The 55418-nt window shown below is 63.7% G+C and carries 59 protein-coding genes and 1 riboswitch (2 of these 60 running past the window's edge); of the genes, 37 read left to right on the top strand and 22 right to left on the bottom strand.

Annotated elements, in window-relative coordinates; genetic code table 11:
• From JQ567_RS14360 to JQ567_RS14350, 3 genes are all read right to left on the bottom strand, one after another.
• Positions 1-1274: the 5' portion of an ABC transporter ATP-binding protein gene (locus JQ567_RS14360; protein ID WP_212439416.1), read on the bottom strand. The gene continues 529 nt to the left of window position 1, outside the view; only the first 1274 of its 1803 coding nucleotides appear in the window; its start codon is at positions 1272-1274; its stop codon lies off the left edge, out of view.
• A 349-nt stretch (positions 1275-1623) separates the two neighbouring features.
• Positions 1624-3216 (bottom strand): DHA2 family efflux MFS transporter permease subunit, encoded by a 1593-nt coding sequence (locus tag JQ567_RS14355; protein WP_212439415.1) that lies wholly within the window; start codon positions 3214-3216, stop codon positions 1624-1626.
• 44 nt (positions 3217-3260) lie between these two features.
• On the bottom strand, positions 3261-4595 hold the full coding sequence (locus JQ567_RS14350; protein ID WP_212439414.1) for an HlyD family secretion protein: 1335 nt from the start codon (positions 4593-4595) through the stop codon (positions 3261-3263).
• 189 nt (positions 4596-4784) lie between these two features.
• Between JQ567_RS14350 and JQ567_RS14345 the strand changes: the two genes are divergently transcribed.
• The 6 genes from JQ567_RS14345 (at position 4785) to JQ567_RS14320 (ending at position 11168) form a co-directional block, all read left to right on the top strand.
• On the top strand, positions 4785-5426 hold the full coding sequence (locus JQ567_RS14345; protein ID WP_212439413.1) for a TetR/AcrR family transcriptional regulator: 642 nt from the start codon (positions 4785-4787) through the stop codon (positions 5424-5426).
• Between the two features lie 260 nt (positions 5427-5686).
• Complete coding sequence (locus JQ567_RS14340) at positions 5687-5935, top strand: PilZ domain-containing protein (protein WP_212439412.1); 249 nt, start codon at positions 5687-5689, stop codon at positions 5933-5935.
• Between the two features lie 323 nt (positions 5936-6258).
• Positions 6259-6747 (top strand): peptidoglycan-binding domain-containing protein, encoded by a 489-nt coding sequence (locus tag JQ567_RS14335; RefSeq protein WP_212439411.1) that lies wholly within the window; start codon positions 6259-6261, stop codon positions 6745-6747.
• Positions 6748-6871: 124 nt separating this feature from the next.
• Complete coding sequence (locus tag JQ567_RS14330) at positions 6872-7573, top strand: TetR/AcrR family transcriptional regulator (RefSeq protein WP_212439410.1); 702 nt, start codon at positions 6872-6874, stop codon at positions 7571-7573.
• Positions 7570-10260: a molybdopterin-dependent oxidoreductase gene (locus tag JQ567_RS14325; RefSeq protein ID WP_212439409.1), complete on the top strand. Its 2691-nt coding sequence runs from the start codon at positions 7570-7572 to the stop codon at positions 10258-10260. Before JQ567_RS14330 ends, JQ567_RS14325 begins: the two co-directional genes overlap by 4 nt.
• Positions 10257-11168: a xanthine dehydrogenase family protein subunit M gene (locus JQ567_RS14320; protein ID WP_212439408.1), complete on the top strand. Its 912-nt coding sequence runs from the start codon at positions 10257-10259 to the stop codon at positions 11166-11168. Before JQ567_RS14325 ends, JQ567_RS14320 begins: the two co-directional genes overlap by 4 nt.
• Positions 11169-11262: 94 nt before the next feature.
• Here the strand turns inward: JQ567_RS14320 and JQ567_RS14315 are convergent, their stop codons facing one another.
• Positions 11263-12480, bottom strand: a complete 1218-nt coding sequence (locus tag JQ567_RS14315; protein WP_212439407.1) for an extensin family protein — start codon at positions 12478-12480, stop codon at positions 11263-11265.
• Between the two features lie 356 nt (positions 12481-12836).
• Positions 12837-13703 carry a DUF2147 domain-containing protein gene (locus JQ567_RS14310; RefSeq protein WP_212439406.1) on the bottom strand — a complete coding sequence of 289 codons (867 nt, stop codon included), beginning with the start codon at positions 13701-13703 and terminating at the stop codon, positions 12837-12839.
• A 168-nt stretch (positions 13704-13871) separates the two neighbouring features.
• On the opposite strand from JQ567_RS14310, the gene JQ567_RS14305 reads away from it, so the two are divergent.
• The 3 genes from JQ567_RS14305 (at position 13872) to JQ567_RS14295 (ending at position 16867) form a co-directional block, all read left to right on the top strand.
• Positions 13872-14720, top strand: a complete 849-nt coding sequence (locus JQ567_RS14305; RefSeq protein ID WP_212439405.1) for a DUF2147 domain-containing protein — start codon at positions 13872-13874, stop codon at positions 14718-14720.
• Positions 14721-14964: 244 nt separating this feature from the next.
• A complete protein-coding gene (locus JQ567_RS14300; protein ID WP_249165461.1) occupies positions 14965-15285 on the top strand; it encodes a hypothetical protein in 321 nt (106 codons plus the stop codon).
• A gap of 181 nt (positions 15286-15466) precedes the next feature.
• Positions 15467-16867: a FecR domain-containing protein gene (locus JQ567_RS14295; protein WP_212439404.1), complete on the top strand. Its 1401-nt coding sequence runs from the start codon at positions 15467-15469 to the stop codon at positions 16865-16867.
• A 120-nt stretch (positions 16868-16987) separates the two neighbouring features.
• Here the strand turns inward: JQ567_RS14295 and JQ567_RS14290 are convergent, their stop codons facing one another.
• The 3 genes from JQ567_RS14290 to asd form a co-directional block, all read right to left on the bottom strand.
• Positions 16988-17515: an NUDIX hydrolase gene (locus tag JQ567_RS14290; RefSeq protein ID WP_212439457.1), complete on the bottom strand. Its 528-nt coding sequence runs from the start codon at positions 17513-17515 to the stop codon at positions 16988-16990.
• Between the two features lie 248 nt (positions 17516-17763).
• Entirely contained in the window at positions 17764-17934 is a 171-nt protein-coding gene (locus JQ567_RS14285; RefSeq protein WP_212439403.1) for a hypothetical protein, read from the bottom strand.
• 116 nt (positions 17935-18050) lie between these two features.
• Entirely contained in the window at positions 18051-18920 is an 870-nt protein-coding gene (gene asd, locus JQ567_RS14280; protein ID WP_212439402.1) for an archaetidylserine decarboxylase, read from the bottom strand.
• Between the two features lie 34 nt (positions 18921-18954).
• On the opposite strand from asd, the gene JQ567_RS14275 reads away from it, so the two are divergent.
• Positions 18955-20619, top strand: coding sequence for an aminotransferase class III-fold pyridoxal phosphate-dependent enzyme (locus JQ567_RS14275; protein WP_212439401.1), 1665 nt, complete (start codon positions 18955-18957; stop codon positions 20617-20619).
• A 223-nt stretch (positions 20620-20842) separates the two neighbouring features.
• Here the strand turns inward: JQ567_RS14275 and JQ567_RS14270 are convergent, their stop codons facing one another.
• From JQ567_RS14270 to JQ567_RS14260, 3 genes are all read right to left on the bottom strand, one after another.
• Complete coding sequence (locus JQ567_RS14270; protein WP_212439400.1) at positions 20843-21460, bottom strand: hypothetical protein; 618 nt, start codon at positions 21458-21460, stop codon at positions 20843-20845.
• A 179-nt stretch (positions 21461-21639) separates the two neighbouring features.
• Positions 21640-22329 carry a class I SAM-dependent methyltransferase gene (locus JQ567_RS14265; protein ID WP_212439399.1) on the bottom strand — a complete coding sequence of 230 codons (690 nt, stop codon included), beginning with the start codon at positions 22327-22329 and terminating at the stop codon, positions 21640-21642.
• A gap of 38 nt (positions 22330-22367) precedes the next feature.
• A complete protein-coding gene (locus JQ567_RS14260) occupies positions 22368-23423 on the bottom strand; it encodes a glycosyltransferase family 1 protein (protein WP_212439398.1) in 1056 nt (351 codons plus the stop codon).
• Positions 23424-23558: 135 nt separating this feature from the next.
• Here JQ567_RS14260 and JQ567_RS14255 point away from each other — a divergent pair, with 135 nt between their 5' ends.
• The 4 genes from JQ567_RS14255 (at position 23559) to JQ567_RS14240 (ending at position 27854) form a co-directional block, all read left to right on the top strand.
• The gene (locus JQ567_RS14255; RefSeq protein WP_212439397.1) at positions 23559-24959 is read left to right on the top strand and encodes a TAXI family TRAP transporter solute-binding subunit; all 1401 of its coding nucleotides are present in this window, start codon (positions 23559-23561) and stop codon (positions 24957-24959) included.
• A gap of 253 nt (positions 24960-25212) precedes the next feature.
• A complete protein-coding gene (locus JQ567_RS14250; protein ID WP_212439396.1) occupies positions 25213-25896 on the top strand; it encodes a L,D-transpeptidase in 684 nt (227 codons plus the stop codon).
• Positions 25897-26117: 221 nt separating this feature from the next.
• Complete coding sequence (locus tag JQ567_RS14245; RefSeq protein WP_212439395.1) at positions 26118-27095, top strand: tripartite tricarboxylate transporter substrate binding protein; 978 nt, start codon at positions 26118-26120, stop codon at positions 27093-27095.
• 393 nt (positions 27096-27488) lie between these two features.
• Positions 27489-27854 carry a GYD domain-containing protein gene (locus JQ567_RS14240; RefSeq protein ID WP_249165460.1) on the top strand — a complete coding sequence of 122 codons (366 nt, stop codon included), beginning with the start codon at positions 27489-27491 and terminating at the stop codon, positions 27852-27854.
• Between the two features lie 234 nt (positions 27855-28088).
• Here JQ567_RS14240 and JQ567_RS38860 read toward each other — a convergent pair whose 3' ends face one another.
• A complete protein-coding gene (locus JQ567_RS38860) occupies positions 28089-29183 on the bottom strand; it encodes a helix-turn-helix transcriptional regulator (RefSeq protein WP_212439394.1) in 1095 nt (364 codons plus the stop codon).
• A gap of 317 nt (positions 29184-29500) precedes the next feature.
• On the opposite strand from JQ567_RS38860, the gene JQ567_RS14230 reads away from it, so the two are divergent.
• Complete coding sequence (locus JQ567_RS14230) at positions 29501-31138, top strand: amidohydrolase family protein (RefSeq protein WP_212439393.1); 1638 nt, start codon at positions 29501-29503, stop codon at positions 31136-31138.
• Positions 31139-31353: 215 nt separating this feature from the next.
• Positions 31354-32922 carry a DUF4403 family protein gene (locus JQ567_RS14225; RefSeq protein WP_212439392.1) on the top strand — a complete coding sequence of 523 codons (1569 nt, stop codon included), beginning with the start codon at positions 31354-31356 and terminating at the stop codon, positions 32920-32922.
• Positions 32923-33044: 122 nt separating this feature from the next.
• Here the strand turns inward: JQ567_RS14225 and JQ567_RS14220 are convergent, their stop codons facing one another.
• The 4 genes from JQ567_RS14220 to JQ567_RS14205 form a co-directional block, all read right to left on the bottom strand.
• Entirely contained in the window at positions 33045-33257 is a 213-nt protein-coding gene (locus JQ567_RS14220; protein ID WP_212439391.1) for a dodecin family protein, read from the bottom strand.
• 191 nt (positions 33258-33448) lie between these two features.
• Entirely contained in the window at positions 33449-34006 is a 558-nt protein-coding gene (locus JQ567_RS14215) for a PRC-barrel domain-containing protein (RefSeq protein WP_212439390.1), read from the bottom strand.
• Between the two features lie 74 nt (positions 34007-34080).
• A complete protein-coding gene (locus tag JQ567_RS14210) occupies positions 34081-34458 on the bottom strand; it encodes a PRC-barrel domain-containing protein (RefSeq protein ID WP_212033827.1) in 378 nt (125 codons plus the stop codon).
• Positions 34459-34586: 128 nt separating this feature from the next.
• Positions 34587-35171, bottom strand: a complete 585-nt coding sequence (locus JQ567_RS14205) for a hypothetical protein (protein WP_212439389.1) — start codon at positions 35169-35171, stop codon at positions 34587-34589.
• Positions 35172-35354: 183 nt separating this feature from the next.
• Between JQ567_RS14205 and JQ567_RS14200 the strand changes: the two genes are divergently transcribed.
• Positions 35355-36107, top strand: a complete 753-nt coding sequence (locus tag JQ567_RS14200) for a response regulator (RefSeq protein ID WP_212439388.1) — start codon at positions 35355-35357, stop codon at positions 36105-36107.
• A 2-nt stretch (positions 36108-36109) separates the two neighbouring features.
• Complete coding sequence (locus JQ567_RS14195; protein ID WP_212439387.1) at positions 36110-37435, top strand: ATP-binding protein; 1326 nt, start codon at positions 36110-36112, stop codon at positions 37433-37435.
• Between the two features lie 107 nt (positions 37436-37542).
• Here the strand turns inward: JQ567_RS14195 and JQ567_RS14190 are convergent, their stop codons facing one another.
• Positions 37543-37737: a hypothetical protein gene (locus JQ567_RS14190; protein ID WP_192738155.1), complete on the bottom strand. Its 195-nt coding sequence runs from the start codon at positions 37735-37737 to the stop codon at positions 37543-37545.
• A gap of 263 nt (positions 37738-38000) precedes the next feature.
• Here JQ567_RS14190 and JQ567_RS39050 point away from each other — a divergent pair, with 263 nt between their 5' ends.
• The 7 genes from JQ567_RS39050 (at position 38001) to JQ567_RS14155 (ending at position 44114) form a co-directional block, all read left to right on the top strand.
• On the top strand, positions 38001-38672 hold the full coding sequence (locus tag JQ567_RS39050) for a transglycosylase SLT domain-containing protein (protein ID WP_409363599.1): 672 nt from the start codon (positions 38001-38003) through the stop codon (positions 38670-38672).
• 26 nt (positions 38673-38698) lie between these two features.
• Positions 38699-38837: riboswitch (TPP riboswitch) on the top strand.
• Positions 38825-39838 (top strand): FAD-dependent oxidoreductase, encoded by a 1014-nt coding sequence (locus JQ567_RS14180; RefSeq protein WP_212439386.1) that lies wholly within the window; start codon positions 38825-38827, stop codon positions 39836-39838. It overlaps the preceding riboswitch by 13 nt.
• Entirely contained in the window at positions 39829-40026 is a 198-nt protein-coding gene (gene thiS, locus JQ567_RS14175) for a sulfur carrier protein ThiS (RefSeq protein ID WP_192738128.1), read from the top strand. The genes JQ567_RS14180 and thiS overlap by 10 nt, the downstream gene beginning before the upstream one ends.
• A 160-nt stretch (positions 40027-40186) precedes the next feature.
• Complete coding sequence (locus JQ567_RS14170; protein ID WP_212439385.1) at positions 40187-40969, top strand: thiazole synthase; 783 nt, start codon at positions 40187-40189, stop codon at positions 40967-40969.
• Positions 40956-41564, top strand: coding sequence for a thiamine phosphate synthase (locus JQ567_RS14165; RefSeq protein ID WP_212439384.1), 609 nt, complete (start codon positions 40956-40958; stop codon positions 41562-41564). The genes JQ567_RS14170 and JQ567_RS14165 overlap by 14 nt, the downstream gene beginning before the upstream one ends.
• 209 nt (positions 41565-41773) lie before the next feature.
• On the top strand, positions 41774-43690 hold the full coding sequence (thiC, locus tag JQ567_RS14160) for a phosphomethylpyrimidine synthase ThiC (protein WP_212439383.1): 1917 nt from the start codon (positions 41774-41776) through the stop codon (positions 43688-43690).
• Positions 43691-43715: 25 nt separating this feature from the next.
• Positions 43716-44114, top strand: coding sequence for a hypothetical protein (locus JQ567_RS14155; protein ID WP_212439382.1), 399 nt, complete (start codon positions 43716-43718; stop codon positions 44112-44114).
• Between the two features lie 93 nt (positions 44115-44207).
• Here the strand turns inward: JQ567_RS14155 and JQ567_RS14150 are convergent, their stop codons facing one another.
• On the bottom strand, positions 44208-44432 hold the full coding sequence (locus JQ567_RS14150) for a DUF6429 family protein (protein ID WP_212439381.1): 225 nt from the start codon (positions 44430-44432) through the stop codon (positions 44208-44210).
• Positions 44433-44734: 302 nt separating this feature from the next.
• Here JQ567_RS14150 and JQ567_RS14145 point away from each other — a divergent pair, with 302 nt between their 5' ends.
• The 3 genes from JQ567_RS14145 to JQ567_RS14135 all read left to right on the top strand — a co-directional run bounded on the left by JQ567_RS14145 (position 44735) and on the right by JQ567_RS14135 (position 47046).
• Positions 44735-45016: a helix-turn-helix domain-containing protein gene (locus tag JQ567_RS14145; protein WP_212439380.1), complete on the top strand. Its 282-nt coding sequence runs from the start codon at positions 44735-44737 to the stop codon at positions 45014-45016.
• Between the two features lie 940 nt (positions 45017-45956).
• Positions 45957-46343 (top strand): RidA family protein, encoded by a 387-nt coding sequence (locus JQ567_RS14140; protein WP_212439379.1) that lies wholly within the window; start codon positions 45957-45959, stop codon positions 46341-46343.
• 4 nt (positions 46344-46347) lie between these two features.
• Positions 46348-47046, top strand: a complete 699-nt coding sequence (locus tag JQ567_RS14135; protein WP_212439378.1) for a glutathione S-transferase family protein — start codon at positions 46348-46350, stop codon at positions 47044-47046.
• Positions 47047-47136: 90 nt separating this feature from the next.
• Here JQ567_RS14135 and JQ567_RS14130 read toward each other — a convergent pair whose 3' ends face one another.
• Positions 47137-47577, bottom strand: coding sequence for a hypothetical protein (locus JQ567_RS14130; RefSeq protein WP_212439377.1), 441 nt, complete (start codon positions 47575-47577; stop codon positions 47137-47139).
• 275 nt (positions 47578-47852) lie between these two features.
• On the opposite strand from JQ567_RS14130, the gene JQ567_RS14125 reads away from it, so the two are divergent.
• From JQ567_RS14125 to JQ567_RS14105, 5 genes are all read left to right on the top strand, one after another.
• Positions 47853-48107, top strand: a complete 255-nt coding sequence (locus JQ567_RS14125) for a hypothetical protein (RefSeq protein WP_212439376.1) — start codon at positions 47853-47855, stop codon at positions 48105-48107.
• Between the two features lie 176 nt (positions 48108-48283).
• Positions 48284-48535, top strand: a complete 252-nt coding sequence (locus JQ567_RS14120) for a hypothetical protein (RefSeq protein ID WP_212439375.1) — start codon at positions 48284-48286, stop codon at positions 48533-48535.
• A gap of 196 nt (positions 48536-48731) precedes the next feature.
• On the top strand, positions 48732-49499 hold the full coding sequence (locus JQ567_RS14115; RefSeq protein WP_212439374.1) for an SDR family NAD(P)-dependent oxidoreductase: 768 nt from the start codon (positions 48732-48734) through the stop codon (positions 49497-49499).
• Between the two features lie 119 nt (positions 49500-49618).
• A complete protein-coding gene (locus tag JQ567_RS14110) occupies positions 49619-50788 on the top strand; it encodes a cytochrome P450 (RefSeq protein ID WP_212439373.1) in 1170 nt (389 codons plus the stop codon).
• 341 nt (positions 50789-51129) lie between these two features.
• Entirely contained in the window at positions 51130-51636 is a 507-nt protein-coding gene (locus JQ567_RS14105) for a collagen-like protein (RefSeq protein ID WP_212439372.1), read from the top strand.
• A 187-nt stretch (positions 51637-51823) separates the two neighbouring features.
• Here JQ567_RS14105 and JQ567_RS14100 read toward each other — a convergent pair whose 3' ends face one another.
• Positions 51824-52045: a hypothetical protein gene (locus JQ567_RS14100; RefSeq protein WP_212277134.1), complete on the bottom strand. Its 222-nt coding sequence runs from the start codon at positions 52043-52045 to the stop codon at positions 51824-51826.
• A 146-nt stretch (positions 52046-52191) separates the two neighbouring features.
• On the bottom strand, positions 52192-52458 hold the full coding sequence (locus JQ567_RS14095) for a DUF2277 domain-containing protein (RefSeq protein ID WP_212439371.1): 267 nt from the start codon (positions 52456-52458) through the stop codon (positions 52192-52194).
• Between the two features lie 132 nt (positions 52459-52590).
• Here JQ567_RS14095 and JQ567_RS14090 point away from each other — a divergent pair, with 132 nt between their 5' ends.
• The 4 genes from JQ567_RS14090 (at position 52591) to JQ567_RS14075 (ending at position 55010) form a co-directional block, all read left to right on the top strand.
• Entirely contained in the window at positions 52591-52836 is a 246-nt protein-coding gene (locus JQ567_RS14090; RefSeq protein WP_212439370.1) for a DUF2188 domain-containing protein, read from the top strand.
• Between the two features lie 84 nt (positions 52837-52920).
• Positions 52921-53520, top strand: coding sequence for a hypothetical protein (locus JQ567_RS14085; protein ID WP_212439369.1), 600 nt, complete (start codon positions 52921-52923; stop codon positions 53518-53520).
• Between the two features lie 68 nt (positions 53521-53588).
• A complete protein-coding gene (locus JQ567_RS14080; RefSeq protein WP_212439368.1) occupies positions 53589-54647 on the top strand; it encodes an alpha/beta fold hydrolase in 1059 nt (352 codons plus the stop codon).
• Positions 54648-54665: 18 nt separating this feature from the next.
• Positions 54666-55010, top strand: coding sequence for an MmcQ/YjbR family DNA-binding protein (locus tag JQ567_RS14075; RefSeq protein WP_212439367.1), 345 nt, complete (start codon positions 54666-54668; stop codon positions 55008-55010).
• A 78-nt stretch (positions 55011-55088) separates the two neighbouring features.
• On the opposite strand, the gene JQ567_RS14070 is transcribed toward JQ567_RS14075, so the two are convergent.
• Positions 55089-55418 carry the 3' portion of a hypothetical protein gene (locus JQ567_RS14070; RefSeq protein ID WP_212439366.1) on the bottom strand. The gene runs 321 nt beyond the window's last position, so the window shows 330 of its 651 coding nt (coding positions 322-651); its start codon lies off the right edge, out of view — the gene reads right to left on this strand; its stop codon occupies positions 55089-55091.

Here is a 55418-nt window from a genome sequence, read left to right as displayed (position 1 = left end):
AGCGAATGCTGCGTCGCCTTGGCGATATCCTGACCGTCGATCAGGATCTTGCCGCCGCCGATGTCGTGGAGCCGCTGGACCAGTTTGACGAACGTCGTCTTGCCCGAGCCGGAACGGCCGACCAGGCCGACGCGCTCGCCGGCGCGGATGTCCACCGACAGGCCGTCATACAAGGGATCGCGATGTCCGCCGTAATGGAACGTCACAGCGTCGAACACGATGCGGCCGCCCTGGATGTCGATCGGCCTGGCATCGGTCGCGTCCGCTATGCCGATCGGCTCGGCATGGATCGCGACCAGCTCCTCCATATCGTTCACCGAACGCTGCAGATTGTTGATGTGCATGCCGACGTCGCGCAGGTACGCATGGATGATGTAGTAGCTGGTCAAGACATAGGTGACGTCGCCCGGCGTGGCGCGGCCCGCGATCCACAGCAGGATCGCGCCGCCGATCACGGACGTGCGAAAGCACAGCAGCACCGCGAGCTGCGCCGTCGAGGTGTAGTTGTAGCGTATCCAGGTCCGCCGCACGCGCGTGCGCCAGCGCCCGATGACGCCGGCCAGCCGCTCGTCCTCACGCGCTTCCGCGCCAAAGGATTTCACCACCGCGTTGCAGGTCAGGGCATCCGCCAGCGTGCCGCCGACCTTGGTGTCCCAGGCGTTGGAGACGCGCGCGGCCGGGGCGATGTAATTCATCGAGAACGCGATCGTCATCGCGACATAGATCACCGTGCCGACCGCAATGACCGCCCCGAGCGAGGGCCAGTGCAACCCGAGCAGGATCATCGAGCCCAACAGCACCGTCAGCGACGGCGCCAGCGCCATCAGGATGGTGTCGTTGAGCAGATCGAGCGCCCACATGCCGCGGGTGATCTTGCGCACGGTCGAGCCGGCAAATGAGTTGGCGTGCCAGTCGGTCGAGAAGCGCTGCACCCGCATGAAGGCGTCGCGCGACACGTCGGACATGATCTTCAGCGTGAACGGCACGATCGCCTGCAGCCCGATCAGCCGCAGCACCATCGACAGCGCGCCCAGCGCCACGATACCGCCAAAGGCGATCATCGCCGCGCGGCGCGCAGCGGGATCAGACGCGCCTTGCGTCAGCGCATCGACCAGATGGCCGGAGAACAGCGGCATGAACAGGTCGGCGGCAGTCGCGCCCAGCAAACCGCCGGCAACAACGCTGGCGCGGGCGGGCTGTTCGAGCCAGTGCCGGAACACGAACGGGATCACCACGCGTATCGCCGCGGGACGCTTGCTGGTTTGAACGGTCATGGCCTGATCCGGCACCGCTTGCGCGCACCCCGGCTCCATCTGAAAGGACGCGCGGACGGCACAGGGCCGAACGCAAGCGTCGTTGAAATAATCAGTAACTCGTTGGGAAGCTTGGGATGATCGGGACGTCAGGCCCGATCAGAGCTGGCGAAAAATGGCCTCAAAGGCCCGATACGGCGTCCAGCATAGGCATCGAACGCGAGCGGGCGGTCTGCGAATAAGACGAAATCATGCAAATCCTCCCCGGTTCGAGCGACAACGCGCACGCTTATAAATGCATCACGGGTGATTTGCAATATGACAACCGCGTGAGCGCGCGAAATCAATCATGCGCAACTCAGTGCCTTCTTCAGTGCCCTGAGCCACCACCCGCCGCCAGCGCCGGCGGCTTGTTCAGCAGCACAACCAGAAGGCTGAGGCCGACATAGAAAACGGCCAGCATGAAGAAGGCGTCGCCGAACCCCATCACCACCGCCTGGCGGTGGACGATCTGCGACAATTGCTTCATCGCCATCCGCGCGGCGTCGCCCATGCCCTGCATGCGCTGGGTGAACATGTTGAGTGTCTCCACCGCGGTGGCGTTGCCCCAGTTCACGCGTTCGTGCAGCCGCGAGATGTGCAGATCGGTGCGCTCGTTCAGCACCTGGTTGATCAGCGCGAGCCCCACCGCGCCGCCGAGATTGCGCGTCAGGTTGAACAGGCCGGAGGCGTTCTTGACCCGCTCCGGCGCCAGCGTGCCGAGCGCGATGGTGTTGGTCGGCACCATCGCGAACATCATGCCGACGCCGCGCAGGATTTGCGGGACCAGCAGTTCATAGAAATCATATTCGCGGGTGATCCAGGTCATCAAATAGGAGCCGAGCGCGAAGCTGCAAAGCCCGAAGGCGATGAGGTAGCGCATGTCGACCTTGGTCATCAGCCGTCCGACGATCGGCGCGGTGAGGAACATGGCGATCCCGGAGACGAACATGGTCTCGCCGATCATCAGCGCGCTGTAGCCGCGCACTTCGGCGAGATAACGCGGATAAACGTAGGTCAGGCCGTACAGCCCGATGCCGACGCAGAACGAGATCAGGCAGCCGATGGCGAAATTGCGGTCGCCGAACGTCCTGATGTCGACGATCGGCTCATGCGCTGTCAGCACACGCCAGAAAAACGCGATCGCGGACACCAGACAGACGGCGGCGCAGGTCGCGACCGACGTATCCTGCAGCCACTGATATTGCGGGCCTTCCTCGAGCACATATTCGAGCGAGCCGAGGAAGCCCGCCATGAACAGCAGGCCCCACCAGTCGAAATGTTCGAGCAGCTTGAAGTTCGGCTCGTCGAAATCGACCAGGATCAGCACGCCGATGGTGATGCCGATGCCCGGAATGATGTTGATGAAGAACAGCCAGTGCCACGACATCAGGTCGGTGATGTAGCCGCCGACAGTGGGACCAATCGTCGGCGCCAGCGTCGCGACCAGGCCAATGATCGGACCGACGATGTAGAATTTCGAGCGCGGAAACACCGTATAGGCGGAGGCGAACACGGTGGGGATCATGCCGGCGCCGAGAAATCCCTGCAGCGCGCGCCACACGATCATCTGCTCGATCGTCGAGGCGAAACCGCAGAAGAAGCTCGCGATGGTGAAGCCGGAGGCGGAGATCGCAAACAGCAGGCGGGTGCCGAACGCGCGTGACAGGAACCCGGACAACGGGATCGCGATCACCTCGGCGATCAGATACGAGGTCTGCACCCACGACACTTCGCTCGAGCTTGCCGAAAGCCCGGCCTGGATCTCCGACAGCGATGCCGAGACGATCTGGATGTCCAGGATCGACATGAACATCCCGAACACCATGATGAGGAACGCAAACAGCCGCCGCGGCGGGATGCGCTCGTCCGGCACCCTTGCGGCTGGTATCATCGACGGCGATGCGGTGGTGGCGTCTGCCATGATCTGCTCGGGACGCGCGCCGGGCTAACCCCGGCGCTATAAAATTACTTCGGATGAAGCATCGGCGACGCGTCGAGGTCGGCCTCGTTGTCGGCATCGGTGGCGCCGTCACGGGTGTTGACCGTCGTGTAGACCGACATGCCCGCGCGCAGCAGGTTTTGCTTCGCGACATCCTTCGGCACCCGAATTCGCACCGGCAGCCGCTGTACGATCTTGGTGAAATTGCCGGTGGCGTTATCCGGCGGCAGCAGCGTGAACACCGAGCCCGCCGCCGGCGAAATGCTGTCGACCACGGCAGCGAACTTGCGATGGCCGTAGGCATCCACGGAAATCGTCACGGGCTGCCCCGGGCGAATCCGCTTGAGCTGCGTTTCTTTATAGTTGGCGTCGATGAAGACGTCGTTGAGCGGCACCACATTGCCGAGGCGCTGGCCGGCCTGGATGAAATCGCCGGTGTTGACGATGCGGTTGGAGAAGGTGCCGTCGACCGGCGCACGCACCGCGGTGAAGGCGAGATCGCGCTCGGCCTTGGCCAGCGTGGTCTGCAACTCCGCCAGCTGGGCGCGGGCCTCGTTTTGCTGCGCCCTGGTCACCTCGACATTGTCGCGCGCGGCATCATAGGCCGCCTGCGCCGATTTTACCTGCGCCACACCCTGATCGCGGCCGGCTTCGGAAACTTCGAACGTGGCGCGCGAGGCAAAGCCCTTTGTGCTCAGCGCCTGCTGACGGTCGAAGTCGAGACCTGCGCGCTTCAGCGCCGCTTCCGCGGAGACGAGTTGCGCCTTGGCCTGCTCGACCGCGCTTTCCATCGCCGCCACCTGGCGGCCGATACGGTCGATGGTGGCCTGCTGGGTCGCGATCTTGGTGCGCGCGGCCTCCACCGCGATCCGGTAATCGCCGTCATCGATCCTGTAGATCACGTCGCCGGCGCGAACGATCGAATTGTCTGATGGAATGATCGCCGCGATATGGCCGGCGACCCGCGCACCCAGCGTGGTATTGTTGGCGCGCACATAGGCGTCGTCGGTCGAGATGTAGAAGCGTCCGATGAATGTGTAGTAGACGCCGTAGCTGACGGCCGCGAGTGCCAGCAGCGCGAACACGCCCATCATCACGAATTTGCGCTTGCCGGATTTCGGCGCGGCGGGTTGTGCGGCATCGGCGGGCGGTGCGGCCGGCCTGTCGGTTGCCGGCGCGCCTGGAGCAGTTGCCGGCTGGCGCCTGGTTTCTTCCGCAACGTGAGTTCGAAGCTGGTCCGCCAACTGGGCGGGGTCGCGCGCGGCTTCGTCTTCGGCCGTTGCCGCCTCCGGCTCCTGACGGGCCGACGCCTCCGGCTGTTGCCGAACGACGCGTGCGGCCTGGTCTCTCGCTGCGGCCATACCCCGGCCTCCCCATTACTCATGCACGGCGCAGACGCAGCCGAAACCCGGCCGTGAAGGCATCGTCATTTCCAGAATTATCATTGACCGAACCGTTCGGTCAAGATACATTTACGTGAAGGGACCATAGAGCGAAAGCACCTTCCCGTGCATATGTCCGGTTGAAATCTTTCCCGAGAAGATAAACCAATGGTTGCAGACACGTCGCATACGCTTGATGTCGTCCCCGACGAGGATTCCTCGAAGCGCCGCCAGATCCTCGACGGCGCGCGGAAAGTGTTCCTGGATCTCGGTTTCGACGGCGCCAGCATGGGCGAGATCGCGCGCTCGGCCGGCGTCTCCAAGGGAACGCTCTACGTCTATTTCGCCGACAAGCACCGCCTGTTCGAAGCCATCGTCGAAGAAGAATCGATCGAACAGGGCAAGACCGCATTCAATTTCGATCCCGACCGCGACGTCGACATCACGCTGCCGGAATTCGGCCGGGCCTACATCCAGGTGCTTTGTCGGCCGGGCGGCGGCTCGGCGATCCGCACCGTGATGTCGATTGCGGAGCGGATGCCGGAAGTCGGCCGCAGATTTTATGACAATGTGCTGGCCCGCACCGTCAATCGCTTCGCCGCTTATCTTGAGGCGCGGGGACGGCTCGGCGAGCTCGTGATCGACGATTACGAACTGGCGGCCTGGCAGTTCATGCAGATGTGCCAGGCGACGCTGTTTCAGGCTTTCATCTTCCAGGCCAAGCCGTCGCCGTCGCCCGAGCAGATCGCAACCGTCGTCGACAGCGCGACGCGGGTGTTCCTGACGGCGTATCGGGCGAAGGTGAAGTGAGAGCGAGCGTTGTCGGCTACAAGCCGAGGCTGTCATCCCCCGCGCATGCGGGGGATCCAGTACGCCGCGGCTTCTCGATTCCATCATTGACGTCTCTGGCATACTGGATCGCCCGGTCAAGCCGGGCGACGACAGTTGAGAGTGGCCGCGCGCAGCAGGCTACGGCCTCGTGCATCCACCGGCCTTCCCGTTCGTTCAAATTGTCCGCAACTGCAACCAGGCGCCCCCTCACCGCGTTTGATCGGTGGGAGGAATCCGCCATGGCAATTTTCGGTCGCCGCCCTTCTCGCCGGCGAACAAACCAGCCCGCATGGATGACCATCGACGGCAGCTTCGCCGCGCGTCAATGCACCGTCATCGAGATTTCGGAAGGCGGCGCGCGATTGCGGGTCGAAGACCCGCAATTCGTCAAGCCGCATTTTCATCTGAAATTCGACCGCACATCCCCCGGCAGGGCCTGCAAGGTCGCCTGGAAGAAGGGCGACCTAGTCGGGATCAAGTTCGTTTAGTTCGGGCAAAAAGCAACAATGTAGCCCGGATGAGCGAAGCGACATCCGGATGTCCGGGTCGCTGATCACGCATGTCGTGGAGCCTGTCATCGGGCGCGCATTCGCGCGACCCGGTGGCTCATGCGGGCTACAGCTGCGACGACGGCCATCATTGAGTGCCATGCGGTGCAACAATCGACGCCCGCTATGGAACAAGTGTTCCCGCCAGCCGTTGCCAGCGACGAAACCAAAATCGACCTTTGATTCAAAAGCCGGGTTCGTATTTGCACCGACGCAGGCTCTCAAAGCGAAATCATTTGAGGGACTCGGGGGAACAATAGGCCATGCGTGTCTTGATCCTTGCCTTGTCGATCCTGGGAATTCTTGTGTGCTCGGACGCTGCCAAGGCCGGGCCAAGCACGACCACGCGCGATCAGGCCGCATCCGTCGATGAGGCGGTCTTCACCGACGAAGCAACGCAGGAAACCGAGGATCGGATCGGCCTCGACAAGCCCAGGCGCCGCGACCTGCAGCGCCGGCTGACCCGTCTCGGCTTCGACACCAGGGCCAACGGAAAGTTCGACGCGCGGACCCGCGCCGTCATCACGCGCTGGCAAGCCGCGCGCGACTATCCCAAGACCGGCTTCCTCAACCCGTTGCAGCATCAGGCGCTCCTCAACGATTCCGCCTCGACGGCGAACGCGAGCATCCGTGACAACAAGTCCGGCAACGAGCGCCGGGCCCGACGTCGCGGCGGGGGCGGCGGCGGTCCGGTTGGTGTGATCGGCGGCGTCGTGGGCGGCGTGGTCGGCGGAATTTTCGGACGCCGGTAATCCGCAGATGGTCCTGGGCTTGAACTCGGCCGCCGCGACCGGCAGCGAGACGTGGGGCAGTTAGCCGCGCTCCAACACAAATCCGTCATTTGACACTTCGTCTTATTTTGTCAAATTCGTCAAAATGAAGCCCCGCGACCGCATCCTCGATGCCGCCATGCTGGTGTTCCGCCGGCAGGGGTTTCGGCGCTCGTCGATCGAGCAGGCGGCGGAGGCCGCCGGCCTGACGCGGCAGGCGCTCTACCATCATTTCAAGTCCAAGGAAGAACTGTTCCGCGCCGTGATCGAGCGGCTGCATGAGAACGCGCTGGCCGCCGAGATCGCGGCGGGCGAGGCCACCGAACAGGCCGGCGGCGGTCTCGCCGACATCCTGATCGCCGAGATCACCGCGCGGATCGGGCAGTTGATCGCGCCGCTCGAGGGTTCGCCCCATATCGAAGAGCTGTTCTCCGAGCACCTGCTGCAGGCCCGCGACATCTACCAGAAATATGCCACGCATTATGCCGCGCAACTGACGTCCACGATCGAACGCGTCTGCCGCAAGCAACGTCTCGCGATCAAGGGCATGACCGCGCCCGACTTCGCGCGATGCGTCGAGATGGCGTTCAACGGCACCAAGTCGGCCTATCCGGCGATGCAGCCTGCCGACGCCTTCCTGCGGGATTTCGGCATCATGGTGCGCACGCTGGTCGCCGGCGCCGTGAGCCCGTCGCCGAAGCCGCACTCAAGAGACACTGCAGGAAAACCTGCAAGAAAAACTGCAAGAAAAACTGCAAACAAACCTGTCGCAAGCAAAACCGCCCGCAAATCAGGAGATCGCAGATGAGTACGATGACGATCAACGGCCGTGTCGCCCCCCTGCCCGACGACCTCGACGCCATGCTGATCGATGTGGTCAGAAGCGATCTCGACCTCACCGGCACCAAGCTCGTCTGCGGTGCCGGCGTTTGCGGCGCCTGCACCGTGCTGGTGGACGGTGCGCCGGTGGCGAGTTGCCTGATGCCGGCCCGCGCCGCCGCCGGCAAGACAGTCACCACGGTCGAGGGCATCGGCGCCGAAAAGCTGCATCCGGTGCAGAAGGCGTTCATGGTGCACGACGCGCTGCAATGTGGGTTCTGCACGCCGGGCTTCATCGTCGAGGCCGCGGCGTTCCACGACCGCTGGCGGGCGGCAAAGGGAACGGCAACACCTTCGCGCGAGGAAATCGGCGCTGTCCTGTCGGGGCATCTGTGCCGCTGCGGCGCCTATGACGGCATCTTCAGCGCGGTGGCCGCGGCCTGCAGCGGCCAGTTCGACGGCGGCGACATCGTCTCGCCGCGCGTCGAGGCGCGCGACAAAGTGACGGGTGCTGCGAAATACACCGTCGACATCCGTCATGAAGGCCAGCTCGAAGGCGTCATCCTGCGCTCGCAAATCGCGCATGGCAAAATCGCAGAGCTCGACCTCGCGCCCGCGCTGGCGCTGCCGGGTGTCGGCGCCGCGATCTCGCTGCTCGCCGAAGACCGGATCGTCCGCTTTGTCGGCCAGCCGATCGCCGCCGTCGCGGCAAGGGATCGCAAGACCGCGCTGGCAGCGATTGCCGCGATCAAAATATCCAGCGAAAAGCTGCCCTCGGTGATCGGGCTCGATGAAGCCCGCAAGCCCAATGCGCCTGTGGTGTTCGAGAAGGCGGACCGCAAGAAAGCCGGCAACGTCTCCGAAGGCGCCGGCGCGCCGGCGCCGTGGAAGGCGAACATCCGCGGGCCGTCGGCGGCGTTCTCGCTCAAGCCCAAGAACGTGCGGAGTTGGGTCGAAAGCGCGCGGCAGGAGAAAAATCCGTTGCTGGTCGAAGGCGTATTCCGGACCGGCACGCAATCGCATACCTGTTTGGAGCCGCACGCGTCAGTCGCGCATTTCGAAGGCGGCCGACTCACCGTGCATGCTTCGACGCAAAGTGTATTCCATCTGATGGAGCTAATCGCCAAGCGTTACAGGCTCGACCACGACAAGGTCCGCGTCATCGCCGACCATGTCGGCGGCGGTTTCGGCTCCAAGGCCAGTCTCGGCGCGGAGACGACGATCGCGATCGATCTGGCGCGCGCCGCCAAGGCGCCGGTCCGCGTCGCCTTCGACCGCCATGAAGAGCTTTCGGTGACCGGCTATCGGCCCGCGTCAGAGGTCAAGCTCGCGCTGCTGCCGTCCGAGCAGGGCGGCTTGAAGGCGCTGTCGCTCACGGCCTACGCCGACACCGGCGCCGCGATCAATTCCACCATCGCAACTCTGGCACGGCTGATCTATCCGGCGGAAGGCAAGGAGCTCGCCGATTTCGACGTCATCAGCAATCTGCCGCCGGGGGCGGCGTTTCGCGGACCCGGCGGACCGCCGATGGCGTTCGCGGTGGAGCAGGCGATCGACGAAGCCGCGCTGCGAATGAAGGTCGATCCGATCGAACTGCGCAAACGCTGGGATACCGATCCGAACCGGCGGCGGCTTTATGAATGGGCGCAAGGGCTCGACGTCTGGCGCAACCGGAAGTCACCGGCCGAGCAGACCGGCCGCTATCGCCGCGGCGTCGGCGTCGCCACCGGATACTGGCTTTATCTCTGGCAGCCCGGCTCGAAGGTCGAAGTGTCGGTCAAGGGCGGCCGCTTGATCGCGAGCACGGCGATCCAGGATATCGGCACCGGCAGCCGCACCGTGATCGCCAATACGGTGGCGCGCGAATTCGGCCTCGAGCCGCATGAGGTCGAGGTTCACATCGGCGATTCCAAACTGCCGGTAGGCCCTGGCTCGGGCGGCAGCCGCACCACCGCCTCGGTGGTGCCGCCGACATTGCTCGCGATTCAAAAGCTCAAGGCCGCGATCGAAAAAAATGCCAAACGAAAGCCGGCGCCGGGCTCGAATGCGCCGTGGCGCGAATTGCTGGCGGCGTCGCCCGACCTCACCGCATCAGGCGTGCGGCCGGAGGACAGCAACCGGATGGCGCCGGGCGTTGAGTCGCCCCTGAAGCAGGTGGGTATTCTGGGCTGGATCTTCGGTAAGATGATGCGCTGGATGTCCAACATGGTGATCGGCGCCGGCGTGCCGAGTTCGGTGCAGGTGATCGAGGTCGAAGTCGATACCTGGCTCGGCCATGTCCGGGTCCTCAACGTCCACACCGGCATTGCAGTCGGCAAGATCGCAGCGCCGGCACTGGCGCGAAGCCAGGCGGCGGGCTCGGTCATTCAAGGCATCGGCTACGCGCTTTATGAAGCGCGCGAGATCGACGGGCGCACCGGCGATACGCTGAGTGGCGGGCTGGAGGATTATCGCATTCCGGGGATCGCCGACACGCCCGTGATCGACGTGCATTTCGACGAAGCGGGTTTCGATCACGTACTCGGCGGCAGCGTCGGCATCGGCGAGGTCGCGACCGTGCCGACGTCGCCGGCGGTCGCCAACGCGATCTACAACGCCACCGGCATCCGGCCGATGGAGTTGCCGATCCGGCCCGACCGTTTGATCTCGGCGCTGAAAGGGAGGGCCGCCGCATGACACCGGCCATGACGACTGAATTCCGCGCCGCCGGCACTGACCTTTCCGAACGTCGCCGCAGCGGCGTCTCGAAGGGCCCGCTGATGGATATCGTGCCCGCGTCTGACATCTCGGGCATGCACTGGGGCGCCGACGGCACGCTGCGCATCGGCGCCTACACCACCATCGCCGCGATCGCCGCCGATCGAAGCATCGCCGCCGCCTATCCCGGCATTGCGGCGTCGGCGCAGGGCCTTGCAACGCCGCAGATCCGTCACCTGGCAACGCTCGGCGGCAATATCGCGCAGCGTTCGCGCTGCTGGTATTTTCGGAATCCGCATATCGCCTGCCTGAAGAAGGGCGGCACGGATTGTCCGGCCCGCGATGGCAATCACCTCTATCATGTCGCCTTCGATCTCGGCCCCTGCGTGGCGCCGCACCCTTCCACGATGGCGGCGGCGTTGCTGGCCTATGATGCGACCATCATCACCTACACGCGAAGCGGCCTGTCGATACCAGACGTGCTCGGCGACGGCTCCAACGGCACCGTCGACAATTTGCTGCAGCCGGGCGAGATGATCCGGGGCATTGAACTGCCCAAGCCTTTGGAAGGCGAGCGCGCGTTCTACAAGCGCGCGATCAGCCGCGCCTATGCGGAATGGCCGCTGGTCGAAGTCTGCGCCCGCGCGGTCATCAAGGACGGCACGTTCCAGTTCATCCGCCTCACCGCCGGCGGCATCGCGCCGGTGCCGCTGCGGCTAAAGGCGGCGGAAGGCGCCGTGCAAGGCAAGGCGGCCAATGCGTTGAACATTGAAGTGGCTGCCAAGCTTGCGATGTCAGGCGCAAAGCCGTTGCCGATGACGGGCTACAAGCTCGATCTCTTGGAAGGCGTGGTGCGGGATGTGCTGGAGAAGTTGGCGGCTTCGTAGGGTCGGCAAAGGCGCGCAAGCGCCGTGCCCACCATTTTAACCGCGCGTGGGATGGTGGGCACGCTGACGCTTTGCCCGCCCTACGATTCGTCACCTAATGCTGGTCGAACTCGTCTTCCTCGTTGACCTTGCTGGAGTGCCGGTGCGCCCTCCTGCCGCCGAGCGAACCCGTCATGTAGGGCTCGCGCGATGACGCGTAGGAACTGCGCCCACCGGCTCTACCCGCGACCTGATCGCCGGAGACCGCTGCCGGCTGGCAGATCACCCGCCCGCTGGAGCGGCGCATCAGGTCGACATGGATGTGGTCCTCGTGATGGCGGTTGGAGCCCGGCGCCAGCACTGTGTTGAACTGCTGGCAGGCGGAGGCCTGCACGTCGCGCAGAAAACCCTGCTCTTCCGGCATGCCGCGCCAGCCGCCCTTCACCGTTACGCGCCTGCCATCGGCCAGCGAAAAGGAGGCGATATCGAGCGCGTTGCCAAAAGCGTGTTCGGAAATATGCGAGTTCGGATTGCCATTCATGCCGCGGCAGGAATAGGCGGAGATCTGCTTGATCTCGACCACGCGCACGCCGAACCAGCGCTGAGCGGCAGGCTGCACCGAATCGGCAAGCCAGCGGTCGAGCACCGAGACGATCGGACAGGCCAGCGTCGCGGTCGGCTTGATCGCGACCGGCCCCACCGTGTTAACGGGATCGCCGAGAACAGGCCCGAGCCGCGGCGGCGCGGCGGCGGGCGCCTGCGAATAGGGTGCCGGCGAGTAAGGCGCGGATGACGGGTAGCGGTCGCGCGGCGGATAGGAAGGCGCAGCCATATAGGAGCCGCCGCCGCGCGGGTCGCGCGATTGCGGTGCGCCTTCGGCCGGCAGATCGATTTCGTCGTCCTGCTGGGCCACGCCCGGCGCGGTCAGCGAGATCGGCCCGTTGGACGGCGCGCCATAGCTCGGCTGGCGCAGCGCCTGATCGGAATAGGTTTGTGACGGTGCGGCGGCAGGCGCCGGCCGGACCGGCCAGCGCGGCTGATTGCCGATCGTGCCGGGCGGCCGCAATTCGTCGGCAAAACCGAAACTTGCGCTGCCTTCGCCGAGGGCTGCGACCTTCAGCGGAAATTGCGCGCCACAGGCGCCAGGACCGGAAATCGGGTCAATCCGGACCAGTTCGGGGGTCTCCTTGACCGCACCGGACTTCAGGCATGCGACCTCGGCCTCGGCCCGCCACGGTTCACGCTCGGCGGACTGAAAAAGTCCGCGGCCGCAACCCGCCAAGGAGACAAGGACGAAGGAGCCGACGAGATACAAACGAACTCCGCGCGTCATGCGCGCACGTTCGGCGAATTTATTTAAGAAGTCTTCAACACGTTGATTTCATGAATCATTTACCATGTTGCCTGGAGCGGCCCGCTGTGGACAGGCGGGGATGGACAGCAACGCTGACTTGTTTGGGCCGGGAACGCTTTGTTAGCCTGAACCGTTATGAGCGGGCACGACGTGAACCAAGGGAGTATTCCCATGACCATGGTCAGCAGACTGAGCGTTGTAACCGCGTATCTCGCATTCGCCTTTGTCGGCGCCATTGTGATCGGCGTGTTCTAGGCTTCCCCTTCCAGGCTTGAAGCCAATCGAAAACTGTTCGCCCGGTGGTCGCTCCACCGGGCATTTTTTATGCGTGATGATTACGACCGCGGCTCCGCGAAAGTCTGCCGCGATGACATCAGGCTTTCCGCCTTGGCGTTGATCCGGCGCCAATTATTGCCGGAACAGTAGAAGCGGCCGAGCGCGCAGGCTTCGACGCGCAGCGTGTTCTGGCCTTTCATATCCATGGTGCCGTAATAGGTGTCGCCGCTGGCCTGGCTGTAGACGCTGCCGGTCCATTGCTTCTCGCTCTTCGGCTTCATGTTGATCAGGACGGCCTCGCCCTTGTCGTTGGAGGACGAATTGAGCACGTAGCCGCACAGCGCGTTGCCGCATCTGGTGATACGAACCGATCCCTTGCCTTCGGTCTGCCAGTCGCCGATGGGCGTGTCGGCATCGTCGGCGAAATCATGCGAGACACGCGAAATCTGCGGCACGGCCACCGGCGTCGGGCGCGCCGGCTCGGCCGGCTTCGCAACCGGTGGCGCAGGCGGTGGCGGCGGTGGCGCGGGCGGAACAGCGAGTGTTGCCGGCGGAGTGGGCGACTGCGGCGCGGGCACGATTTGCGTCGCGGCGGCGGCCGGCCTGTACACGGCCGGGGGCGGAGCGGCAACGGATTGAACCGACGGCGGAGCTACCGCCGGTGCGGTTGGTAGTGTCCTCGTTGACTCGCTGATCCTGCGATCATCGCGATAGCGATCATCGTCGTTGTAACGATCACGGTCGTCATAACGACTTCGGTTGCGCGACGTGCCCGAAATCGAAACCGATGCGCAGGAGGTCGAACGGCAATATCTGGACGCGTCGATCTGGATGCGATGGCCGCCGACCACGAATGAAATCGAGTCGCCAGCATACGCGGACGGACTGAGCAGCATCAGCGCGGCGAGCAAACAGAAACGCTTCATCGGACCCTCCCCGGATTAAAGCGCAAAAGCTAGGCCGCGGCCGGTTCCCTGGATGTGATTTGAGTCACCTGGATCCCCCGTGACCTACGTCACAGAAGGCGCTGCCGGCCGGGCATAGGGTCCGCGCAAGTTCATCGCCAACCAATTCAAGCCGCCCAGGAGGCTCTCATGAAGAAGCTCTACATCCTCGCAGCCCTGCTGTTGGCCACCACCTCGGCCCATGCCGGTGGCATCTCGTTCCAGATCGAAGGCCAGCGCGTCCGCATCGAAGCGCCGCGCGGCTGTGCCTCGCTGTCCTGCATCAACATCACGGCGCCCGGCTTCAAGGGCCTCAAGTCCAACCGCTACGACGATGATGACGATGTTGCGCCAGCGCCGACACGGCCCGAATACAGCGACTCCAAGCGCTATAATGACGACAGACGCTATAATGGCGATGATTACGCGCCGGCCGCCGGCAAGCCCCGCTATAAGGGCGACCAGGCCAAGCGTTACAACGACGATGACTACGCGGCAGCGCCTCCAAGGCAGGACCGCCTACCGGCCCCGGCTCCTGATCAGGCGGCGGCACCTGCCCCCGCTCCGGCTCCGGCTCCGGCTCCGACCACCTACGCCGCCGCGCCTCCGCAAGCCGACGTCGCACCACCGGCACCCCCTCCGGCTGCCGAGCCGGCCCCAGCCAGGTACTCAGCGCCGGCTCCGGCTCCGGTTGACGCTGGCCCCGCGTCCGATCCGAACTCGCCGATCGGCGTCTGGGCCACCGAAGAGAACAAGGGCAATGTCCGCATCGAGCAGTGCGGCGACAATCTCTGCGGCTACGCCGTCAAGACCGGCGAAAAGATCCTGATCAACATGAGACCGCAGGGCTCGAAGTGGGCCGGCCGGATCAACGATCCCGACAGCGGCCGCAAGTACGACTCGACGATGTCGATGAAGAGCAACGGCTCGCTCCGCGTGCAGGGCTGCGCCTTCGGCGGCATGTTCTGCGGCGGCCAGACCTGGAAGCGCGTGAGCTGATATTTCTTCGAGCTGGACGTGAAAGGGCCTCGTGACACGTCACGGGGCCCTTTTCGCGTTTCCATTCGTTAACGACTCCTTACTCGCGAACGACGACGAAACAATTCTCCGCGCGACGAAACCGTTTTGGTCCCGCGACGAAGAAATCCCGAAACCAAGCCCGCGTAGTTCTCTTGCCCAACGAGGCGCCACCCGGCGCGCAACTCGGGCACACCACTCACCAAACCTGCAAGAGGGACACACCATGGCTTTCGCACGCTCCACCATCCGTAACTGCCAATTGCTGATCGCGACCACGCTTGCGTTCGGAATGCTGACCACCGTTTCCGTGGCGCATACGCCAGAGCAGGAGCAGATGTGTGCCGGCGACGCGATGCGGCTGTGCGGAGCGGAAATTCCTGATGTCGATCGCGTCACCGCCTGCATGATCCGGCAGCGCGCGTCGCTCAGCGATGGCTGCAAGGCCGTATTCCGTTACGAGCCCCCGGCCGCGACACCCGCCAGCTACGCGCCGTCGGCCAAGCCGTCGAAGCCGCTGAACCTGACCCCGCACAAGCGCGGCTGATCAACACCCTATGTGAGATGAGAAAGCGCCATGCCCGGGGATGCCGGACGTGGCGCTTGTTCGTTCTGCCTGACCATGACAACAAGGCGGAAACGTTCATCCCGCATTCAGCCCGGCAGCGCTGAAATCGTGGCGCCGCTGCTCGCCCTCGTCTCTCCCTGATTTCCCGGAACTCCCCTTGATGCTGCGCCGGTTGCGATTCGCGCTTCTGCTGTTGGTTTGCGGTACGCTGGTTGGCGCGACGAACGGTTTCGCTGGCCCCTCCGTCACAGCACGATCGGCGCAAGCCCAACCTGCACCCGCACAGCCTGCGGCGCCGGCACAGGCCGCGCCCGATCCGGCGGCTACCGCGGCCGACGCACAACAGGCCGCGGAAGAGCCGATCGGCAATGTCGCGACCGTGATCGGCAGCGCCAGTGTGATCCGCAACAACGAGACCACACCGCTCAAGGTCAAGGACGACATCTATTTGAACGACGTCGTGCAGGCCGGCGCAAAGTCCTCGCTCGGCATCACCTTCAGCGACGCCACCACCTTTAACCTCAGGGCGAATTCGCAGATCACCATCGACAGCTATGTCTATGAGGATGGCGGCAAGCAAAATGCCGGCGTATTCGACGTCGCCAAGGGCACGGTTGCCTTCGTCGCCGCCGCCGTCGCCAAGACCGGCGACATGAAAATCACCACGCCGACCGCAACGCTCGGCATTCGCGGCACCACCGGCCTCGTCGAGGTGCCCGAAGGAGCCGCCGCCAACAGTCCGAACAATGTCGCCATCAAACTCTATCCCGACGCCGACGGCAAGGTTGGACGCATCGAGGTCAACGACCGCGCCGGCGCGCGGCTGGGTTTCCTTAGCCAGGGCTCCAGCGGCTTTACGATTCGCCCCGGCGCGGGCGGCGTGCGCTTTGCCGCGGTGCCGCTGACGATTTCGCCGCAGCAGGTGCTGCGCGATCAGGGCTTTGTGCGCCAGGTGCACTCGACGCAAAATCTCGGCCGCCGCGTCTTCAACCAGCAGCGCGATTTCCGCCGCGCCAACCCCGGCTTCAATCGCGGCAACGCACCGCGCCGCGGACCGCAGCAAAACGGATTGCCGGGACAGAACCGCACCGGCCAGCAACCGGGCTTACAGAATCGTCCCGGACAACAGCAACAGCCGGGCCAGCAGAACCGTCCCGGGCAACAACAATTGCAGAACCGGCCGGGCCAGCCGCAACAGCTGCAGCAACCGGGCTTGCCTAACCGGCAGGGTCAGCAGTTGCAGCGGCCGGGATCGACGCAGCCGGGTTCGCCACGAGAGACCGGCTTGCCGCCGCGACCCGGTCAGCCGCAACAGCCGGCGACGGCGGCACGACCGGGCGTCCAACAAGGCGCGCCCTCGCAAGCCGGCGGTCCGCAGCGCTTGCAGCAGCCCGGCGGTCCCTCACAAGGCGCTCAGCAACCCGGCTTCCGGCAAGGCCTGCGACCGGGCGGTTTGCAAAGTGCGCCCGGTGTGGTGCGGCAGGGTCAGCCGGTCAGGCCTGCGCCCGGGTCGCGCGTGCCGCCGCCAAGAGGAAGCAAGCCACCGAAGGACGTGCGGTAGGTTAGCTTCGCTCTCCGTCATGGCCGGGTTTGACCCGGCCATCCACGTCTTACTTGCGGAAGCAAAGACGTGGATGCCCGGCACAAGGCCGGGCATGACGAGCTAAATGCTTGAACCAACTCACGCCGCGCGGCGAAACCAGTCTCGCATTATCTGCACGAGACTGCGTCGATCGCGAACTTCGTTGATCGTTTCAACACGAATTGGCTCCGGCGTACGAGTACCGATCTCCGCGACCCTCCCCGCAGCCATCGCGATCGGCCCGACATTTTCCAGAAACGCCCGCTCATAGCCACGTGACAGCCGCTCGACCGCGTCGGCCAGCGGCAACCACTCCACCGCCTTCACGTCGCGCATCAGTTTGCGGACCGGCTCGGCGCCCGCCTCCATCCGCCAGAAGTGCACGACCTTGGAGCCGCCGCGGGATTCGTAAACCAGTGTGCCCAGGAATTCGTGTACGGCGACATCGTGCCCGGTCTCTTCATTGACTTCGCGCTCGGCCGCAGCCCTCGGCGTCTCGCCGCGATCGAGCTTGCCCTTCGGCAGAACCCATTCGTTGCGCTTGCGCAGGCGCACGATCGCGACCAGCGGCGTCGCCGCCTGCCGCAATACAATGCCTCCCGCCGCCAGCACAGGCGTCCGCGCCATCGCCATCTTCTCCGATCGTCGTTGGAATGCTCCACACATAGAGAATTTCGCACGGCGATGCTACCGTCTCTGTTCGTCCACGCATGATGCAGTTCCAGTGGTCCCGGGACGACGTATGCAAGCCATCACAAGAACCGCCCGCGCCTGACGGCCGGCGCGGACCAAAAGGAAAAACCGCCTCGCGGCGGCTTCTCTGATTTTGATTTATTGAGCACCGCCGCCGAATCGCTTCGGCGCTGACAACGCGGTCAGCCCTTGCGTGCCATTGTTGAAAGTCCTTCCCCGATTGACTTCAGGGCTTCGGAGAACGCGCTGCCGAACATGGCGCCACCGGAAACGGACTCAAGCTCAGCATCCTTCAAGACTTGCTCGCCCAATGCGCGCTGGTTTCCATTGATCGACTTGCTGGTCTGCGTCATGACGTTGCTCCCTTGTTTGCTGTGGAGGTGTTAGCGGAGCCAAGATAATCGCACCGTGTGTAGTGGCGCCTCGGTGATCCAGCTCACAGTCGTGGCCCGCTTGCAGGGCAACACAATCATCCCGCCGGTTTCCGCAGCAGCGCCTCGCCGGCGCGAACGCGGGCACCCTCAGTGACATTGTCGGCAAACTCGAAGTTTTCCGGCGCCAGCACGATGATGGTCGAACCGTGCTCGAACCAGCCAAGCTCATCGCCCTTGCGCATGCTGGCGGCGCACGGGAAATCCACCGGCCCCCTGCTCTGCGCGTTCAGCGTCACATCGAGGAAATGCAGGCGGATGCTGGCGACCAGGATCGCGGCAACCGGCACCAAGGTCAGCGCTTCGCCGGACGCAAGCCGCGTCTCCAGCACCGCGCGCTCGTTCTTGCAGAACAGCCGCTCCACCCTTTTCAACGCAATGGGATTGACGTTCCAGACGTCGCCATGGATGAACCTCACCCGCTCGATCGTCGCGTCATAGGGCGCGTGAAAACGATGGTACATGCTCGAGGTCAGGCGCAGCGTGAGGTAACGGCCGTTGCGGTGACGCTCCACCAAAGCGGGATCGCCGAGCAGATCCAGCAGCGAATACGGCGCGCCCTTGATCTGGAACAGTCTTGTATCCTCGATCCGGCCGAACGCGCCGATGATGCCGTCGGAGGGGCTGGCGACGACGTTCGGATCCGGGTCGGCGGGGCGCAGGCCCGGGCGCAGTTCGCGGGTGAAACAATCATGCAGGCTCTTGAACTCGGTCTTCTTGGCCTCCGACAGGTCGAGATCGGAAAACAGCCGCCAGCAGGCGATCGAGGCATCCCGCACCAGCGGGTTTTCGATCTTGCTGAACCACCCCATGAATCGGGTGATGGCCGCCCGCGGAATCCGGTTGGTGAGCAGGAAATTGAGGTCTTCCTGCTGGGTAAAGGCCGAAATCAGGCCTTTGACTGTCATGAATCTGTTAGCAGGATTAGCTAGCGCTGGTGGCATGGATTCGCCCCTTTCGATTCTGTCGCTGTCCGCCGTTGCGATTGCCGGCGCCGCGGTGACCTTCCCCAAATTGCAGGCGCGGCTGGCGCTGTCGCGCGCCAAGCACCGCTCGCTGACCGGACATTCCAAGATGTCCAAGATGGTCGCGCGGCTGGTGCCGCATTACGAATTCGAAATCGGCGATTTCTTCTGTTCCGACGGCGCGCCGGCCGATGTCGCGACGCAGCGCCAGGACGGCTTCTTCCGGCTCGCCGGCGTGTATCAGGACCGTTATCCCAAGGGCCGGCAGATGACCGCCGAGGCGGCCGAGCACATTTCCGACCTGCAATTCACCGAAGCCTATCGGGTGCCGTTCCAGTACAGCCGCCTGGTGCGCGAGCATCTTTCCACCAGCGCCTTCGTGGCATCGTCGGCCGGCGTCACCGTCACCGATGTCGACGGCAATGTCTCCTACGACCTGACCGGCTCGTACGGCGTCAACATTTTCGGCAACGACTTCTACAAGGACTGCATCACCGAGTCGGAAAAACGCGCGCATGCGCTCGGACCCGTGCTCGGCCCCTATCACCCCGTCATCACCGACAACGTCAAGCGTCTGTGCGAGATTTCCGGCCTCGACGAAGTCTCGTTCCACATGTCCGGCACCGAAGCCGTGATGCAGGCGGTCCGGCTGGCGCGCTACCACACCAGGCGCACGCATCTGGTTCGCTTTGCCGGCGCCTATCACGGCTGGTGGGGCGACGTGCAGCCCGGCGTCGGCAACCCCGTCTCGCCGCACGAGACCTATACGCTCGCCGACATGTCCGAGCGGACGCTGCACGTTTTGAAGACACGCCGCGACATCGCCTGTGTGCTGGTCAATCCGCTGCAGGCGCTGCATCCCAACGCCAACGCGCCCGGCGATTCCGCGCTGGTCGACAGCTCCCGGTCCGGCAATTTCGACCGCGCCGCCTATACCGAGTGGCTGAAGAAGTTGCGCGAGGTCTGCACGGAACGCGGCATCGTGCTGATCTTCGACGAGGTCTTCGTCGGCTTCCGCCTCGCTGCCGGCGGCGCGCAGGAATATTTCGGCGTCCGCGCCGACATGGTGACCTATGGCAAGAGCCTGGCGGGTGGACTTCCGGTCGGCGTGGTCTGCGGCCGCAAGGATTTGATGCGGCGTTTTCGCGACGATCGCCCCGCCGACATCTGCTTTGCCCGCGGCACCTTCAATTCGCATCCCTACGTCATGACCGCGATGGACGAATTCCTCGGCCGGCTCGCCAGCCCGAACTTCAACTCGGTCTATAACGGGCTCGACGAGACCTGGAACGCGCGCGCCAAGACGCTCAACGACCGGCTCACCGCGCAGGACCTTCCGGTGCGCGTCAGCAATCTGTCGTCGATCTGGATGGTGCATTATACCGAGCCGTCCCGTTACAACTGGATGCTGCAATATTATCTGCGCGCCGAGGGGCTGGCGCTGAGCTGGGTCGGCACGGGCCGGCTGATCTTCAGCCTGAACTATACCGATGACGATTTTTCCGCGGTCGCCGACCGTTTCGTCGCCGCGAGCGAAAAGATGAAACGCGACGGCTGGTGGTGGCACGGTGCAGGCCTCACCAACAAGAACATCAAGCGGCAGATCCTGAAAGAGATGCTTGCCAAGAGGTTCGGGCGCTGAAAGCGCGCTTTCCATAGTCATCACAGCTCGGCTACCTCCTCCGTCATTGCCTGCGACAAACGCGAAGCGTTTGCGCAAGGGAGCGAAGCGACGAAGCAATCCATCTATCCTCCTGTCGAGAGGTGGATTGCTTCGCTTCGCTCGCAATGACGGAGCTCCGAAGACGTAGATGCCCGGGACAAGCCCGGGCATGACGCGCACTTGATAGATTCAAAGCCAATTCTCAGGCGTGCTTGACGTGCTTCTCGAGGCCCGGGTCGATCAGCTCACCCTTCATCAGGGCGATCGGCGCCTTGTAGTAGAGCTTGAGGTCGCTGAACGGGTCGGTCACGATCTTGGTCATCCAGACAAGGCCGGTCTCGACGTCGCGGATGAAGAACAGGTGGATGGTGCGGAACAGAAGCCCGCCGATACCGATCGCCAGCCAGATCTTGGCGACCTGACGCATGAAGTCCGCCGTCGTCTCCCACGGCGCGAACATGCCGAACAGGGTCGGATCGACATACAGCACCAGCGGCGACAGCGCCCAGATCACCATCAGCACGACCTTGCGCTGAAGATTGTAGCCGACCTTGATCTCTTCCTTGTGCTCGTGAGTGGCGTGGTTGACGTGGTCATAGCCTTTGGGCTCGAAGAAGAAATGCCCGGCCTGGCGTGACGTCATCGACACCAGCCAGCCGACCAGCGCCGACACCATGGGATCGATGAAGAGCATGACATAGGCGAACAGAAAGCTCGCGGCGCTGACGAAGTGCAGCGACTGGTTGATGCGGCTGTGGTGATAGTAGCGATGGTCGTCCCAACGCTGGGTTCGCAGTTCCTGCATGAAGTTCTTGATCATGATCTCCCCCAAAATTCTTTCGGGTTAAGGATTAACGGGATTCGATGTCCGGCGTATGACATCATCGAAATGTCATATGAAGTTTCGCGGCGCCGTGTTCACGCAGCGATTTTCGTTTGAGCATGATCTTTCGGAAAACCGGTTCCCACTTTTCCGGATCATGCTCTGCGATGACGCGGTTACGCTGCCTTCGCGGCGTCGACTTTCCGGAAACGCACCAGCGAGAAGTGACCGAGCGGCGGCACCAGGCGGCGCTCCGCCAGTTCCATGCTGCGCGCGCCGGCGAGCCACTGCGCGTAGCGCGACCAGGCGAACTCGGCGGTGCGAAAGCCGAGCGGGCGAACCACCGGCTGCAGGCGCTGCTCGATGAAGCGGCGCACGCCAGCGTCGGCACTGACGCGGGTCAGGATGATGAGTTCACCGCCGGGCCGCAGCACGCGGGCGAATTCGTCGAGCGCCGCTTCCGGATTCGGCACGGCCGTGACGACATACTGCGCCATCACGACGTCGAAGGAGTTGTCGGGGAATTCGAGCTTCTCGGCGTCCATGACAGCCAGGCCCTCGACGTTCTTCAGCTTGAGCTCGTCGACGCGCTTCTTGGCCTTCTGCAGCATCGCTTCCGATATGTCGGTGCCGAAGATGCGCAGATGGGCTGCGTATTGCGGCAGCGAGATGCCGGTGCCGACACCGACCTCGAGCACGCGGCCGCCGATCTTGTTGGTGGCCTGAATGGCCGCCTTGCGGCCCTTGCTGAACACGCCGCCGAACACGAGGTCGTATACCGGCGCCCAGCGGTCGTAGGCCTGCTCGACCGTCTCGCGGTCGAAGTCCAACGCCCTGGTGCCGTCAAGCTTGATGATGTCTGCCATGGTCTGCCTTCTCGTCTCTCTTCAAAAAGTAGATTGAACTAACCCTGTACGGCGCTGGTGCCGGGGATGCGGCGCGCCGGCAGCGTGGCGCGGCTGGGCTGCAGCGCGGCCAGATTGCCGATGAATTGACGGGCGCTGTTTTCCCAGGAGCGCCCGAGCGCAAAGTTCCGGCAGGCTTCGCGCGACATCGTCAGCGCGCGCAGACAGGCGCTGCGCAGATCCCAGTCCAGCGCGCCGATCGGATGATCGGCGATGACGTCCAAAGGTCCGGTGACCGGAAACGCCGCAACCGGCGTGCCGCAGGCGAGCGCCTCCAGCTGCACGACGCCGAACGTGTCGGTGAGGCTCGGAAACACAAAGACATCGGCGGCAGCGAGATGCGACCTGAGATCCTCGCCCTTCTTCTCGCCAAGGAAGACGGCGTGCGGATATTTCTGCGCCAGTTGCGCCCGCTGCGGCCCGTCGCCGACAACGACTTTCGTTCCCGGCAGGTCGAGCGAGAGAAACGCTTCGAGATTCTTTTCAACCGCAACCCGGCCCATCGTCATGAAGATCGGGCGCGGCAGATCGATCGTGGCGGGGCGGTCCGGCGCGAACAGATCGGTATCGACGCCGCGGGTCCAGAAACCAAGCTTGCGAAAACCGCGCTCGCTCAGCTCCTGCCGCAATGAGGCGGTCGCGACCATGGTGGTCGACGCCGCCGCATGAAAATGCCGCAACAAAGCGTAGCCGACGCTGGCCGGGATCATGGTGCGGACCGCGACATATTCCGGGAAGCGCGTGGTGTAGGACGTGGTGAACGCGAGCTTGTGGCGGCGGCAATAGCCGCGCACCGCCCAGCCGATCGGGCCTTCGGTCGCGATATGGATAGCCTCCGGCGCCGCCGCCTCGATCCGGCGCGCGATTTCGCGGCGGTTCGGCAGCGCGATGCGCAAGCCGGGATAGGTGGGGACGCCGACGGACGGAAATCCGTCGGGGGTCAGGAAGCTGATCTCGGCGTCAAGCTTGGACGCGCTGCGCGCCAAAGAGGTTAACGTCCGGACCACACCATTCACCTGCGGATGCCAGGCGTCGGTTGCTATCAATACCCGCATGTCGGGACCTCGGGATTATCCATGATTCTCACTTCCCGACGTTGGTTCATGGATATTTCAAGCGTATGACGTCATCGATCTGTAAGGATGTTTTTCCCGTCGCCCGGCGGCTTTTTCGTGTAACGTGACAGTACGATGTCAAACCCGAACGCAAATTCCGCTCCATCCCGCCCGCGCCGGAAGCGAAAGAACTATGCGCTGCTGGTTCTCGCCGCCGGAATTTTCATTTTCGGCGCCGCCGCCGCCACGCTTTATTATCTGTTGCAGCCGGTCACCTTGCGGATCGCGGTTGGCCCTCCCGGAAGCGACGACCAGAAACTGATCCAGCTGATGGCGCAGACCTTCGCGCGCGACCACAGCGCGGTTCGGCTGTCGTTGATTTCGACCCCGGGCGCGGTAGAGAGCATCGCGCTGTTCAACACCGGCAAGGCCGACCTTGCGGTGGCGCGCGGCGATCTGAACCTGCCGGCCAATGCCGAGTCGGTCGCCATCCTGCGCAAGAACGTCGTCGTGCTGTGGGCGCCGTCCGGCATCGCCCCGAAGGGCTCCAAGAAAACGCCGGTGGCCAAGATCAAGAGCCTCGACGAACTTGCTGGCCACCGCGTCGGCGTCGTCGGACGAACCGAGGCCAACGTCAAGCTGTTGCGCACGATCCTGACCGAGGCCGGCATCAAGGCCGACAAGGTGACGGTCACCCAGTTCGCCGTCAATCAGCTCGCCGAGATGGCACGCGACCAGAGCGTCGACGCGTACATGACGGTCGGCCCGCTCAACAGCAAGATCACCGTCGACGCGATCAACGCCACCGCAGCAGTCCGCGGCGAACCGAAGTTTCTCCCGATCGAGGTGTCGGAAGCAATTTCGAAGAAGCACCCGGTCTATGAAGCCGAGGAAATTCCCGGCAGCATCTTCGCATCGTCGCCGGCGCGCCCCGAAGACAAGATCGATACCGTCAGCGTCAACCATTTGATCATCGCGCCGAAGTTGCTGTCCGACACCGCGGTCGGCGCACTCGCACGCCAGATCTTTACCCACCGCCAGCAGCTCGCGCGCGAATTGCCGAGCGCCTCGCAAATCGAGAAGCCGGACACCGACAAGGACGCGGCCTTGCCGGCGCACCAGGGCGCCGCCGCCTATATCGACGGCAACGAGCGCACGTTTCTCGAAAAAAATAGCGACTACCTCTGGTTCGCGGTCATGGTGTTCTCGGGCATCGGCTCGGCATGGGCGTGGCTGCAGCATTACTGGAAGCGCGATGAGCGCGAGCAATATGCCGGGCATCGCGACAATCTGCTCGACCTGATTTCGAAGGCGCGCACCGCTGAAACGCCCGAAGAATTGTTCGAGATGCAGGGCACGGCGGATGCGCTGTTGCGCGAGGCGCTCGACTGTCACGAGGACGGTGCGATCGAGGACGGGGATTTGGCCGCGATCGGACTGGCGCTCGAACAATTCCACCATGCGGTGACCGACCGCCGCGCCACGATCGGCACGGCCGAGCCCGACATGCAGCGGCTGCGGGTCCACCAAAGCTGACCACAACGGCGCCGTCCGGGCGGATATTCCCTCATTTTCGCAATGATTTGGACCGCGACCGCGCCGGCAGACCCGTGGCGCCGGCCGGGCTCGCCCTGGACCCGCGACGAAGTCTTAATGAAACAATTCCCTAACGCGACGAAACCATTTTGGCGATTTCGTGCAAACGTCCCGAAACGGTTGACCTGTACTGGTTTGCCTCAACGACGCGCTGGAACTGGCGCGACAGGGCGCAAACTGAAGGGGACGACTGATGTTCAATTCATTCAAGCTGAATACCCGCCTCGCCGCCGCCGCTTTCGGCGCATTCGCGATCGGCGCAACCGCATTTTCCGCGACCGCAACGGCTGCCCCGCTGCCGCTGTTTCCCTTCTTCATGGCGCCCCCGGTCGAAGCCGCTCCGCCGCCGGTCGCCGTCGCGCCTTCGCAGGATGAAGAGCGCTTCGAACTGCCCGCCCGCCTGCGCCGCCAGGTCGTGAACTACAGCACGCGCGAAGCTCCGGGCACCATCATCATCGACACCCCCAACACCTATCTTTACCTGGTGCTCGGCAACGGCCAGGCGATGCGCTACGGCATCGGCATCGGCCGCGACGGTTTCACCTGGTCCGGCACCCAGACCATCACCAAGAAGGCGGAATGGCCGGCCTGGACCCCGCCCCCGGAAATGATCGCCCGCCAGCCCTATCTGCCGCGCCACATGACCGGTGGCCCGGGTAACCCGCTCGGCGCCCGCGCGATGTATCTTGGCGGCACCATCTATCGCATCCACGGCACCAATGCTCCGGAGACCATCGGCACCCGCGTTTCTTCCGGTTGCCTGCGCCTCACCAATGAAGACGTCAGCGACCTCTACTCGCGGGTCAGCGTCGGCACCAAGGTGATCGTGCTGCCGATGACGGATCGTCGCGCCGACCTCGGCCGCACCATCCGCTAACACTTCAATCTTCGATTTCCAAAAACGGCTCCGGCGTTCGCCGGGGCCGTTTTTGCGTTGAGGCGTTCGCGCTCGCCAATCCAATCCTCCAAAAACATCTCCACGCACGGCCGAAGTGCGATAGGTTCATTGAGAACTCGGCAAGTGGAAGCAACGCCGTCGCTGTGTTCAGCGGTCATAAAAAGGCGGAATAACGCCGCCGTCGATTGAAGGGAGGATTCATGAAGCTTCAGCGCCGTCGATTTTTGAATCTGGCAGCGGGTGCCGCCGCGTTCCCGGCTGCTACGCGGATGGCGCGGGCGCAGACCTACCCGTCGCGGCCGGTCCGGATCATCGCAGGCTTTGCTGCCGGCGGCATCGTCGACATCCTGGCGCGCATCATTGGCCAGGCGTTGTCGGAGCGCCTCGGACAACCCTTCGTCGTCGAGAACCGTCTGGGCGCCGGCAGCAACATCGCCACCGAAGCCGTCGTTCGAGCGTCGCCCGATGGCCATACGCTGCTCCTGATCAGCGTCGGCAATGCAATCAGTCCGGCGCTCTACGACAATCTCAGTTTCAATTTCATCCGCGACATCTCACCGGTCGCGGCCATCATGCGTGTACCGAATGTCATGGAGGTAACTCCATCCCTGCCGGTCAAAAACGTTCCCGAACTCATTGCTTATGCCAAGGCCAATCCCGGCAGCATCAGCTACGGGTCGGCCGGCGTCGGCACCTCGGTCCATGTCTGCGCCGAATTATTCAAGCAGATGACCGGCGTCGACATGGTTCATGTGCCGTATCGCGGCATGCCGGGCGTGCTGACCGACCTGCTGAGCGGCCGAATACAGGTCGCCTTCGATAACGTCTCCAACTCGATCGAACACATCAGAACTGGCCGACTGCGCGCATTGGCGGTCACAACAGCAACACGCTGGCCCGGTCTGCCTGACATCCCGACGGTAGGCGACTCTGTACCGGGCTTTGAGGCGAGTGCGTTTTTCGGCGTTGGCGCCCCGAAGGACACGCCGGCCGAGATTGTTGGCCTGCTCAACAAGGAGATCAACGCGATCCTCGCCAGTCCGGTGGCAGCGGCGCGGCTGACCGATCTCGGCGGCACGATGCTTCCAGGCTCGCCTGCCGACTTCGGCAAGTTCATCGCCGATGAAACCGAGAAATGGGGCAAGGTGATCCGCACGGCTAACATCAAGGCGGAATGACCGGGTTCGCCAAAGGCCTTGAGAAGCCGGTCGCCAGCGAGCCGTCGCCCAATCCAGCCTCACGGACAGGATCAACCTCAGCGTTGCTGAGGCCTTCGTCAACGTCGGCTCGCTGACTTAGGTCGAATCTACACATGCGTCGTAGGCTGTGCAAATTTGCGGGCGGATTGTTTTGGTCGGAGATTTTCAATTGAGCCGAACGGCCCGAGGCCAAGCGCTCTTCCGCATGACCCGTGATTGATGTAGACTAATGGATAACCGCACGCGGGCAGTGCCGAAGGCCCGTCGGAGTACTAGCGGTATTTTTGCCCACGGCGGGCATTGCAATGTTCATCTCCACGTTTTGGGGCCCGATCCATTCTCAATGGAGTCGGCAGGAAGGCGTGCGCCTCGTTGATCAACCACACCCAACAGGAGAACATCATGCATTTTTGTATGACAGCACAATATACGCCTCAGGCTCTCAACAAAATCATGGAAAATCCCAAGACCAATCGCCATGAAGCGGCGAAAAAGCTGATCGAAGCAGCCGGTGGCAAATTACTCTCGATGTACAGCACCGCTGCCGATGGACCCGGCGTTCTGGTAATCTTCGACGTACCCGACCCCAATGCAGCACCGGCCATTTCAGGCACTGTGGTGGCATCCGGTGCGATCCACAATGTACACCTCACTCGTTTGTGGACGCAGGATGAAATCATGCTGGTTCGCCAAAAGGCAGTCCAGCTTCGTGCCTCGTACACGCCGCCCGGCGGCTAGTCCGTAGCAAGGCGGATTGAATCCAGCGGGCCCATGCAAAGCACGGCCCGTTGGTCGATCCACCACGACAATGCAATAACCCGCCGGCACATGCGGCCGGCGGGTTGGATCGCAACAATCATTTCGTCATCAAATGTGGATCGACCAGTAAAACCGTCAAGCCGACAGTGAGTCCGGCCGCCAGGAACCGCATCCTCCAAACAGATGAAGACAGTAAGATAAACGACGAACGTGTCAGTGCTTCGCCGCGCTGCGATCGAGCGTGACGCTGGCCAGCAGCGACACGACCTCGGCCTGGCGGGAGCATCCAGTCTTTTCCAGCACCTGGCGCAGCTGCGATCGCACGGTTGACATGGCCACGCCGCCGTTTGCGGCGATCTCTTCCAGAGTCTCGCCTGCGGCAAGCCCGCGCGCCACCCTTGCTTCCGACGCCGTCAGGTCGAACAGCGATCGCATCAACTCGATCGGCGGCGCGGCCGGGGCCGCTACCGGTGTCAGCACCAGCAGCGCGTAGCTGCCCGCGAATATATCGTGGGCCGAGCGCCGGATCGGAATCAGATGCACCACCATCGCCGCCCTGTCGTCGCCGTCGCGCAGCGGAAACGAGCGCACGGTGAATTCGGAATTGGTGTCGAGCGCCGCAAGCGCCGCCGACAACAGCTCGTTGGCGCGACTATCGGTCAGGCTGACGCGGCTTCGCGCACGCCATTGCAGATGATCGCCGAGATTCTCGATCAGGGAATTGGCTTCGACGACCGTGCCGCCTTCATCGAGCAGCAGCGCCGGCAATCCCATCGAGGTGAGCGCTTCGTTGGCGCCCTTGGCGCGCTGCAGGCCGAGCCGGGCCGTTACAAAGGCGCTGCGCGCCAGATGGGGACGAAGCTCGTTGAGGCGATCGATCCGATCCTTCTCGATCGGACCGCGGCGATGTTCCCGCTCGACGCTGAAGACGATGCGATCGCCGGTCGGCATTTGCAGGCCGGTCCCCGCCGACCAGCCGAGCCCGTGCGGGCGGAAGAAATCTCGATAGATCGGATTGTTGTCGATCTGATCGGAGGTCCAGAAATCATGCTCCGCGAAAAACCCGGGCTGTGATTGACCGAACAGGCAAACCCGCCGCGTGCAGCGGGGAAACCAGCCGTCCTCGACATAGGATCGAAAGATCTCGTTCAGATTCGCGGACGCGGTCCATTTCAGGACCCGGTCGCGGGCCGAGAACAGAAGGCCGCCTCTCGCATCGGTCAGCTCCGCCAGTTCATCCAGCACAGCGGGCCAGAGTTCGGGCACGACGGAGCATTCGTAAATGCGGTCGATCAAATCGGTCTTCACGGAAATCCATTCAAGAAATTTGCAATTAATGCCCCCGTCGTCGGGCCGGCTCCGTCGAAGCCTCGTCAAAGCGGAAGCGCCAGCGAGCCGAAGCCCAATCCAGCCTCACGGACAGGATCAACCTCAGCAGTGCTGAGGCCTTCGTCAACTACGGTTCGCTGACTTCGAGTGAATCTACACACCCGTCGCCACCAGCGCAAATCCTCGTGCCAGGTCCGGCCTGTCCAATGTGAATTTTGCATTGGATCTGTCAGATCGCGCCAACTAGCATCCCGCCAGACATCACGATCAATTCCCAAGACTTGGCGGCAACGACGATGACGCTCCTCGCCGCGCTGTTCCAGGACGCCGTCCGCCTGCGGAGATTGCCAATGAAATGCACGCCTGCCCTGCTTGCCGCCGTGTGTGCCGGATTCATCGCGAACGCCGGCGCAGCCGTCGCACAGACTGCCGATCTCGCCATCCGGGGTGGCACCATCTACACCGGTGGCGACGAAGCCCCGCTTGTCGGCGACATCGCGGTCACCGCGGACAAGATCGTCTATGTCGGCCCTTCCGCCGGCGCACCTGCCGCAACAGCGAACATCGCCGGGCAGGGCATGATCGTGGCGCCCGGATTCATTGACGTTCATACCCACCCGGAGAGCTTCATCCGCTCGCCCGATGCGGCCAAGCGCCTGAACGCGCCGTGGCAGATGCAGGGTGTCTCGACCATCTTCATCGGCGTCGACGGCAGGGGCGATCCGGCGGTGGCCGCCGATCACGCCCGGCTGGAAGCGGAGAAGATCGGCACCAACATCGCCAGCTATGTCGGGTTCGGCGCGGTGCGCGAGGCGGTGCTCGGCCATAATGCCCGCGCGCCCACCCCACCGGAACTGGAGCGCATGAAGGAACTCGTCGCCAAGGGCATGTGCGAGGGGGCGATCGGCCTTTCCGCCGGGCTGTTCTACGCCCCGCAGAGTTTCGCCAAGACTGACGAGGTGGTGGCCCTGGCCAGGGAGGCCGCCCGGCGCGGCGGCATCTATGACACCCATCAGCGCGACGAGAGCTCCTACTCCATCGGCCTGATGAACTCGGCCAGGGAGGTTTTGCAGATCGGCCGCGAAGCCGAGATCCCAGTCCATTTCGCGCATCTGAAAGCGCTCGGCGTCGATCTGCAGGGACAGGTGCCGGATGTGATCCGGTTGATCGAGGCGGCGAGAGCGACCGGCCAGCGGGTGACGGCCGACCAGTATCCATGGCTGGCGTCGAGCACCAGCCTCGACGCTGCGCTCGTGCCGCGCTGGGCGGTCGACGGTGGCTATCCGGCCATGATCCAGCGCTTCGATGATCCGGCGGCGATGGTCAGGATACGCGTTGAGATGATCGAGAACCTGCGACGCCGCGGCGGCGCCGAATCGATCCTGCTGACCAGCGTCGAGCGGCCATGGACCGGCAAGCGGCTTTCGGAGATGGCGGAAACATGGAAGGTCGAACCGGTCGACGCCGCGGTGCGGATTCTCCGCGCCAATGTCAGGGACTCGATCGCCTCGTTCAACATGATCGACAGCGACGTCGACCTCGTCATGAAGCAGCCGTGGGTGGTCACCGGTTCTGACGGCACCGATGGCCATCCCCGCCAATATGCGACCTTTCCGCAAAAATATGCGGTCTATGTCCAGGAGAGGCACGTCATCGACCTGAAGACGTTCATCCGCCAGTCCACCGGCCTGTCGGCCGACATTTTCAAGCTCGACCGGCGCGGTTATTTGCGGCCCGGCTATTTTGCCGACGTCGTGGTGTTCGACCCTGCCCGCTACGCCCCCAGGGCGGACTATGTGCGCCCTCGCGAACTGAGCGTCGGCGTGCAGACACTATTGGTCAACGGGGCGGCCTCCGTTCTGGACGGCAAACTGACCGCCGTAGCTGCCGGCCGCGCGCTCAAGCACACGCCGCCAGCTGGAACCTGCCCTTGAGAACCGACGGTGCCGCGGGCTGGCCGAACAGCAACGGGCTCGCCAGGCGCCGGCGTTAACGCATCCGACGACCGGCCTGATCCCGCTCTGGCGCCGCCCGCCCCGTCCCTGTAAAACTCCCGCCGGAGCCGGTCGGGCTCCAGCCTTGTTTTTGACGCGTTTTCTTCGCGCGAAGCGGTCCGAAAATGCCAGGGCTCAATCGGTCCGGGGGGACGATGCGTCTGCCGCTGCATTCCAAAACGATCCTGATCGGGGCCGCGGTGATCGCGGTCTCGTTTCTGATCAGCCTGAAAGCGATGGATTGGCTGGCGCCGCGCGGCACGGTCAAGCCGCCCGCGCTTGTCGAATTGCCGCCGCTCGCTCCCGCCCCGCGCAGCTCCACCGTGATGGCGCCGATCGCGGTGGCGCTGACGGCGATCCGCGATGCCGCCGATCGCAGTTCGCCGCGCGCCTTCAACGGCAAGGCCGAGAATCCCATTTCGCAGGTCCTGCAGAACGCCGATATCGGCTGGACCGCCTCGCGCGGACCGATCACCGCCACCGGCGCGCAGGACGCCCTGACGCTGACGACGCCGCTGACCGGGACGCTCAACGTCACCGGTTCGCTGTCGGCCAAGGCAACGGGCGCGGTCGGCGACGCGCTCGGCGGCCTGCTCGGCGGCAACGTCGCCAAACAGATCGGCAGCGTGAACATCAAGAACCTCAACGCGTCAGCCGAGATCAAGGGCAACGTCGTCATCACCGCGCGGCCCAAGATAGCCGCCGCCTGGCGCATCGAGCCCAATCTCGGCGCGCAGGTGAATCTGGGTGACACCAGCGTGACGATGGCCGGTGCCCGCATCAACGTGCCGGCCCAGGTCAAGCCGCTGATCGACAAGACGGTCGCCGATCAGATCAATCTGGTGCAGGCGCGGATGCGCAACGATCCCGCGTTTGAAAACAACGCGAAGCTGCAATGGGCCAAGGCCTGCCGCTCGATCCCGCTGCAGGGCACCGGCGCCAACTCATCGCTGCCGGCGCTGTGGCTGGAGATGCGGCCGACAAGGGCGATCGCCGCCCAACCGCGCGTCGACGCGCAGGCGCTGATATTGACGCTCGGCATCGAGGCGGAGACCCGCATCACCCCGGTGGAGACCAAGCCCAATTGCCCGTTCCCCGCCACCATCTCGATCGTGCCGCCGACACCGGGCCGGGTCGCGATCGGCGTCCCCGTCGACATGCCCTTCACCGACATCAACAAGATCGTCGAGGCGCAGTTCGCCGGAAAGACCTTTCCCGAGGACGGCTCGGGTTCAGTCGACGTCACCGTGAAGCGCGCCACGGTGGCGGCATCCGGCAATCGCCTGCTGATTTCGCTGTTGGTGAACGCCAAGGAGAAGAAGAGTTTCTTCGGCTTCGGCGGCGAGGCCAATGTGCATATTTGGGGCAAGCCGGTGCTCGATCAGGCGCAGCAGACCCTGCGGCTGACCGATGTCGAGCTCGCGGTCGAGTCGGAAGCGGCGTTCGGCCTGCTCGGCGCCGCGGCGCGCGCGGCGATGCCGCATCTGCAGAAGGCGCTGGCGGACAAGGCCACCGTCGACCTCAAGCCCTTCGCCAGCAATGCGCAGAAAAAGATCGCCGCCGTGATCGCGGACTTCCAGAAGAACGAGGACGGCATTCGCGTCGCCGCCGAGATCACCAAGCTGCGGCTGGCCGACATCGCCTTCGATTCAAAAACGCTGCGCGTGATCGCGGAAGCCGAAGGCGCCATCAATGTGTTCGTGACCGCGCTGCCGGGATTGTGAGCGCCGTCCTTGCTGACGGATCGTAGGGTGGGCAAAGGCGTCCTTACGCCGTGCCCACCAGATCTTTGCCGAGAAGAAATGGTGGGGCACGACGCGAAGCGCGTCTTTGCCCACCCTACATTCTAGCCTTCGAATTTGAACGAGACTTTCACCTTGGCGCGGTAGGCTTCGACCTTGCCCTTGGCGTCCAGTTGCAGATCGAGCTGCACGATTTCGGCGACGCGAAGATTGCGCAAGGATTTGCCGGCCCTCGCGACGGCCGCGGACGCGGCCTTTTCCCAGGAGTCCTTGCTGGTACCGATCAGCTCAATCACCTTGTAGACGCTCTCAGCCATGTCGTCCTCCCGTTGATGTTACAGGCAGGACTTAAGTTGCTCCTGCCGCGCCTCAGCCTAACATCGGGATTTCAGGCCTGATAGGATGCGGTGCAGCAATTGCACGCAGAGCGAGCTTCAGCAAAACAAAAGGCCGGGCGGCAATGATGCCGTCCGGCCTTTCAGATCAGTCGCGGCTTAAACTCGCGAGCTTAGTTGGTCGAGTATTTGAACTGGCTCATCGCCTTCAGCTCATCCTTGGTCGCGCTGAGCACGGCGTGATCCGGATACCAGGGATTCGGCTTTGCCGCAGGCGCCGTGGCCGCACCCGTGGTCGTGGTCGATCCCGGCCGTGCGCCGCCGCTGGCGGGCGTATTTGCGGCGCCGGTATAGGCGACAGGCTCCATCACGAACTTGACCTTGTCGAGCGGCACCGCAACCAGATGCTCGCCGACGCCGAGGAAGCCGCCAACGCCGATCACGACGGCCTTGATGTCACCGCTCTTGTCGGTGAGCAGGTCGTTGATCGAGCCAAGGCTTTCATTCTTGTCGTTGTACACGCTCAGGCCGACCATCTTCGAGGCGCGCCAGGTGCCCTGGAACGACGACGACATGTCCGACGCTGTCGCTGGCGCTGGCGCCTTACTTATTTCAGCGGCAGGCGCAGGCGCCTTGCTCGTGTCAGCGGGAGCCGTCGGCGCCTGTGCGAACGCGACAGATGCAAGCAACGCAGAACCGGCCAGGCCGGCGATGGTATATTTGGCTAACATATCGGTTCTCCTCAGTTTCGAAATCGTGCTGAGAAAACCCGCCACCTGAACAAGTGTTCCAATGGAACATGCGATCAAAAGCCGCCCCAGTATGGCGGCATGCCGTAGTAGCGATGCAGTTCCGCTTCCTGCGCGCGATCGCCCCAATCGAAATCCTTGTCGGCGCGGAACGACGGCGCGCGCTTCAACTCTTCATCGTCGATGTCGAGTTCGTAAGCTTCGAATTTAGTGTTGTAGCTAAGCCGGCCCCAGGGCAGCGGAAGCAGGTTGGTGCCCATGCCCAGGAAGCCGCCGAAACTCAACACGGCGTAAGATACTTTGCCGGAGATCTTGTCGATCATCAGCCGTTCGATATGGCCGATCATGTCGCCGTTCGGTCGTCGCACCGCGGTGCCTTCGACACGATCGCTCGCGATCAACTGATGCGGCTTGGTCATGACGTCGATTGCCATCGGACCCTCCACACATGAATCAAGGATCTAACGCTCCAGCCGGTGGCCGGTTCCCGCACCGCAAAATGAGACAGCCACCCTTCCCTTTCGGAACGGATGGCTGCATCGCACGCTGCGCAGAAAAGACGTCAGCTCTGGTAGTCGATCAGCAGCGCCGAGAACGAGGCACTGGTGCTCGATGTGCTCGAACTGCCGGTCGCGCTGTAGCTCGTGGATGACGACGCCGACAGTGATTCCTGCAGCGTCTGCAAAAACTGCTTGAGGATGTCGTCGATCGATGTGGTGCTCGAAGAAGTGTCGTCACTCGAGGACGTACCGTCAGCGGGCGGCGGGCCGCCGGGAGGCGGACCACCGGCGCCGCCGGGGCCACCCGGACCACCAGCCCCGCCGCCGGGGCCATTGGCGAAGGCGGCCTTGAAGACGCCCTGCAGTTCGGTGGCCTGCTCGCTGGTCAGCTTGCCGCTGGAAACCTGGCTGCTGATCAGATCGTCGATCTTCGACTTCATCTCCTCGGGCGAGGGCCTCGTGCCGCTGGCCAGGTCGCTGGCCCGGCTGGACTGCATCGCCGAGTCGATATCGGTCAGCGCCGCCGACAGCGCATCCTTGTCCGACGATCTGATGACGCCGGAATTGACTTCCGACAGCAACTCGTTCTGCAACTTCTGAAGGGGCGACTGGTAGGACTGGGCCGAGGCCGCCGAGATCGAGGTCATGATGGCTCCAAAGTTTCGTAGCAAGCGGTGGTAAGAGACGTCACGACCGTAGGGTTAACGGTCTTAACGAGGTCTTTGCAGCCGCGCCCTGACCTGTTGCCCCGTATTGCCCGACTCCACCTGGAAACATTGGGAAACAAAAATCCTTCGCCCGCATCCCCGAATCACCGACAAAAGGTCGACATGGCCCAGGCACAACCCAACATCCTCGTCGTCGAGGACGATCGCGAGACGCGCACGCTGATCGCGAAATATCTGCGCAACAATTCCTGCAACGTCACGACGGCGAGCGACGGCCGGGAGATGGCCCGCGCCATGACCGACCATCGCGTCGACCTCTTGATCCTCGACGTCATGCTGCCCGGCGAGGACGGTCTCAGCCTGTGCCGCAAGGTGCGCGCGACATCGCAGACCCCGATCATCATGCTGACGGCGCGCGGCGAGGACGTCGACCGCATCCTCGGCCTGGAGATGGGCGCCGACGATTATCTGCCGAAGCCGTTCAACCCGCGCGAATTGCTGGCGCGGATCAACGCGGTGCTGCGCCGGCAGGCTGCCGCGCAAACCGCCAGCGCGGTCGAAGGTGCCAGCGTGCTGACATTTCTGGGTTGGCGGATCGACTGCCGGCTGCGCGAGCTGCGCAATCCCGAAGGCGCGCGCGTCGCCATGACCAGCGCCGAATTCGACCTGCTGCGGACCTTCTGCGAGCGGCCCGGCCGCGTGCTGTCGCGCGACAGCCTGCTCGACCTCACCCAGGGCCGCAACGCCGGCTCGTTCGAGCGCTCGATCGACGTGCTGGTCAGCCGCATCCGCCGCAAGATCGAGCCCGATCCGCTGGAAGCCACCATGATCAAGACGGTGCGCTCGGGGGGCTACATGTTCACGCCGAGAGTTGAAGCGACAGGAGTCGAGGCAGTGACCGCCGGCGGCAAGTGATCATGAAGCTTTTTGGCTTTTTGAATCTTCGCGGCATCAGCGGCCAGATCGCGGCCCTCGTCATCGTCTCGATCGCAGCGCTGCATCTGATCATCACCGCGGGTTTCTGGCTGCACCGGCCGGACCAGCCCGACCCGTCATTCGATCGCGGGCACGGCCAGCTTGCCAGCGCCGTCCAACTGCTCGGCGCGGCACCCGCCTCCGAACGGCCGCGGCTGTCAGGCGACGTCGCGCGCGCCTTTCCGCAACTCGGCCTCCAGATCCTGCCGCCGGGCTTGACGCCGGAGGCGCGCGAACCCGAGGGCAATCTGCGCGGCCTGCAGCGGCGGCTCGGCCGCGATTATCGCATCTTCCCGCTGCCGCCTGACGGAGACGTCCGCAAGATCGGCGTGGCCTTGCCGGACGGCGCGATGGTTTCGGCGAATGTGATGCCGGACCAGCACCGGCCACCCTTCCTGGGCGGGCCGTGGATGATGACGCTGCTGTTTGCGGTCATCAGCGTCACCCTGCTCGGCCTTTGGGCGGCCCGCGCGCTGACGGCGCCGTTGTCGTCGTTCGCAAAGGCCGCCGAAAGTTTCAGCCTCAATGGCGCTGCGGCGCCGCTGCCCGAGCGCGGACCGGAGGAAATCCGCTCGGTCGCACGGGCGCTGAACCGGATGCGCGCGCGCATCACCGGCCTGATCGACGACCGCACCAAAATGCTCGCCGCCATCAGCCACGATCTGCGCACGCCGATCACAAGAATGCGGCTTCGTTCCGAATTCATCGAGGACGAAACCCATCGCAGCCGCATGCTCGACGATCTCGACCAGATGCGCGCGATGCTGGAATCGGTGCTGTCGTTCCTGCGCAACGACCGCAGGCTTGAATCGATGACGCTGGCCGACGTCGCCAGCACGCTGCAACTCATCACCGACCAATTCGGCGACATGGGACGCAAGGTCGCTTATGACGGCCCCGCGCATGCGATGGCGACGGTGCGGCCAGACGATCTGCACCGCAGCGTCACCAACCTCGTGGAAAATGCCGTGCGGTTCGGCGCCGAGGCCGTCATCCGTCTTCGCGTATCGGGCGACCAGATCACCATCGACGTCGAAGACGACGGCCCCGGCATTTCGGACGCGCAGAAGCAGATCATGCTGGAGCCGTTCGTGCGCGGCGACGACGCCCGCAACATGGATGAAGCCGCGGGCTTCGGCCTCGGCCTTTCCATCGCCAACGCCATTGTGCTCGCGCATGGCGGCACGCTGTCACTGCACGACCGGCAGCCGCGTGGGCTGGTGGTGCGCATCCAGCTGCCGGTTCATCAGCAGAGCGTTGCGGCGTAGATTCCAATTTTTGACGCGTTTTCTACCGCAGATAAGTCTACGCAATCTGCGTAAACTTGATTGCTCTGCGAACCGGAATCCACTTCGCTCGAAAACGCTATTGCTGGTCAGGCCGCCAGTGAATCCGGATGCGATTCCTCGTAGATCGCGACCGCCTCGAACTGATAGTCGCAGGCGCGGCAATACCACAGGAAGGACGTACGGCCCGCGTTGCTTTCGATCCAGTCGGGTCTCGAGATCGGCGTTCCGCATTGGGCACAGGGATTCTCACGGGGCAAATAGCTGGAATCCAGTCGAGCCATGGCGCATCTCCCCTCGCTGATATTTTTGTTTTGTATTTGAAATAGACAGCTTTGCTGTCGAAACTGAACACGCTGTCGCGAAGTCGTCTTTTAGACCTTCCTCGAATCATTTGCACGACAATCATGCACGGACGAATCGCCGCAATCCTGTTCGACCAATCGCCGCAATGGCGTCGAATTTTTCCTCTATTGCCGGTCGCTCCTCCGCAATAATCGTGTTACGCAAATCGTTAACGCGCAGGTTGCGCTCCCGAGATTTTTTGATGAAAGCTTTGCTGAACCTAGCCTCGTTCGCCGTCGTGGCACTTTTGGTTGCGCCACCAGCTGCGGCGCAACAGCGCGCGCAATATGAAAGCCTGGTTGCCGCCCATGCCCGCGCCAACAATGTGCCGGAAGCGCTGGTGCACCGCGTGATCGTTCGCGAAAGCAAATATCATCCGGATCTGGTCGGACGCGGCGGCACCATCGGGCTGATGCAGATCAAGCTTCCGACCGCACGCGGCCTTGGCTACACCGGCGACGCGGCAGGCCTGCGCGATCCCGACACCAATCTCACCTATGGCGTGAAATACCTCGCCGGCGCCTGGCGCGCCGCCAACAGCGACCATGCCCGCGCCATGCGTTTATACGCCAGCGGCTATTATTACGTCGCAAAGCGCCAGCGGCTGGAACGGCTCAACCAACCCGGACCAATGCTGGCGAGCGCCCCGCCAAACGACATCGCGGCAGCCAGCGACGCCCCGCTGGAGGCGAACGAAGCGGCTATTGAGCCGAATGAAGCTTTGAAACCGGCCGAAGCGGTCGAAAAGCCGAAAGCGGCGGCGACGCTCGTCCCGATCCCGAAGAAGCGTCCGAAGAAACTCGCCGAGGCGAAGCCGCAGGTTCCGCACCCGCCAGACGCCTTATCAGGTGCAAACGGCGCCAAGCCGCGTTGACACGCCCCCACATCGGCCTACATTAGATCTGTTCCGAGGGGGGCTCCGACGAGGAGCTGAGATACCGCAAGCTTGGACCTGCCAAATGGCACGGTTTGGGACCGCGGTGACCCTTTGAACCTGATCCGGGTCATGCCGGCGAAGGGACAGGGATGTTTCAGGGTTTCAAGCCGCGGGGGGATTCCCCTGTATCTATCATCGGCGCCGGCATTGCCGGCGCGTGGCAGGCGTTGCTGTTCGCGCAGGCTGGCCATGCCGTCACCTTGTACGAGCGCAGTGACGCCGCGATGACGCTGTCCACCAGCCATTGGGCCGGCGGCATGCTGGCGCCCTGGTGCGAGGCCGAAGCGTCCGAGCCCGTGATCGGGCGGCTCGGCATCCGCTCGCTCGACCTCTGGCGCGAGCATTTCCCGGACACCCCGTTCAACGGGTCACTGGTCGTGGCGCATCCGCGCGACCGCGCCGATTTCGAGCGTTTTGCCAAGCTCACGTCAGGCCATGTCAGGCTCGACGCGCAGGGCTTGCGCGAACTCGAACCGTCGCTGGAGGGCCGTTTCCGCGACGGGCTGTTTTACGCCGATGAGGGCCATGTCGAGCCGCGGCGCGTGCTGCCGGAACTGCACGCGCGTATCGCTGCGGCCGGCGGAAAAATCAAATTCGAGAGCGACGCCAGCGCGAACAATCTCGACGGCATCGTGATCGATTGCCGCGGCCTGGCCGCGCGCGATGCCCAGCCCGAGCTGCGCGGCGTCAAGGGTGAGATGATCATCGTCGAGACGTCGGAGGTCGAACTGGCGCGCCCGATCCGGCTGATCCATCCGCGCTGGCCGCTCTATGTGATCCCGCGCGGCGACGGCAGGTTCATGCTGGGCGCGACCTCGATCGAAGCCGAAGACACCGGCGTCAGCGTGCGCTCGGCGCTGGAGCTGTTGGGCGCCGCCTACGCGGTCCATCCGGCATTCGCCGAAGCGCGCATCGTCGAATTCGGCTCGGGGCTGCGACCGGCCTTTCCCGACAATCTGCCGCGGATCGCCATCAACGACGACAAGATCGCCGTCAACGGGCTCTATCGCCACGGTTTCCTGCTGGCGCCGGCGCTGGCGGAGCTGACGCTCTCTTACGTGCAGCGCCGCGTGATCGACAATGAGGTGATGCAATGCGTGTGACCATCAATGGCGAGGCGCGGGAGATCAACGCGTCAAGCGTCGATGCGCTGCTCCGCGAGCTCGAATACGAAGGCACGCATTTCGCAATCGCGCTGAACTACGACGTGCTGCCGAAGAGCCGCTGGGCGGAGACGCCGATCAAGAACGGCGACGAGATCGAGATCATCACGCCGAGGCAGGGAGGGTGAGGATGGGTGCACGCAAACTCTCTCCCCACGTCGTCCCGGCGAAGGCCGGGACCCATAACCACAGGCCGATGTGGTTACGGAAGGTCTCTGCCATTGTGCCACCAAGAGAGATCACGCGGTATGGGTCCCGGCGTTCGCCGGGACGACAGGAACTAACGCCATGCTGAACTTCTACGGCAAAACCTTTTCCTCCCGCCTGCTGATCGGCAGCGCGCTCTACCCCTCGCCGGCGATCATGCAAGGCGCTATCCGCGCCTCCGGCGCCAATATCGTGACTGTGTCGCTGCGGCGGGAAGCCGCCGGCGGCAAGACCGGCGATGCGTTCTGGTCGCTGATCCGCGAGCTCGACGTGTCAGTGCTGCCGAACACCGCGGGCTGCCGCAGCGTCAAGGAAGCGGTGACCACCGCCAAGCTGGCGCGCGAATTGTTCGGCACGCCCTGGATCAAGCTGGAAGTGATCGCCGACAACGACACGCTGCAGCCCGACGTGGTTGGCCTCGTCGAGGCCGCCGGCATCCTGATCAAGGACGGCTTTGAAGTATTTCCGTACTGCACCGAAGACCTCGGCGTTGCGATGCGGCTGGTCGACGCCGGCTGCAAGGTCGTGATGCCGTGGGCCGCGCCGATCGGCAGCGCCAAGGGCATCACCAACCGCGACGCGCTAAAACTGCTGCGCGACCGGTTGCCTGACATCACGCTGGTGGTGGATGCAGGCCTGGGCGCGCCCTCGCATGCGGCCCACGCCCTCGAACTCGGCTACGACGCGGTGCTGCTCAACACCGCCATTGCAAAAGCCGCCGACCCCGTCGCGATGGCGAACGCGTTTCGCCTCGGCGTCGAGTCCGGCCGCACCGCTTATAAGGCCGGGCTGATGGAAGCCCGCGATTTCGCCTCCCCTTCAACCCCTGTCATCGGGACACCGTTCTGGCATGCCGTATCCTGATAAATTCTATCCTGTCGTCGACAGCGTCAAATGGGTGACGCGGCTGACCGCGCTCGGCGTCGGCACCATCCAGCTGCGCGCCAAGGAGCTGAACGACTCCGAGGCGCTGCAGATCGTCAGCGACGCGCTCGCGGTGACCAAAGGCACCGCGACAAAGCTCGTGGTCAATGATTACTGGCGCGCGGCGATCGTCGCCGGCGCGGAGCATCTGCATCTCGGCCAGGAAGATCTTGCCGACGCCGATCTCGACGAAATCCGCAAAGCAAAGCTGACGCTTGGCATCTCCACCCATGACGACGAGGAACTGGCGACCGCGCTGCGTGCAGCGCCGGATTACATCGCGCTCGGACCGATCTTCCCGACCACGCTGAAATCGATGCGCTTCGCGCCGCAGGGCATTCCCAAAATCACCGAATGGAAAAAACGCATCGGCGACATCCCGCTGGTCGCGATCGGCGGCATCAAGTTCGAACAATCGGCCGAGATCTTCGCGGCCGGCGCCGACTCGATCGCGGTGGTCTCTGACGTCACCCAGAACACCGACCCCGACGCGCGGGTGAGGCAATGGCTCGGCGAAGAGCCGAAGGCCACGTGATGGATTATCGCCCGCGGATACACCCCCACCCCAGCCCTCCCCCGCAAGCGGGAGAGGGAGCGGACCTCGCTCTTCCCTCTCCCGCTTGCGGGGGAGGGTGGCGCGCGCGTCAGCGCGCGACGGGTGGGGGCTCGCGCCACGAACTCTATTCCCGGATCGGCCCGCGTAGCGTGCCGGACAAACTGACAACAAATTCAACGGAGGATAACATGAACATCCGCTCCAACCCCGACACCACCCTGCCCGCCGTCACCACCGGCCCGCTGCCCGCCTCGCGCAAAATCTGGGTCACGCCCGACGAAGCGCCGGATGTCCGCGTTCCCCTGCGCGAGATCATTTTGAGCGAAGGCGCCGGCGAGCCGAACCTGCCGGTGTACGACACCTCCGGCCCCTACACCGATCCTGACGTCACCATCGACGTCAATGCCGGCCTGAAGCGTGCGCGTATCGAGTGGGTGAAGGAGCGCGGCGGCGTCGAGGAGTATGAAGGCCGCGACATCAAGCCGGAAGACAACGGCAATGTCGGCGCTTCGCATGCCGCAAAAGCCTTCACCGCGCACCACAAGCCGCTGCGCGGGACAGGTGACCACATGATCACGCAGCTCGAATTCGCCCGCGCCGGCATCATCACCAAGGAGATGATCTACGTCGCGACCCGCGAAAACCTTGGCCGCAAGGTACAGCTCGAACGCGCGGAAGCCGCATTGGCCGACGGCGAAAGCTTTGGCGCCTCGGTGCCCGCGTTCGTGACGCCGGAATTCGTGCGCTCTGAGATCGCGCGCGGCCGCGCCATCATCCCCTGCAACATCAACCATGGCGAACTCGAGCCGATGATCATCGGCCGCAATTTCCTGACCAAGATCAACGCCAATATCGGCAATTCGGCCGTGACCTCGTCGGTCGAGGAAGAAGTCGACAAGATGGTGTGGGCGATCCGCTGGGGCGCCGACACCGTGATGGACCTCTCGACGGGCCGCAACATCCACACCACGCGGGAATGGATTCTCCGCAACGCGCCGATCCCGATCGGCACCGTGCCGATCTATCAGGCGCTGGAGAAGTGCGACGGCGATCCCGTCAAGCTGACCTGGGAGCTCTACAAGGACACGCTGATCGAGCAGTGCGAACAGGGCGTCGACTATTTCACCATCCACGCCGGCGTGCGCCTGCCCTACATCCACCTCACCGCCAACCGCGTCACCGGCATCGTCTCGCGCGGCGGCTCGATCATGGCGAAGTGGTGCCTGGCGCATCACAAGGAAAGCTTCCTCTACACCCACTTCGAAGAGATCTGCGATCTCATGCGCAAGTATGACGTCTCGTTCTCGCTCGGCGACGGCCTCCGGCCCGGCTCGATCGCCGACGCCAACGACCGCGCGCAATTCGCCGAACTGGAGACGCTTGGCGAGCTGACGCAGATCGCCTGGAAGAAGGGCTGCCAGGTCATGATCGAAGGCCCCGGCCACGTGCCGCTGCACAAGATCAAGATCAACATGGACAAGCAGCTCAAGGAATGCGGCGAGGCGCCGTTCTATACGCTTGGACCGCTGACCACCGACATCGCGCCGGGCTACGACCACATCACGTCAGGCATCGGCGCCGCCATGATCGGCTGGTTCGGCTGCGCGATGCTCTGCTACGTGACGCCGAAGGAGCATCTCGGCCTGCCCAACCGCGACGACGTCAAGGTCGGCGTCATCACCTACAAGATCGCGGCCCACGCCTCCGATCTCGGCAAGGGCCACCCGGCTGCCCAACTGCGCGACGACGCCCTCTCCCGCGCCCGCTTCGACTTCCGCTGGGAGGACCAGTTCAACCTCGGCCTCGACCCGGAAACCGCCCGCGCCTATCACGACGAAACGCTGCCCAAGGAAGCCCACAAGGTCGCGCATTTCTGCTCGATGTGCGGCCCAAAATTCTGCTCGATGAAGATCACGCAGGACGTGCGCGACTACGCCGCCACGCTGAACGACCCCGACAAGCGCGCGGTGGCGGGCAGCGTCGGCATGTCGATGTCAGGCGTGATCGAGGATGGCATGGCGACGATGTCGCAAAAGTTCAAGGATATGGGCGGCCAGGTTTATCTCGATGCGGAGAAGGTGAAGGAGAGTAATCGGGTGTTGTGAGGGCTGCGCACTCACCTGGACCGCAATGACGAACGATCTGACCGGCGTCTGGGACGGCACTTATATTCAGCCGTCAGTTGGAATGGTCACGTTTCTGACGACGCTCATCGATTCCGGTGGCGCGCTCGGAGGAAGCGTGACCGAACCCTGCATGACATCAGGCTGCCCAGTGAGCACCCACAACGCTTCGATCGCGGGTCAGCGCTCCGGCAGCGCTGTGTCGTTCATCAAACGCTACGAGCCGCCGGGCTACGGCTACAACAAGGTCTTCTATGAAGGCGCGGTCAATGCCGACGCCACGGAAATCAGCGGCCGTTGGCGATTGCCGGGCGCCACGCTCTCGGGGACATTTCTGATGGTCCGCTCGACCAAGACCGCACAATCGATCGCAACGGAAGAACGGACCAAGGAGCCGGTGCGCTAGCACGTGAGCGCGCGGCCCGTAGCCTGCAGGGCGGATTAGCGAAGCGTAATCCGCCGTCTTTCGGTGCAACGTTCTGCAACGGGCTATCGCCTCCTACTTCTTGAACATCTCCTCAAACAGCGCCTTGGCCCGTTCCAATCCTTCCTGTGTGAAAACCACCGATTTCACCTTCCCCACGGGATCGCGGATCATGCCCTTGTCGTGCAGACGTCCGAGCACATCCCAATCCATCCCCTTCCAGGCCCTATTGTCGTCGTGGAGCGTGAGATAGAGCAGCGCCAGCGCTGTGTCGTCGATTTTGTCGGTGTTGAGGACCATCGCGAACCTCCCTGCTGCAGGCTGGTTGCGGCTATCGTATTCGAGATCGCACAGCGAGCGTAGCCCGGATGAGCGCCAGCGACATCCGGGAACGGTGGGAATCCCGCATATCGCTGCGCTCATGCGGGCTACACATTACGAACGCCAGGACCCTGTGCTCCAACCAGAGAAGCGCAGGCCCCCTTCCCCCGTTAGTATTTCATTAACCATTTCCGCCCACCTTCCCCTCAGCGGCTTGGGGGCCGTTGATTCCTGATGCTTCTGCTCCGTGTTTGGGGGCTAGCGTTGATCGGGAGGTGTTGATGACCCAAGAGTCCCTTGAGCGCTTTTCCGGCGCGCCGGAGTTTTCATCGCCGGATCCGCAAAGCCTTGCGCCCCACGAACTTGCGCCCCATGAAATTGTGCCGATGCTGATCGGTTCCACCGTCGAGGCGGTCGAGCGCGAGCTCGTGGTGCAGACGCTGGTCCGGTGCGACGGCAATCGCACCCGCGCCGCGCGCGTGCTCGGCTTTTCCGTGCGCACGCTGCGCAACAAGATCCGCCAGTACACCACCGACGGGCTCGACGTTCCCGGGCCGGAGTAGACGGCAAATGTAGGGTGGATTGGAGCGAAGCGTAATCCGCCGCCTTCGGAGTCAGCCAAGGCGGCGGATTACGCCTTTGGCTCCAATCCGCCCTACCCGACTGCGTCGCCTCATGCGCAAGCGCAACCTTCAATCAGGCGCGCGACAAATCAACCCGACGGCCGCGCCCGGCGTAGCCTTGGCGAAGCCGGGGCAAATCAATTCTGATTTACGTAAATCGCGTCAAGCCCCGAAATAAAAAATATTTCTCTTTTCCAGAAACGAAAATCAGGGCATATATCTGCCCATCCCGCCCTACTCAGAAGGGCGTCGGCCGTCGTCACGGACGTTGGGCGGGTTGCGGTGGACGCTGATGTGCTGGCGACGAACGGCACTGAAGCGTACGGCGAAGTCGTGTGGTCCTGGCGCCCCGTTGCTGGCGTCAAGTTCCTGAGAAGCCAAAAGCTGATCAGGAGCGATGGTGGCAAGAAAGCCCGTTCACCAGGGAGAGCACGATATAAGCCGTAAAGCCACTGCGCAGGGAAAGTCGGGATGCCTCCGCTGCCCTGTATGCTCGTGTGCATTTTGTTCTGTGCAAACCGCACGCGAGACCGCGGGTGCAGCGCGCACCCGGCTTTCCCTGCGCCCTCCATGTTCGAGGGCGGGAAGTGACGCATAGCTCGGGCGCATCGCGCCGCGAGGATGTGAAACCATATCCACGTCGTCCCGGCGAAGGCCGGGACCGATACGCCGCGGCCCATCGGTGAGAACGCTGGCGTCAAATACCTTCTGCCGCAATGAACGTCACGGAGTATGGGTCCCCCGATGCGCAATTGCGCATCTGAGCCTTCGCCGGGACGACGTAGCGTAGCCCGGATGCACCGAGCGATATCCGGGACTGGCAGAAATCCCGCATGTCGCTATGCTCATGCGGGCTACAATTCACATATCGAGGCGCCCCATGCCCATCCAGCACTTCCTCCCTCCCGCCGGCATCAAGCCCCCGCCGCTGTCGTTTGCCGCCCGCGTCGGCGATCTGCTGTTCATCTCAGGCATTCCCGGCTTCGACGAAAAAGGCGCGCTGCCCGACGGCTTCGAGGCGCAGTTCGGCAACGTCGTGATCAACATCAAGCGCATCCTCGTTGAGGCCGGCGCGACGTTCCGCGACCTGGTCAAGGTCAACGTGCTGCTGACGCGCGCGTCCGATGTCGCCACCATGAACAAGCTCTATGCGGAAGCGTTCGGGCCGGCGCCCTATCCGGCGCGGACCACCTGCGTGGTGGTGGCGCTGCCTAACCCGCAGATGCTGATCGAGATCGAGGGCGTGGCGTCGTTGAAAGCGCGGTGACGCGATGCTGACGCTTTATTCCTATCCGGAACTGTTCGGCGTCGCCGACAATAACGGCTATGGGCTGAAAGTATTCGCCTTCCTAAAGCTCGCGGGCGTGCCGTTCGTCCATGAGCATCTGTTCGACGCCTCGGCGGCGCCGCGCGGGCAGCTGCCTTACATCGTCGATGACGGCGAGACGATCGGCGACAGCGAGACCATCATTGCGCATCTGGTGCGAAAATATCGCCTCACCATCGACGCCGCACTCACACCTGCGCAGCGCATGACCGATCATCTGGTCACGCGCATGCTCGACGATCTCTATTGGGTGATGTCGTATTCGCGCTGGAAGGACGATCGGTACTTCCCCGCGTTCCGCGACGGCTTCATGGCGCAGCATGCGCAGATCGACGCGGCCGGGCTGAACAAGGCGCGGGACTACAACGCGCAGCGCTATTATTTTCAGGGCATCGGCCGCTACACGCCCGACCAGGCCTACGCGCGCGGGCTGGCGGATCTACAGGTGCTGGCTGATCTGATTCCGGCGGATGGATATGTGCATGGGGTGACGCCGACCAGCGTCGATGCCGGCATCTACGGCTTCATCGCCAATATCCACTTCTTCCCGATCCCGACGCCGCTGAAAGCGTTCGTGTCGGATCATCCCGATCTCGTTCGCCATTGCGAGGCTGTTCACGCGATGGTGAGCAAGAAATCGTAGGGTGGGTTAGCCGAAGGCGTAACCCACCGATGTCTCAATGCGCACGAAGATGGTGGGTTACGGCTTCGCCTAACCCACCCTACGCACCTACTACCTCAGCGTAATCGCCAAGCCGCTCAAATCCGCATTCGCCATCAGTCCGGTCTGCTGGCCGGCGAGTTCGAGCACCGCGCCCTTCTGGTTGGTCAGCACGATCGCGCGCGCGCCGCGGCCGATCGCAAGGCCCGCGCCCGCCGCGCCATAGACGCCGGCGACGTCGGACGGGCGATAGATGTTGCTGACGCGGCCGCGCAGCACCGTCTTCGAGCCGCCGAACACCAGGCCGTAATCCAGCCCGCCGGTGGAGAGCGCGTAGCGCCTGCCGCGGAAGTTCAGCGTGCCGCTGCCGCCCGAACCGCCGATGATCCATCCGGCCTTGTAGATCGTCATCGCGATGGTGCCCTCATCGGCACGGGCGACGGAGGACAGCGCGGCGCCGGCGAAAGCCGTCAGCACTACGAGCGCGACACGAATGGCGGATGACTTCTTCATGCAGTGTTTCCTTGAGCGTGGAGAGCGAGCGCCGCGACGGTGAATCAGGTCGCGCTTCGCCGATTGTAACCGATTGACGGGATCGACAAAGCCTATTCACGCCGCGTGATTTGCAGGGTTCCACCGCGCTGCCGGCTCGGCCATTTCCGGGCGCGCGGCTTTGAACCAATCGGGCACTTGCGGGACATAATTCATGACCGGGGCATGACGCCTCGGGCGCCTCCCCGATGCACGCGGGAGAGCTGCAAACCCCTTGATATTCAGGAGATCCATCCATGCGCCGTCTTTGCCTCTTCGCCGCCACCGTCGCTGTTGCGGTCACCGCGCTTGCCGCCATGAGCCCCGCCGAGGCCTCCTTCCACCTGATCCGCTGGCAGGATTCCGGCTTCTGCCAGATCTGGGACCAGAGCGTGCCGACCGTGCCGTATCCGGGCAACTACACCGTCGTCGTCGGCAGCGAAGTGCCGACCTTCGGCGACGCGCTGGTGCTGAAAGACGGCCTGCTGCACAACGGCACCTGCTCGTTCTGAGCGCGCGTTAACGCTTCGATCGAGGCCGGCCCCGCCGGCCTTTTTCGTGGCGGAAAAATTGAACCAATCACGCTTTCGCCACACTCAATGAATGCCCGGATCCCCATCGGGCGCCGTCCCCGCCAGCACGCATTGCGGGGGCCGGCCAGACATTTCCCAACAGGAGACCTTTGCCCATGCTTCGAGTTACCGCTCTCAGTGCCGCCGCCGCTATCGCGCTGTCCGCTTTTGCCGCGACCGCGCCTGCCGAAGCCGCGTTTCATCTGATCCGCTGGGAAGGCACCGGCGCCTGCCAGATCTGGGACGAGAGCATTCCGACCAAGCCGATCCCCTCGAATTACAAGACCGTCAGCAAGCCGGTCCCGACCTTCGCCGCCGCGCTCGCAATGAAGGACGGCATGATGAAGAAGGGCGCCTGCAAGCTGTAAGCCTGCGCGCTCAACCATCATCAATTCGTCGATCAAGGCCGGTGGCGATGCCCCGGCCTTTTTCATGTCGTTGCTCCGGCTCCATGCTCCGCACACACCTGCCCCGCGCATGACGGCAGCCTTCGGGGGCTGACGGCCCGCGATCCGCATCCTAGTATGGCCCTCACACAAAAACAGAACCGTTGAGGAAACACCTATGCCCCTGCTCCAAAATCACATCGCTGTCATCACCGGCGCAGGCTCCGGCATCGGGCGCGCGATCGCGAAAGGCTACGCCAGCGAGGGCGCGCGCGTGGTGCTGCTCGACATGAACGAGCAGGCCGCGGCCAGCGTGGCCGGCGAAATCCGCGACGCCGGCGGCAAGGCGGAGAGCTTCCTGCTCGACGTCACCAGGCGCGAGGACTGCGCCGCGATCGCCAGGCTCGTCGCCGAAAAAATTGGCCAGATCTCGATCCTGGTCAACAATGCCGGCATCGCCCGCCGCAACGGCATGCTGGGCGCGGCGGAAGCCGTGATCAACGATTGGGAAGACATCATCGCGATCAACCTCACCGGTGTTTTCAATGTGACGCATGCGTTTCTCGAACCGCTGCGCGCCGCCAAGGGGCGCATCGTCAATATCGGCTCGATCCAGTCGTTCGTGCATCTGAAGACGCCGAGTTCGCCAGCCTACACCGCCTCCAAGCACGGCGTGCTCGGCTTCACCAAGGCGCTCGCCGCCGAACTCGGCAAGGACGGCGTCCGAGTCAACGCGATCGGCCCGGGCTTCATCGAGACGCCGCTGAACGAAAAGGTCCGCGCCAGCAATCCGGCGCTGGTGAAAGTGTTCGTCGACCACACCCCGCTCGGCCGCGCCGGCACCGCCGAAGACATTGTCGGCCCCGCGGTCTTCCTGGCGTCCGATCTGTCCGCTTATGTGTCGGGATCGATCGTGATGGTGGATGGCGGCTACCGGACGGTCTGAGCCCGACGGGACCCACGATTTGGTGCGGGAACCCAACAAAAACGGATTGCCGGGTCGGGCCCGGCAATGACATACTTGCCTAGGCAACTAGTTAGCCCTCCCACCCACGGCAACCGATCATGTCCAACGCCCCGCATTTCGACATCGACGTACCAACGTTCTGGGCCGATCCCTATCCGGCCCTGGCGCGGATGCGGAAGGAGGCGCCGATCGCGTTCGTGCCGCAGCTGGGCTCGACCGTGTTCACCCGGCGCGACGACATCTTCACCCAGGAAAAACGCATAGACGTGTTCTCCTCGCATCAGCCGGCGGGGCTGATGAACGTGCTGATGGGCCACAACATGATGCGCAAGGATGGCGATGCGCATATGTCGGAGCGCGCGGCGATGTTTCCGGCGGTATCGCCGCGCACCGTGCGCGACACCTGGGTGCGCCAGTTCCAGGCCCATGCCGACCGCATCCTCGACGAGCTCGTGCCGCAGGGCAAAGCCGATCTGTGCAAGGCGCTGGCGCTGCCGCTGTCGGCCGAATGCCTGAAGGATATCACCGGGCTGACCAACATGCGCTACCAGGACATGGACGCCTGGTCGCAGGCGATGATCGACGGCATCGCCAATTACACCGGCAACAAGGAGGTCGAGGCGCGCTGCCACGCCGCGACATCAGGCATCGATGCCGCGATCGACGACATGATCCCGGTGGTGGCCAAACATCCCAACACCTCGATCCTCAGCGTGCTCTTGGCCTCGGGCCAGAACATGGAAAGCATCCGCGCCAACATCAAGCTGGCGATCTCGGGCGGCCAGAACGAGCCGCGCGACGCCATCGCGGGCGCGACCTGGGCGCTGCTGACCCATCCCGAACAGCTCGCGCTGGTCCGCGAGGGCAAGGCGAAGTGGCTCGACGTGTTCGAGGAATATGCGCGCTGGATCGCCCCGATCGGCATGTCGCCGCGCCGCGTTGCGAAACCGTGGTCCTATGGCGGCGTCGATTTCGAGCCGGAGGATCGCGTGTTCTTCATGTTCGGCTCCGCCAACCGTGACGAATCCTGTTTCGGCGACCCCGACCGTTTCGACATCACCCGCAACACGTCGAAGAGCATCGCCTTCGGCGCCGGCCCGCATTATTGCGCCGGCGCCTTTGCCTCGCGCGCGATGGTCGCGGATGTCGCGCTGCCCGGCATTTTCACACGGCTGAAGGGTCTACAACTCGACGAGAGCGAGCCGGTACGGATCGGCGGCTGGGCGTTTCGCGGGCTGCTCAATCTGCCCGTGACCTGGATCACGTAAGCACAGCGAGACTTCCCCATTCGGGCCGAAAAATCGAACTGATATCAGCAAGCTGACGACCAATCTCCACACACCAAAACAATGGAGAACGACAATGCTTGCGGAAATCTTTTTGCTGCGCCTGGAAGCCAAGTTGCGATCGAACCAACAAACCACGCCATTGAGGAATCCACGCTTCGTGCCGATTGTACTGCGTTCGTAGCAGAACCGTCATCGGGGGCCCGCCGACGGCGACGCCTCCATGACGATTCCGTTGATGTTGATCAAAATCGACAACTCAATTGAAGCCGTCATCAAACGTCTGATAAGAAGCGCTTCGGAATCATATTCGGAGCGCGCACGTGGCGGACGAAGCAGGTACCCGGCAGGGACGACAGGGACCACAGGGCCCGCGCGGTGAGCCCGGACGTCCCGGACCGCAGGGGCATCCCGGACCGCCAGGCCTGGAAGGCCCGCGCGGCAAGCCTGGAGCGGACGGCAAGGCCGGCGCGCAAGGTAAAGCCGGACCGCAAGGCAAGCGCGGCGAGGCTGGCCCGCAGGGCAAGCCCGGTCCGCAAGGCGCAGCCGGTCCGCGCGGCGAACCTGGACCGCCCGGCCAGTTGCCCTCGATCGAGCAGATAATGCCGTGGCTGCATCTGATTTTCGATGCCTGGGAAGATCACCGGAAAATGCGCGAGCGCGAGGCGGCGGAGCGTGAAGCCGCGGCACTCGAGGCCGCCGAACGTGAAGCCGCCGAGCGAGAGGCGCTCGAGACGGCCCTGCACGGTGATGATGGCGACGCTGATGATGACGACGATCGCCACAAGGAAAAGAAGAAGCACAAGCGCAAACACAAGGACAAGAAGTAAGCGCGCCGCTCAGCGCCGCGGACGCCGCAACGACAGGTCAGCGATGGCCCGACTGTCATGACAAACAGGCCCTCGAGCGTCGCCTACCATTCGCCCGCCGGGATCATGGGATCGACCTGGCCACGCAGCCTGGCCACGCCAGTCAGGTGAACAACATCAGCAACGCCCGGCCCAACAAACGCGCGATTCAATGAGCGGCGCTGGGCCCGGCGCCAATATCCGGCAGCAGGCGCATCAGCCGGAAGCACCAGCGCATGACGCGATACCAGAGAAAACCCGCAATGGAGCCCGAAATCGCGAGAATGGTGATGATGGCGGGCTCGTAGCTTCCACCCACCCACAGCATCCAGCCGGACCACAGCACGGTGAAAGCGATGGCGCTCAGTTTCAGGGGAATCGTCGGCTTCATGACACCCTCCATGGCAATCGGATGGTGCCAACCTATGCCCGGGCGACCGGCCGCACTGTGAGCTACGTCACGTGGGCTACGGACCCCTGGAAAATGCGATGGGGATCGCCTCCAATTCAATTGCCGGGCGGCGAACGCAGCCCGTCTTATCCGAATCTCGCCCGCGAACGCTCCCGTGCCTTCTCGGCCTCGACCTCGCGATCGCGGGCCGGCGCGTTGGTCTCCAGCGACGCCAGCAGGCGGCGGGCGCTGTCGGAAACCTCGGAGACCGCGCGGTTGAAGGCCTCCGCATTGGCCTGCGACGGCGAGTTGAACCCGGAAAGCTTGCGCACGAATTGCAGCGCCGAAGCATGGATTTCCGCGTGCGTCGCCGGCGGCTCGAAATTGAACAAGGTCTTGATGTTGCGGCACATGGTTCTCTCCTCGGGATGCAGGCTGGCCATTCCAAGGACGAACGGCCGATGCAAAATCCGACAGTTTCGACTATTCTGTCATAGATTGACCGGCGCGTTCACCCTCTCGGCAATGGCAATAGCGAGTTCCCGATGAGCCACGTGACCTACAAGATCATCGAGCATGACGGCGGCTGGGCCTATACCGCCAATGGCGTTTTTTCCGAACCGTATCCGACCCATGCCGCGGCGCTCGCGGCCGCGCGGCGAGCGGCGGCCGAGCAGCGGGTGCCCGGGCGCACCGAGGTGATCGAATACGAAACCGCAGACGGCAAGTGGCAGACCGAGACCGCGGCCGGCAACGACCGGCCGGAGACCGATGTCGAGGACACCGCCTAGCCGCACAGGGCGCACGCCTCAAGTCTGGTGAACGCAAGCGACGAAAGCCGCGACCAACGGTGGCGCGACAGCGAAAGGCATCCGATGCTCGCCCCGATCCGCCGCGGCCTCGGCCTTGCGCTCGCCATTTATCTTCTGGGTCAGACTTCGCCAGCTTTCGCTTGTGCCTGCTGCACCAATGAAGGTCAGCGCAACGTCGCCACCGTGGCGCTGGATTCCGGCAAGCAGCATGAGATTGAAAGCCTGCGTTTCGGCAGCAAGGCGACCTTGTTCACGGGCGAAGGCGAAGTCGAGGGCATCCAAGGCATCGCCACGCCCGCCGGCACCTACAAGCTTTCGGCGCAATGGCGCGAGGACAGGCTCGTGCTTTCGTTCCGCGACGCCGCCGACCACACCGGCACGTTATCGTTGGCGCGTCCCCCAACGATCTCGGTGTTCGAGGTCGACCCGCGCGACCGGCCCGACAGGGGCCAGGGACCGACGCTCTACAAGGAATGGAAACTGTCAGCGCCGGCCTCAGGCAGCGGCGTGTTTCAGCCTGGTATCGCAAGGCAGCAGATCCTGACGCTGATCCTGCAGGGCGGCGGCAATTCCTGCACCTCCGGGGTCGACTTTACGCACTGGACGCTGGTGATGCAGGGCCCGAAAGCCAATTACACGCTGTACGGCAATCTGGTGCGGTGAAACGGTCGTTGTGATAGGCTCCCTGACAAGTGGCCCTAAAAAAGAGCGCCGCATCAGGGGAGATCAGCATGAATTTTTCGCAAATCACATTAACGGCTGCTATCGCCTTGACCTCCTTCGCCGCATCTGCCGCAGATTATCAGGCGCCCAAACAGGGCGACTGGATCGCCAAGGACTTCAAATTCCACTCCGGCGAAACCATGGAGCTGCGGCTGCACTACACCACGATCGGCGAGCCGACCGGCCAGCCGGTGCTGGTGCTGCATGGATCGGGTGGCTCGGCCACCAACATGCTGACGCCGACCTTTGCCGGTGAATTGTTCGGCCCCGGCCAGCCGCTGGACGCGGCGAAATACTACATCATCATCCCGGACGGGCTCGGCCACGGCAAGTCGTCAAAGCCCTCCGACGGCATGAAGACGGCATTCCCGAAATACAATTACGAGGACATGGTCGACGCGCATTACCGCCTGGTCAAGGAAGGCCTCGGCGTGAAGCACCTGCGGCTGGTGATCGGCAATTCGATGGGCGGCATGCACACCTGGATCTGGGGCGGAAAATATCCGCAGTACATGGACGCGCTGGTGCCGATGGCCGCGCAGCCGACCGAGATGGCGGCGCGCAACTGGATGCTGCGGCGGATGATGTTGGAGACCATCCGTAACGATCCCGACTACAACCGCGGCAATTACATTACCCAGCCGCGCATGATGAAATACGCCATCGCCGCCTACGGCATCGCCACCGGCGGCGGCACGCTGGCCTATCAGATGCTGGCGCCGACGGGCGCGAAGGCGGACAAGATGGTGGATGACCGGCTGGCGCTGCCGATTACAGCCGATGCCAACGACTTCATCTATCAGTGGGAAGCCTCGCGCGATTACAATCCGTCCGCAGGCCTCGACAAGATCGAAGCGACGCTGCTTGCGATCAACGCCGCCGACGATGAGCGCAATCCGCCGGAAACCGGCGTCACCGATGCTGCGATGAAACGCGTCAAGAACGGCCGCCTGTTCCTGATCCCGGCCTCGACCGAGACGCGCGGACACCTCACGACAGGCAATGCGGCATTCTACAAGAAGCAATTGCAGGAATTGCTGCAGACCGCGCCGCAACGGACGATGTGAGCCGGAGCGAAGCGTGCGATGTCGGGCCGTTTTCGCAAAGCCGCACTCGCGCTCCCCGGCGCAGTCGAAGGCGCGCATCAGGGCCAAGCCGATTTCCGGATCGGCAAACGCATCTTCGCGACGCTCGGTTACCCCGATGATGATTGGGGCATGGTGAAGCTCACCCCCGAACAGCAGTCGGTGCTGGTCGAGGCCGAGCCTGACATCTTCCGCCCCGTGCCCGGCGGCTGGGGCAAGCAGGGCTACACCAACGTGCTTCTGGAAACGGCTGACGCGACAACGCTGAAGAGCGCGCTCACCATGGCGTGGAAGAACGTCGCGCCGAAGGCTTCCGCCAAACGGCGCGTGACAAGGCAGCCTTGATTTCGCGCCGTATCAACCTGCGGCCCCGCAGTTTGCGTCGCTGTCCATTGCTCAATCCAATCGTCAATTGTGAAAGGATCATCGAAACTCAGGGCAGCTACCCCATGGGACGTTGCGCGCCCTGTTCTTGTCAGGGGTACCTTTCAGGCCGGCGTGCAGAACGTTCACTTCCTGCAATTCGTATCGGTGGGTTGCGAATTCATGGGAAAAGATCACGTCAATTGTCGTGTACGACCATATCAGGCAAAGAACGCACACAGGCGCGAAACGCAGTTGAGGCAAGTAGTATTGGAAATGGACGCGCGAACTGGCGCGGTCCCCGCGCATGTCCGGCACTTCCTGAGTTTGGACGTATTCCGCACCCATGCTGCGCATCACGGCATGGGCCGAAGCCAGTTGGCGATTGAT

Source organism: Bradyrhizobium sp. AUGA SZCCT0431 (assembly GCF_018131065.1).
GTDB lineage: Bacteria > Pseudomonadota > Alphaproteobacteria > Rhizobiales > Xanthobacteraceae > Bradyrhizobium.
The sequence above is the reverse complement of the archived record's forward strand: the minus strand, read 5'-3'. Positions and strand labels throughout refer to the sequence as shown.

Coding starts and splice junctions, on each gene's coding strand:
- JQ567_RS14270 (WP_212439400.1), bottom strand. CDS start 21,460: ATGATCAAGAACTTCATGCAGGAACTGCGAACCCAGCGTTGGGACGAC.
- JQ567_RS14225 (WP_212439392.1), top strand. CDS start 31,354: ATGCGTCTGCCGCTGCATTCCAAAACGATCCTGATCGGGGCCGCGGTG.
- thiC (WP_212439383.1), top strand. CDS start 41,774: ATGAACATCCGCTCCAACCCCGACACCACCCTGCCCGCCGTCACCACC.
- JQ567_RS14210 (WP_212033827.1), bottom strand. CDS start 34,458: ATGGCAATCGACGTCATGACCAAGCCGCATCAGTTGATCGCGAGCGAT.
- JQ567_RS14215 (WP_212439390.1), bottom strand. CDS start 34,006: ATGTTAGCCAAATATACCATCGCCGGCCTGGCCGGTTCTGCGTTGCTT.
- JQ567_RS14275 (WP_212439401.1), top strand. CDS start 18,955: ATGGATTCGCCCCTTTCGATTCTGTCGCTGTCCGCCGTTGCGATTGCC.
- JQ567_RS14090 (WP_212439370.1), top strand. CDS start 52,591: ATGAGCCACGTGACCTACAAGATCATCGAGCATGACGGCGGCTGGGCC.
- JQ567_RS14150 (WP_212439381.1), bottom strand. CDS start 44,432: ATGGTCCTCAACACCGACAAAATCGACGACACAGCGCTGGCGCTGCTC.
- JQ567_RS14340 (WP_212439412.1), top strand. CDS start 5,687: ATGGCAATTTTCGGTCGCCGCCCTTCTCGCCGGCGAACAAACCAGCCC.
- JQ567_RS14260 (WP_212439398.1), bottom strand. CDS start 23,423: ATGCGGGTATTGATAGCAACCGACGCCTGGCATCCGCAGGTGAATGGT.
- JQ567_RS39050 (WP_409363599.1), top strand. CDS start 38,001: ATGAAAGCTTTGCTGAACCTAGCCTCGTTCGCCGTCGTGGCACTTTTG.
- JQ567_RS14130 (WP_212439377.1), bottom strand. CDS start 47,577: ATGAAGAAGTCATCCGCCATTCGTGTCGCGCTCGTAGTGCTGACGGCT.
- thiS (WP_192738128.1), top strand. CDS start 39,829: ATGCGTGTGACCATCAATGGCGAGGCGCGGGAGATCAACGCGTCAAGC.
- JQ567_RS14310 (WP_212439406.1), bottom strand. CDS start 13,703: ATGAAGCGTTTCTGTTTGCTCGCCGCGCTGATGCTGCTCAGTCCGTCC.
- JQ567_RS14350 (WP_212439414.1), bottom strand. CDS start 4,595: ATGGCCGCAGCGAGAGACCAGGCCGCACGCGTCGTTCGGCAACAGCCG.
- JQ567_RS14075 (WP_212439367.1), top strand. CDS start 54,666: ATGTCGGGCCGTTTTCGCAAAGCCGCACTCGCGCTCCCCGGCGCAGTC.
- JQ567_RS14190 (WP_192738155.1), bottom strand. CDS start 37,737: ATGGCTCGACTGGATTCCAGCTATTTGCCCCGTGAGAATCCCTGTGCC.
- JQ567_RS14140 (WP_212439379.1), top strand. CDS start 45,957: ATGCCCATCCAGCACTTCCTCCCTCCCGCCGGCATCAAGCCCCCGCCG.
- JQ567_RS14230 (WP_212439393.1), top strand. CDS start 29,501: ATGACGCTCCTCGCCGCGCTGTTCCAGGACGCCGTCCGCCTGCGGAGA.
- JQ567_RS14170 (WP_212439385.1), top strand. CDS start 40,187: ATGCTGAACTTCTACGGCAAAACCTTTTCCTCCCGCCTGCTGATCGGC.
- JQ567_RS14155 (WP_212439382.1), top strand. CDS start 43,716: ATGACGAACGATCTGACCGGCGTCTGGGACGGCACTTATATTCAGCCG.
- JQ567_RS14200 (WP_212439388.1), top strand. CDS start 35,355: ATGGCCCAGGCACAACCCAACATCCTCGTCGTCGAGGACGATCGCGAG.
- JQ567_RS14110 (WP_212439373.1), top strand. CDS start 49,619: ATGTCCAACGCCCCGCATTTCGACATCGACGTACCAACGTTCTGGGCC.
- JQ567_RS14345 (WP_212439413.1), top strand. CDS start 4,785: ATGGTTGCAGACACGTCGCATACGCTTGATGTCGTCCCCGACGAGGAT.
- JQ567_RS14100 (WP_212277134.1), bottom strand. CDS start 52,045: ATGAAGCCGACGATTCCCCTGAAACTGAGCGCCATCGCTTTCACCGTG.
- JQ567_RS14255 (WP_212439397.1), top strand. CDS start 23,559: ATGTCAAACCCGAACGCAAATTCCGCTCCATCCCGCCCGCGCCGGAAG.
- JQ567_RS14195 (WP_212439387.1), top strand. CDS start 36,110: ATGAAGCTTTTTGGCTTTTTGAATCTTCGCGGCATCAGCGGCCAGATC.
- JQ567_RS14165 (WP_212439384.1), top strand. CDS start 40,956: ATGCCGTATCCTGATAAATTCTATCCTGTCGTCGACAGCGTCAAATGG.
- JQ567_RS14265 (WP_212439399.1), bottom strand. CDS start 22,329: ATGGCAGACATCATCAAGCTTGACGGCACCAGGGCGTTGGACTTCGAC.
- JQ567_RS14325 (WP_212439409.1), top strand. CDS start 7,570: ATGAGTACGATGACGATCAACGGCCGTGTCGCCCCCCTGCCCGACGAC.
- JQ567_RS14085 (WP_212439369.1), top strand. CDS start 52,921: ATGCTCGCCCCGATCCGCCGCGGCCTCGGCCTTGCGCTCGCCATTTAT.
- JQ567_RS14335 (WP_212439411.1), top strand. CDS start 6,259: ATGCGTGTCTTGATCCTTGCCTTGTCGATCCTGGGAATTCTTGTGTGC.
- JQ567_RS14285 (WP_212439403.1), bottom strand. CDS start 17,934: ATGACGCAGACCAGCAAGTCGATCAATGGAAACCAGCGCGCATTGGGC.
- JQ567_RS14095 (WP_212439371.1), bottom strand. CDS start 52,458: ATGTGCCGCAACATCAAGACCTTGTTCAATTTCGAGCCGCCGGCGACG.
- JQ567_RS14115 (WP_212439374.1), top strand. CDS start 48,732: ATGCCCCTGCTCCAAAATCACATCGCTGTCATCACCGGCGCAGGCTCC.
- JQ567_RS14305 (WP_212439405.1), top strand. CDS start 13,872: ATGAAGAAGCTCTACATCCTCGCAGCCCTGCTGTTGGCCACCACCTCG.
- JQ567_RS14135 (WP_212439378.1), top strand. CDS start 46,348: ATGCTGACGCTTTATTCCTATCCGGAACTGTTCGGCGTCGCCGACAAT.
- JQ567_RS14120 (WP_212439375.1), top strand. CDS start 48,284: ATGCTTCGAGTTACCGCTCTCAGTGCCGCCGCCGCTATCGCGCTGTCC.
- JQ567_RS14320 (WP_212439408.1), top strand. CDS start 10,257: ATGACACCGGCCATGACGACTGAATTCCGCGCCGCCGGCACTGACCTT.
- JQ567_RS14220 (WP_212439391.1), bottom strand. CDS start 33,257: ATGGCTGAGAGCGTCTACAAGGTGATTGAGCTGATCGGTACCAGCAAG.
- JQ567_RS14205 (WP_212439389.1), bottom strand. CDS start 35,171: ATGACCTCGATCTCGGCGGCCTCGGCCCAGTCCTACCAGTCGCCCCTT.
- JQ567_RS14125 (WP_212439376.1), top strand. CDS start 47,853: ATGCGCCGTCTTTGCCTCTTCGCCGCCACCGTCGCTGTTGCGGTCACC.
- JQ567_RS14290 (WP_212439457.1), bottom strand. CDS start 17,515: ATGGCGCGGACGCCTGTGCTGGCGGCGGGAGGCATTGTATTGCGGCAG.
- asd (WP_212439402.1), bottom strand. CDS start 18,920: ATGACAGTCAAAGGCCTGATTTCGGCCTTTACCCAGCAGGAAGACCTC.
- JQ567_RS14330 (WP_212439410.1), top strand. CDS start 6,872: ATGAAGCCCCGCGACCGCATCCTCGATGCCGCCATGCTGGTGTTCCGC.
- JQ567_RS14355 (WP_212439415.1), bottom strand. CDS start 3,216: ATGGCAGACGCCACCACCGCATCGCCGTCGATGATACCAGCCGCAAGG.
- JQ567_RS14180 (WP_212439386.1), top strand. CDS start 38,825: ATGTTTCAGGGTTTCAAGCCGCGGGGGGATTCCCCTGTATCTATCATC.
- JQ567_RS14300 (WP_249165461.1), top strand. CDS start 14,965: ATGGCTTTCGCACGCTCCACCATCCGTAACTGCCAATTGCTGATCGCG.
- JQ567_RS14250 (WP_212439396.1), top strand. CDS start 25,213: ATGTTCAATTCATTCAAGCTGAATACCCGCCTCGCCGCCGCCGCTTTC.
- JQ567_RS14315 (WP_212439407.1), bottom strand. CDS start 12,480: ATGACGCGCGGAGTTCGTTTGTATCTCGTCGGCTCCTTCGTCCTTGTC.
- JQ567_RS14145 (WP_212439380.1), top strand. CDS start 44,735: ATGACCCAAGAGTCCCTTGAGCGCTTTTCCGGCGCGCCGGAGTTTTCA.
- JQ567_RS14080 (WP_212439368.1), top strand. CDS start 53,589: ATGAATTTTTCGCAAATCACATTAACGGCTGCTATCGCCTTGACCTCC.
- JQ567_RS14245 (WP_212439395.1), top strand. CDS start 26,118: ATGAAGCTTCAGCGCCGTCGATTTTTGAATCTGGCAGCGGGTGCCGCC.
- JQ567_RS14295 (WP_212439404.1), top strand. CDS start 15,467: ATGCTGCGCCGGTTGCGATTCGCGCTTCTGCTGTTGGTTTGCGGTACG.